We start from the raw sequence: 57,671 nt of genomic DNA, 5'->3' as shown, positions 1-57,671 counted from the left end.
TGAAAACTCCTCAGGAATAAACATATCTTCTGCTGATGTTTCTTTAATCAAAAACTCACCACCTCTTAAGGCTTCTTTCAATGCTTCTTGTTCTGCTACGTTTGACATATATGTTTTTTGTTTGGGTAGTAAAAACTCCTCTATCTATTTAAGTGAACAGAATGAATTTTTAAAACAGTTTATAGTATATTATTTTTTTGAGTATGAATCTGCATACAGTCTTCGTAATTCTTTGTTGCTAATTTATCTTTCTTCAAACTGTGTGTGAGTTTGTTTGTAAATACAGAACAGAAGTCAATTACTCTCCTTTTGTATGCTTGCATACCATTATCACAAATTTAGTAAAATAAACGTATGCACGACGAATAATGTTAGAGAAAAGTCGAAAAAAATCGACTTTTTTTTAAAATTTTATGAATTAATTTTGTCAAAGGCTTTTTTGAGCGAATAAAGTTTTCATTAAACTCTATTTTTTTGATAGAATGAAAGGATATTTAGAGAAATAAGGAAATGACTTTAGGTCAGTTATGTTACTCAATTATTTAATGAGAAAAACAGCAAACATATCACTCTATTTTACTTTTATTGACGTGTTAGTTCTTGAATCAATTCTTTGTGTTGTGGATATTGATTAGATAACTTATCTGCGTATGCTAACTCAAAGTCAGCAAAATCAAATCCTGGTGCAACTGTACAGCCCGATAAAGTAAAACCATTTGGGTTCTGACAACGTGAAGCAAACCAAACACCAGCAGGAATAATGACTTGAGGAAATTGATTTTTGTCAATATCTATTCCTAATACCTTTTCATGGAGATTTCCTAACTCATCAAAAAAGAAAATAGAAAGTGGGTCTCCATCATAAAAATGCCAAAGCTCATCAGAAGCTATGCGATGAAAAGCTGAAAATGTAGAACCAGTCAGTAAAAAATAAATAGCTGTACTATATGAACAAGTACCAGCAAAATTTGTAGGTAATGAGTTTTTGGGAATAACTCCATTAGCACGATAATTTTCTGCATAAAAACCTCCTTCTGGGTGAGATTGCAGATTTAATTTTTCTATCCAATATTCTTGATTGTGATGATTCATTATTGACTTTTTTTGAGTAAAATTAGTATACGAACACTTATTTTTACTTTACAAATTCAATTTTTAAAGTCATTTTTCCAAATTATTTATTAAAAATAATTAAGATCAACTTGGGATTAGAAATATTCTATGTCGTTGTTAAGCCACCCACAAAAAAAATTTCTTAAAACTTTATCTACCTTTTTTGTTATTTATTAACCCCCTCTTCATTTCTGATTCCCCTTTAAGCTAAAATAATATATTATGAACGAATTTAAAACCGAAGATTACAATTTTTCGAATGATTATTTTTCTATTAATACAGATAATTTCCCTTATGTGTATATAAAATTTGAAGCTAAACAACCTACAGAGGAAGAATTTGAAGAATATATTAAATATGCAGCCAAAATATTTTTACAAAATCAACCTTATGTCATAATTTTGAATTTGTCCAAAACAGGATATTTGAAAACTAAATACAGAGTTCAGGTGGCTAATTGGTTTAAAGAACATCAAACTCACGTTTCTAAATTTTGTAAAGGAACAGCACACATTACCGATTCGGCAGTTCATAAATTTTTATTACAAGGCATATTTGCTATTCAAAAACCTCCTTACGAATATATTGTAGTAAAAGAAGAAGAAAAGGCGTATGAGTGGCTTAAAGAACAACTACAACAATAAATACTTACTTACAATAGCTTAATAATCCCACAAAAAAGCCTCAAATTCAATCAATTTTTCGTGATATTGCATAGATTTTATAATGGCTTCTCTTTGAGTATCATATTGGTCTTGAAAAGAATCATCTTTAAAATTGTCATACTTGACAATATAGCCATGAAAAAAACGAGAATCCATCAGTGTTTCTAAATTGGGAATATGTCCGTTACTTTTTGTTGTTTCGATGACTACATAATCTTCTTTGAGTGGACGATATAATTTTTCAATAATTTCTTTATATGAAAATGACACTACCTTTTGTGTAAATCTATTTTTGTTTTGTGGCAAAATAAGTGTAAAAGCAATCACATCGTGAACCATTCTTGAGTGCTGAATATCCAAAATATAATCTTCCTTAATTTCTAAAATAGAAAGCTCTGAAAAGTCAATTAGTTTTTGTGTTGAATCATTTTGAATAGAATTATCAGAATTGAATGCAAACTTAGCTGTTTCATTTTCAAAATTCTCTTCTATTTTCAAATTTTCTAAAAGCTCATTTTTTGATAAAATAGTTTCTAACTTATCATTTGTATAAGCTGTAATTTTTCCTTCCAAAGCATTTTCTATCAAAAATTTAGACAGCTCATGACCTGCATACCAAAGAGGTAAATTTGCTTTTTGATTAAAAGAAACTTGCAACCAAATTGATTTTTGGAAAGCAATATGTGATTTTGGAATTGGACGAAGCGAGAAAGGATTTATTTCATCTTGAATGATTTTTTCTGTTTTTGTTGTTTCTATATTATTTTCATTTGGGCGTAATGCGTTTTGAGCCAAACAAAAATTACTTGTAGCCAGTACAAGTAATAGAGTGTTAAAAAATAGCTTTTTCATAATTGGTTGTTTTTTAATAAAACAGGGTTTTAACCCTGTTTTGATAATGCGTATAATTTAATTTTCCCATAAATTACTCTCATATTCTATCATATTTGCTTGATAATTTTGAGAAGCTAAAAGTGCCTCATGTTGATCATCATACATATCCATAATATGCTCATCTTTTCCGTTTGCATATTTTATAAGTGTTCCATTTGCAAGCATCAAATCAAAGGCTTCTTCTAAGTTTCGATGTGCTTGATTATTTCTCTCGTTATAATAAATAGCCGAAGAATTATCTCTAAAAAGATTTTGGACTAGTTCTTTGTAAGAGAATGTCGCAATCGTTTTTTCAAGTCCTGTCACTGGATTCATTTCGGCAGGAATAATAATACTAATTGTCTGAATATCATTAATCATTCGGCTACGAGTTTTATCAAAAAATACGTCTGTTTTTATTTCTAATGTATAAAGTTGATTTGCATAAAACTCTTGTGATTCTACTCCTGACTCTTCTTCAGTTGCCCAAATATCATCATTGTTCCAAACATCATTTTGTTGCTCAAAAATTACTTGTTCTATTCCATCGTATTGAATATCATCACTAGGAATTTGAATATTACTCAAAAAATCTTCTTGACTCATACGAGTTTGAAGCGAATCATTTTGATAGGGACGTATAATTCCAAGTTTTACAGCATCAATAATAATTCCTGTAATTTCATTTCCTGTTGCAAAAAACGGACGGTTTTGTTTTTGTTTTAACGAAATTCTATGCCAAAGACTTTTTTGATACATAATATGAGATTCATGAACAGGACGAACAGAATTGTGATTGTAGCCATCATTTGCATAAGCTCCATATTCTTGAGCCTTCGAAAATGAAGTAGTAAAAAGAGAAGAAAATAAAGACACAGAAAGTCCAGCCCACAAAAGAGTTTTTGTTGATTTTTTCATTGCTATAAAAGTTAAATTGTTTTTTGTAGATTAAAATAATTACAAAATAGAAATTCATTTTTGATTAAATAATTTCATAAAGTATTTTGTAGTTATGTCTTTATAACGGAGGTTCTTTGTTTTATTGCATCGAATTTTGATAAACTTCTAGTTTATTTAATTTCTCTGTATAAATTTGTATCTAATTACTTCTTTTCTAAACTCTTAGACTGAATTGTAGTCGGATTATTCAATATATTTTTCTTTTGGATATTTCCTCCACTTTCAAGGTTTTCATCTTCTTTTACAGAAATAGGCTCAAAAGTGAGAAAAACAGTCTTTTTGGTAAGATTTTCCAAGAGAGGTTGTAGCATTGTCTTTGCCATAGCTTGTGTCTGAACTAATATTCCAGATTCTAGGGCAGCTTTTTCGATTTGTTTTTCAGCTTTTGCAAAGGCTTCTCCTACCAAATTATCATCTTGCATAAAAGGCAACGATTCCGAATCATAAACCTTAGATTTTTGGTGGTCTATTTTGTAATAACATAATTCAGGTGCAGGTAAATGAACATAAATAGAATCACCTACTTCTGTAATATCTTCGACTTTTATGCGTGTCAAATCCATACAACCTACAGCTTCAGCAGCTACAATCAACAACACTTTTGAATCTAAAACAGAACTATATCCATTTTTTTGCTTGTGTTCGACAACGTCTTTAAAGTTATATTTTACCAATTCTAGTTTACCTAGACTTTCTACTTCTTCTAAAACAGTTTTGAAATTTGTCTCTGTAACTGTTTCTCTAGGTTGTAATAATTCCTTAGCATCTTTTCGAAGAATGGTATAATATACTCCAAGTCCGAGTAAAAGTACAATTAAAAGAGCAGTAAGAGCTTTGATGAAATTAGTCATGTTTCAATTACGAATTAAAAATTACGAAAAATACAAATATATAAACTTTAACTTCACTTACTTCTAAAATATAACCTCTCACTCTCATTCAACTGGTAACTGATTACTGCTCACTGATAACTGTAAAATTACATTCCTTTCTGTGCTGCTGCAATCAAACTAATATCTTTAAAACGCATATTGAATTTTTTGCTTAAGTGTTGGTTTGTCAAACCTCCTTGATAACTATAAACACCTTTTGCAAAACCCATATCAGCATAAATCATTTCTTCAATACTTCCTAGCTCTCCAGCACGTAACAACAAAGGCGCAAAAATATTACTTAGTGCATTAGTTGCTGTTCTTGCTACACGAGAAGGAATATTTGGAACACAGTAATGAATGACATCATATTTTTTATAAATCGGCTTATGATGCGAAGTTGTTTCAGAAGTTTCGATACAACCTCCATAATCAATACTGACATCAATAATTATAGAATTTGGTTTCATGCGAGATACCATTTCTTCTGTAACGACAGAAGGTGTTCTTCCGTTTTCTGGACGAATTGCTCCCACTACTACATCAGCTTCTTCTAAAGCTGTTTTTAGAGTGCCTAAATCAAAAATAGAAGTAAAAAGATGGGGCTGCAAAAGATTATATTTTATTCTTCGAAGCATCGGAACACTACTATCAAAAACTTTCACACTTGCGCCAAGTCCTAGTGCTGTTCTGGCTGCATATTCTCCAACTGTTCCAGAACCCAAAACAACTACATTTGTAGGAGCAACACCTGTAATTCCTCCTAAAATAATTCCTTGCCCTTCATTGGCACTACTTAAATATTCGGCTGCAATGAGCATCACTGTACTTCCTGCAATCTCACTCATCGAACGAACAACAGGCAAACCACCTTCTTTATCTTCAAGCATTTCGTAAGCAATAGCTGTAATTTTTTTACGATTTATGGCGTGCAAATATTCAGGGGTTACATTAGCTAGATGCAAAGTAGAAATCAGCGTTTTTTTGCTTTGCATTTCTTCCAATTCCTTTAAAGTAGGAGGTGCAACTTTCAAAACAATTTCAGATTGAAAAACTTCTTTTGAAGAATATTTTATTTGTGCTCCTGCGTCGCTGTATTCGTGGTCAGTATATTTACATTTTTCGCCTGCACCTGTTTCGATGACTACTTCATGTCCGTTTGCTACCAACAAGCGAACGGCTTCTGGACGCATAGCAACCCTAAACTCATCGTGATTGGTTTCCTTTGGGATTCCAATAGTGAGTTGTTGATTACGCTCACGTACTTTGGCAAGCATTTCTTGAGGTTGATAATATTCGTACTGTTGTACTAATTTTTTGATGGCATCGTCTTGAGTCATAAGCTACGCACAGTTAAAATCCGTGAATTGGTAGTTTGATTTACTTCTATATCTATTTGCAAATAGTGTTCTGGCAAAAAAGGTTCTATTTTAGAAGCCCATTCTATAAAACAATAATTTCCATTTTCTTCTGCTTTTTCAAAATATTCTTCTATTCCTAACTCTAAAACTTCATTAGGGTTATTGATTCTATAAAAATCACAGTGATAGATGATTTTTGATTCTTGATTATCATAATTTCCTTCATACTCATTTATGAGTGCAAAAGTAGGGCTACTAACTGTTTCTTTTACACCTAACTCTTTGCAAACAGCTTTTGTAAAAGTAGTTTTTCCAGCTCCTAAATCACCTTCTAATATCCAAATACGCTTGTTTAGTTTGTTAGCTAAATCAATAACCTTTTGAGTTACTTGTGGTAGTTCAGCAATAGATTTACATTCAAATTGTATAGAATGGGAAGAAGAATTAGATAAAGAGCTAGTCATTTTTCAATAAAAAGTAGAACAAAAACAAGTTAGAATCAAATTTTTATCGAAGATACGCAGAATTTGAGAATTTTTGATACAATCTCAATGAAATTTCTAATTCAGTTTGAAACTAACTATTCTATAACAGTATAAAAATACCCATTTATACGTATAGCATCTTTTTTGTATTCTACTTAACTTTATTGACAAATAAAAAACTATTTACCTTTTTAATTTTTCCAATTTATCAATCAAAATTATTTTAATTATGAAATCACATCATTTTTTATTTACATTAAAAGGAATTTTCTTTTCTTTTATCTTACTCTCGTTTATTGTAGGCTGTTCTAAAAAGGGCGAAGAAGAAGAAACTCCAAAAGTTCCCACACCCGATTTTTCATTTACTCCTGTTAGTCCAAAAGTAGATGAGGCTGTTACATTCAATAATACAAGTAAAAACGCAACTACTTTTGTTTGGTCAGCAGAAGGCACAGATTTTAATTCTACTGACAAAAATCCGACATTTACTTTTACAGAAGTGGGCAATTTTGATGTAAAGTTAGTTGCCACAGGAGAAGGAGGAAGTAAAGAAATTATTAAGCAAGTTAGTGTTGCACCAGCAGACAATACTACTCCAGCACCTGTTGCAGCATTTAGCTTTTCTCCTACTACTCCACAAACAGGACAAGAAGTAAGTTTTACAAATGAGAGTACAAATGCAACTTCTTATCAGTGGTCAGCAGAAGGAACAAGTTTTAGCTCCACAGAGGAAAATCCAAAATTTACTTTTGATGCAGCAGGAGATATTAATGTAAAACTTGTAGCCACAGGAGAAGGTGGTACAAACGAAACTATCAAGAAAATTACGATAAGTGAAGCCACACAAACTCCACCTGTCGCAGCCTTTAGTTTTTCTCCAACTACTCCACAAACAGGACAAGAGGTAAGTTTTACAAATGAAAGTACAAATGCAACTTCTTATCAGTGGTCAGCAGAAGGAACGAGTTTTAGCTCAACAGAAGAAAACCCTAAATTTACTTTTGATGCAGCAGGAGAAATTAATGTAAAACTTGTAGCTACTGGAGAAGGAGGAACAAATGAAACCACCCAAAAAGTTACTGTAACAGCATCTACACCAGCTCCTGTGGCAGCATTTAGTTTTACACCAGAAAACCCAAAGGCAGGAGAAGAAGTGACTTTCATAAATGAAAGTACAAATGCAACTTCTTATCAATGGTCAGCAGAAGGTACAAGTTTCAGTTCTACAGAAGAAAATCCAAAATTTACTTTTGATACAGAAGGAGATATTAATGTAAAATTAGTGGTTTCTAATTCGGCAGGAACGAGTGAACAATCTACTACTGTTGCTATTGCACCAGCAGCTGGAGGAGGAAATGCAAATCCATGTAATTTGCCTGAATGTTATGTAGAAAAAACTACTACTGTCAGTTCTGGTTTTACAACTACCGTAACATACACTTATACAGTTGTAAATGGAATAAAAAAGATTTCTTCTGTCTCTACAGCTAGTATTGCAGGAACTTTAATTACAAGTTTCCAATATAATGCACAAGGACTAAAAACAAGAACAGAAACAAAAGTCGGAGGTTCATTACAAAATTATGTTGAATTTCAATATAGCAATAATAACAAAACTGTAAGAGGAAATAATTACGATGCAACAGGAACTCTGACAGATTACGGCATTGAGGAATATGATGCAAATAATCGCTTAGTTCGTACAGAGAATTATACAACAGCAGGAGTATTGAATAGTTATGTGGTATTTTCTAACTTTTTAGCTATTGAAGGAAGTTTTCCACAGCTTGTACAAACTTATGATGCAAATAATACAATTACTCAAACAGATACACACACCTATCAAGATTGCCAACTTAAAAAGACAGTTTCAAAAGATGGAAATGGAACTACTATAGGTGAAATAAATAATACTATTGATGCAAGAGGATTATTACGTACTAGTGTAGCAACTATTTTTGTCCAAGGAACTACTATTACAAGTAATACACAATATCAATATGATTGTGACTAAGAAAATTTGAAATAAGAGCAATAAAAAATCTAACTGATAATCAAATCAGTTAGATTTTTTATTGCTCTTTATCTATACCTCTTTAAGGTTCAATTTGAAAACCTACTACAATTACATCATCAATTTGTTTGTTATTTCCTTTCCAATCTTCAAAGTGTTGTGCAAGAAGCTGTCTTTGTTTTACCATGGGTTCATTATGAATTTCTAAAAGAAGGCTTTTAAATCTTTTTATCATAAATTTTCTTCCTTGCTTTCCTCCAAACTGATCTACATAACCATCAGAAAAAATATAAAACGAAGTAGGTTTGGTAATATCAATTTGGTGTGAAGTATATGAATTTTCAGCATTGGTTTGAAAACCTCCTACTGAGTGTTTGTCTCCTTTTACTTCAACCATTTTTTCATCTTGAATATATAAAAGAGGTCGTTTTGCACCTGCAAAAGTAACTTGATTCTTTTCTAAATCAATTACACAAATAGAAATATCCATTCCATCTTTATTCTCTGTACTAGATTGTCGTAAAGCTCTTCGAATCTGTCCATGTAAACGACTCAAAATAGAATCAGCCTTTGTAACTCCCTGTAAATTGACAATCTGATTGAGATAAGAATCTCCTAAAATAGACATAAATGCACCTGGAACACCATGTCCTGTACAGTCAGCAGCAGCTAAAACAATTTGATTATCTTTTTGAGCAAACCAATAAAAATCTCCTGAAACAATATCTCTAGGTTTATAAAGAACAAAACAATTAGGCACACTACGTTTGAAAGAGCGTAAGTCTGGTAAAACGGCATCTTGAATGCGTCTAGCATAGTTTATACTAGAAGTAATATCATTATTTCGCTTTTCCATCAATCCTTTTTGTTCCATTAAAGTAGTATTGATAGCTTCAATTTCTTCTTTTTGTTGTTCTATTTCTACAGTTCTTTGTTTTACTTTTTTCTCCAAAAGAGTAGTTGTTTCTTTTTGTAGCTCTAAGTTTTCAGCAAGGGCATCTGATTTTTCTCTCTCCAAACGATTGACTTGATAACCAATACCAAGTGCGTAAAATACAAGTTGAACTACTACTCCACCCTGAAAAAAATACATAAACATGTCCGAATTAACAATAGATTCTCCTTGTGTATTTATCAAATAAGAAAGAGCATAAAAAATAGCTCCAATAAATAAACCACTTGTAGCAATTAGGTAATAACGAGCAGCAGAATACCCTTTTCGGAAGGTAAGAATACCTAATATGAATCCTAAAATGGTTGCAATTATACCTATAAAAACAATTATTATTTGAGCAGATTTGTAAGGACTAAAATTATCGCTCCAAACAGGATACTGCAAAAACAAATGATCTGCAATAAATATAATTACCACTATAACTAGAGCGTAATTTATTATCTTAATAAATTTGTTCCATTTTGGTAATAATTCTTTTATATTCAAGAAACTTCTTAAAAACAAAAGCCCTCCTCCTATCATAAAAAGATGAGAAATAACAATAAAAGAACGAATCAGATGATGTGAGGTTGGAAAAAGAAAATAAATATATCTATAATAATAAAAAACATTCAGTTGAATACCTATAATCATTATCACATAATACAAATATAATTTATCTCTGATAATAAAAAACAACAACAGATTGTAGAAAGCCATCACCCACAAGATTCCTTGAAAAATTCCTTGTGCATAAGTAAACTCATCAGCTCCTTTACTTACGCTTACAGCATCCCCTATAGAAGCTAAAATATACTTAGGATGAAAACGCAATTCATTTGAATGTAGGCGAAGATAAACAATAGCTTCTTCTTGAGCAGCAACATCAATATAAAAATAATTACGCCATTGTTTGACAGGTTTTTCTTTAGGATCTATGTCTGTACCTGAATGCTCTATGTGGAAGGCATCATCCTCTACAGAACGATAAAACGTAATTTCTGACCAAGCATCAAAAACAGAACCAATTTGTAAAGCTATTACTTCATCTCTTACACCATTTCCAACTAACTTTAAACGCAACCAATAATATGCTCCTACTTCCATATTTGAAGCACTGATAGTATTGGCAGAAAATAAATTGCTTGTATTAGTTGCAATTTCTTCAATAGATATTTTACCATCTGTTGTATCTTTCCAAACACCTAAGTTTTCTTTAATAGTAATATAATTCTTTTCTTGAATAGGTGGTTTTATGGGTAAGACATACTTAAATTTCAAATTATTCTTTTCAGACAAAAAATAATTGTACTCTTTTTTATTTATGTCTTTATAAAAATTGATCAATGAATCTAAAATAGAAAATTGACGTAGTGAATCTGATTCAGTAATTTTGGATTTACTTATTATTTCTTTTAATTCTGTTTTTAAATTCAAAACAGAGATTTGTTCTTTTTGAAGAGAATCAGAAAAAATAGTAGTCGTGTCTTGCTGACCATATACATTAACAAATGTAAATACGTTTAATAAAAATAACAATAAAAAGGGGAGTAAAGAGCCTTTCGGCATAATAGTAAAGGGTTATGAACGTAATTAGTATAAAGTTTATGTCATTAAAAGTATTTTTATGTTGGCTAGGATTTTTAATTAAAATAAAAAAACAGTTTCTTTATTTTAAGTCTACCTTTATTTTTTAACAGCTCATGACACACGATTTGTACATGCGCTGTATTTTTAAATTAGTTGAATTGTACTAAAATCTTTTTGTTAATTAGTTTTTCTAATGCGCTAATAGGAATAGATGTTTTTGAAAGCTGCAATTCAGAATCAGAATTCATAGCAACAGGGGAATTGCTAATGTCTTTTGATACAGGATTAGTTCGCTTATTTTGGCTATTAGACAAATATAACTTTTTTGGAACAGAAAAATAAGTAATTGTTTCATAAAGTAGGTCAGATACAGGAAAAAAACGATAAGTATATTTATCAAAGAGTGTATATTTTACATTTTGCTCTCCATCTTTTTTACTTTCGATAAGTGCAAATTGTACTTCATTAAAAATATACTCAGAATTTAATTTTTCTTTTGTGATTTTTTCTGAGTTTTGTTTTTGTGATTCTTTTTCCAAATAAATCGGTTTTTTAAGGTTTTCAAAAGATTTATTCACAAAAATCCAACCTTCCCATTGGTTTGCTTGGGCATTAATATCTTGCTGATTCTTTTTCTTAGAAATTTCTTTTTCTAAAATAGAATACAACTTCTGCATTGTCTGTGCTGCAAATTCTTCTTTTGATTTATTTTCCTTCTCAGCATTTCCCTTTACAGAATTTGGTGGATAAATCGCTGGCAGGAGTTCAAATTTTCTTTTCAAACTATACTCTATACTTTCATCCACTCTACTGGAAATGACAGGAACAATTGGTACTTGACAAGCATACGATAAAAAAGCAACTCCTTGCTTTACAAGTAACCTTTCATTTAAGAAATTCACTTGAACAGTATTTTGATTTTCTTTTTTTGATTCTTTAGTATTTATACCTGTATTACCATCAGGATAAACAATCAAGGAGTTGCCTTGCTTTAGCATTCTGATAGCACTCCAAATGCCTTTATTTTCCTCTACATTTATAAATTGTATTTTAGATTTTAAAATTCTTTTTTGTTGAATTTCTATTTGCTGAGAAAATTTTTGATGAACTTTTAAAGAATCATCTGCTTTTCTATTCCTGAGAGTTTGATTGAGCAAAAAGCCAAAATCTAAATCATTATAAGTGAGTAAAGTCAGAAGTGAAGAATAAGAACCCAAATGAAAACAACAAAATAGAAAAGGCTTTCCATTTTTAGCTTGCTGAAGAATATCTGTTTTATCAATAACTTCAAAATTAGGAGCAAAAAGTGCTGGATTTTGTTCTTCTATATTTAATAATTGAAGATTAAAAAGCAGTTTTTCAAAAATAGATTTATGATGCGAATAAGGAATTTGAGGCATCAAACGAGACAAATTCGCTGAAGTAAAAGCAAATAAATAATTATTCTTTTTATAAAAAGCGATTTCTTCTTCTTGATTACTAAAACTAAAAGAACGTTTTAACTCCTCTATTTCTTTGAAAATAGCTGAAGGGTTTTGAGAAGAAGTAGAATTACTCATAAGCTAAGAGAAAGTAAGCAAGTGAAATATTCTTAGGAATATAAAATGAATAAATTTACACTTTGGAAAATTCATGCATTAATAAACAGGATTAAAACCCTGTTCAATTAAAAAAATACCTTTTATGATTTTTCACAAAGATATGTTTTCAAAAATAGGCTATGAATTATAAATTGGACAGGTTTTAACCCTGTTTTTATAAATAGCTAAAAATGTGAATTTATTTTTTCTGCGTTTCTTAAGTAAAAAAGCATAATCCTTTTAATAAAATTATGCTATAAATTACAAAATTATTTTGAATACTTAAAATACTCAGAGGCTTTATTATTTGAATAGTCCTATATTGTTTTATGTTACTCTACTTTTTCAATTTTACCTGAACCTGATACATTCCATTGAACTCCTGCATTACCTTTCACACGGACTACTCCACTTCCACTTACTTGTGCATTTAGAGTTGCTTTTGAAGGAGTATTTACATCATCTGTAGCCGTTAGCTCAATACTTCCAGAGCCAACTATTTCTGCTGTACTTGTTAAGACAGGTAATAAAAATGCTTTTATATTGCCTGAACCACTAACATTCAAGCTATTTTCTGTAGCTATTCCTCTAAAAAGAATAGTTCCTGAACCTTCAAGAATGGCAGTTACTTTATTTGCTACCTCCAATTCTAATTCGATATTTCCTGAACCTTTTAGTTTGGCAGTACAATTTCCTGTTGTTATAATAGGGTTATTTGGTGTGGTAAGAATATTTCCAGAGCCATTTAAAATAAATTCTACGTTTTCTATATTTTCTACATTGCTAATACGAGCTATATCTTGTAATACAATATCACCAGAACCACTCAAAACGATTTGAGAAAGTACTGGTGTACGAATCTCAATTATTACTTCTTCACTTGTATTATAACATTCATCATTGTCAATAATGAGGCTATTTCCTATAATATTTGTTTGGATAAAACTGATGATATTTTCTTGTGCCATAACAGAAACAGACTGTGTCTTGATGCTAGAATCTTGAAAAACATTTACAATAAAGTTTCCTCTTGATTCGATGGCTGTAAATTTAGATATAGTTCTACTTTCAGTTATCACGTCTCCTTGTCCATCTTTACAGACGCTATCAGTTAGACTACAAGATGTTGAAAGTAGAAACAAAACAAATAGAGGTAAAAAATAGATTTTGAAATGATTTTGCATGATGAATAGTATTTAGTGTTTTTTTATATTTAGATAGCTTTTTTTAAAGACGTTCTTTATAGTGTATTCGCCCTACCTTATTAAAACAAAAAAGGGTATTTTAGAAAAATTTAACTTTAAAAAATCCCTTCAAAATAAATTTAAAGGGATTTATACTTTATCAGATTTTCATACTTGTTTATTGTAAAACATGAATCCAACCTCTACAAGTATCTCCATCAGGAGAAGTTAGATAATAATAATACATTGCTGGTTTGGCTTTATTTCCCCAATCATTGTTATAATCATCAGCAGAAAAAACTTCTGTTCCCCAACGGTCATAAATTTGAAGCTTCCAGCCTATATTAGCCTTATCTAATACAAAGGTCTCATTAAGTCCATCTCCATTTGGTGTAATAACATTAGGAGGTAAAACATTATCGACAGTAACTGTAGTTGTTTGTTCTTGGTCACAAACTCCATTTGAAGCCTTCAAAGTAATTGTATATGTTCCTGCTTGTGTATAAGTATATTCTGTTGGGTTGGATACATTGATAGAATCTCCATTTCCCAAATCCCATACCCAGTCACCATTTCCAGTATTTTTACCATTAAAAAGAATAGTAGCAGGTGCACCACATTCAGGTGAATGTTGAACATCAAAATCAAGAACTAATTTATCCACAATTGTGACTGTAACTGTACTGTCTGTAAAACAACCTCCATCAAGGTTAGAAATTCGAACATTATAGATGGTCGTTTGGTCTGGTGAAGCAATTGGATTTCTGATAGTTGGGTCGCTCAACCCTGTTGTTGGTGTCCACTCAAATAGATTTCCACCTACTACATTAAGTTGGGCATTTTCACCTCTACAAATAGTTGGGCTTTCAGGCATTCTGATTGTGGATAAAAACACATTATTATCATCAATGACTGAGTTTGCATCATTCTGTGTAGAATCTTGACAAAGTGCATTTTCTACTTTTAATGTAATTGGATAAACACCTTCACTAGCATACTGAAAAGAGGGAGGATTGCGAAGTGTTGAGGTTCTTCCATCTCCAAAATCCCAAAAGAAAGAGGTAGCACCAACCGAATTATTTATTATTTGCACAAGTGGGATTTTGTCACATCTATCTATAATAACCACTTCAAAATCAGGTTTTAATTCTTCTAAAACAGTAATTGTGACCTCTTCTTCTCTAACACAACCACTTGCAGTTGTGATACTTACAGTATATGTAGTCGTTTGGGTAGGAGAAGCAATAGGATTTGAAATAGTAGGATCGCTTAATCCTGCTGTTGGAGTCCATTGGTAAGAAATACCTTTTCCTACTTCTAATGGTAAAGACTGCCCTAAACAAATAGATTTATCTGGAGAAATAAAGAAATTGTTTGTAGAGTAATCAAATTCTTTAACAAGAGAATCTGAACAAGCAATGTTATTTACTATCAATTTTACTTCATAATTTCCATCTGTGTTATAAGCTATATTTGTAGGGTTTTGTGCTGTAGAAGTTTGTCCATTTCCAAAATCCCAAGAGTAAGAAGTTGCTCCAACTGTATTATTTACTATACTGATTGTCGGAAACTCCTCACAATTATTAGATTGTATAATATCAAAATTAGGAATTATCTCTTCTCCTACTACTATTTCTATTTGACGCTCTTCTTCACATCCATTATTTCCTGTTACTTTTACAGTATAGGTAGTTGTTTCGGTAGGTGAGGCAATAGGATTTCCAATAGTTGCATCATTTAATCCTGTTGTTGGAGTCCATTGATAAGAAACTCCTCCTGTTACATTGAATTGCACAGACTGTCCTGCACAAATAGTAGAATCACCTATATCATAAACGAAAGCATCCTCAGTAATGACAATTTGTTTTTCAACAGAATCTCTGAGAGTACAGGATTCACTCTCAGTTACTAATTTTATGATATAAGTTCCTGCTGTATAATTTTGAATAGATGGATTTTGTTCTGTAGAAGTTTGACCATTTCCAAAGTCCCAAAGATAGGAAGTAGCTCCAACTGTATTATTTACAAATTCTACTTTTCCTATTTCTGTACAAAGAGTAGATTGTATAATATCAAAATTAGGAATCATTTCTTCTTCGACCACAATTTCAATCTGACGTTCTTGTTCACATCCACTACTTCCTACTACTTTTATAGTATATGTAGTGGTTTCTGTTGGAGATGCAATCGGATTTCCGATAGTTGCATTGCTCAATCCTGTTGCTGGTGTCCATTGATAAGATGCTCCTCCACTTACGTTAAGTTGTACGGATTCTCCAAAACAAATTGTGGTATCTGATGAGAAATTAAAATCAAATGTATCTGTATCAATTACAAATTGCCTTTCAACAGTATCCTTAGCATTACAAAGGCTATTTGTTGCTATTAATTTGATTGTATAAGTTCCTGATGAGTAACTTTGAGTAGGTGGATTTTGTGCTGTGGAAGTTTGTCCATTTCCAAAATCCCAAAAATAAGAGGTAGCATTTTGAGTTGTATTGATAATACTTACAGTAGAATCATTAGCACAAGGGTCACCAAGAGTCAGTCCAAAACTTGTAATAAGCTCTGGTAAGACTGTTACTTTAGTAGTAAGATTTTGACGACATCCTGCTGCGTTCTGTACAGTTAGTGTATAAGTTGTTGTTGTACTTGGGCTTGCAATTGGGTTTGCGATTCTAGGATTAGATAACCCTGCTATTGGTGTCCACAGATAATTTGTTCCTCCAGTAGCACTTAATTGTGTTGATTGTCCTTTGCAAATGGTTACATCAGGTGAAACAGTAAAATCAGCAGGTGAAACAACAATATCAAGATAAGCTGTATCTTTTTTAATACATAAAATAGGATTTGTAGCTATCAACCTAACTTGGTATGTTCCTGCGACAGTAAAGGTAAAAGGAACATTATCATCTTGTGTAGAAATTCCTAAACCTCCAAAATCCCATTCATAGGTAACTCCTTCAATACTTTGATTTACAAATGTAGTTGAGAAAGGAACACATCCTGTAAGATTACCATCATTTGTATTAAAATCAGCCTTTAATATTCCCATTTCTATTTTAAACGCTGCATTATTACAATTGGGACTATTGTTTCGGTTAGAAAAAGCTCCAGGAGTAGTAATAAATCCACTTCCACTACATGCACACACAGCTTGATAGATAGTTCCTGTTTTTTTATCAAAACGACTTGTCCCTCCATCTACGTGTTCTCTTCCTTCTCCCCTTCCTCCAAAGAAACTACCATATATTAAATTTTGAGCATTTTGATCTAAAATCATTGTGTAAAAATCATTTCCATCTGTATCGCTTTGAAGCGCATTAGAAGTAACAGGCATTCCTGTTGTACTAATGTTGTCCAAATAATTATCTGGTCTTCCTTGATAAATGCTAGGACTTCCCCAACCTGCCAAATAAATATATCCACAATCATTTATCATAAAAGCAGTAGGTGTAATATTGGGGTCAAAATCTTGACTTCCAATCGTTGTTGCCCAAACAATATTGTTCAGGTTAGAAGATACTTTTCGAATAAATAATCCACCTCTAGCATTCGAATAGACACCAGAAGTAACAGGTTGTGAACCTTGTGTTTGTCCAAATATATATACAGATCCACTAGCATCTACATCCACATAATAGGCTTGATCATAAAAAGGAGTTCCTAAATAACTAGCTCCTTGCCAAGCAAAGTTAGAAGCATAACGTACGACAAAACCATCTATTTCTCCTCTATAGTTGCTTTGCATGGTAGCTGCGTGAGTTATTAAGTCACTACTTAATGTTCCACCCACAACATAAATATCTCCTCGTTTAGAAATTTGTATTCCAAAAGCTGCATCTATATTATTTCCTCCAATATATGTACTCCATAAAAGAGAGCTTAAAGTAGGGTCAAATTTCGCACCTATTCCTTCTTGTCTTCCTTGAAAAGTAGTTCTATGAGCTGAAACTAATGGAAAATTATTTGAGTTAGTTGTGCTGGCAATATAAATATTATCTAAATCATCAATATTTATTTCTGCTCTAATCTCATCTCCATAATTTTTCACTAATGGATTATCAGTAAAGCTGTCAAAATTAAGAGAATTTATTCCATCATTACCTTGTCCTCCTAAAAAAGTAGAACCTACAAGTCTACTCCCACTTACATTAAGTTTAGAAACAAAAATATCAGAACCATTTGTAAAATCATAGCCTAATACATTTGTAGTTGTTCCTCCTGCAAAAGTATTATCATAAGAAGATGATGTAGTAGGAAAGTTTGAAGAACCTGTCGTTCCTAATATTATCAATTCGTTTCTACTATTTACTACCATGCTAGAAGGAACATCTGCTAAATCCCCACCTAAAAAGGTAGCATAAAAAACACCTGTTCCTTGTGAGTTATATTTTAAAATAGCTACATCTACAACTCCTCCAAAAGTAACACCAAAAGCTCCTGTAGTAGTAGGAAAACCTGCACCAAAAGAAGTACCTCCAGAATATAAATTTCCTGCATCATCATAAGTTGCTGTATTTCCCCAGTTATCTGAAAAAGCACCTGAGAAAGTAGAAAAAATCAAAACAGGATCAATGATTAGTTCATATTTTTTATTGTATCCTTCTGGAAATTCAAATGTCACTTGAGGAACTTTACTTTTTTTATTTCCTTGCTCATATTTAAGAACAAACTTTGAAGGAACTTCTACTTTTTTTCCATCAATAATTTGATACGAATATGGAGCTTGTTCGATGACTTTATTGACAGAAGTTTGAATATGCAAATGTCCACTTTCTAAACTCACTTTATCAGCATACTTATAATTCATTGCAATTTTTGAAGGATTTGCACCAGCCGAAACAATAAAATCATATTTCAGATGATCTTCCTTCAAATACAAATGAAGGTTAATATTTGGATATAACTCCTTATAGGTCAGTTCTCCAAATCCTTGTGCATTTTCTGCCCATTTACTAGGATCATTTCCTAAAAAATAATTGAACTTTGTATCACTAACTTGCTCAGAAATAATTTGTGGAGAAGGATTTGAATTTTCAAATTCTACCTCAAAAGAATGTGCCTTAATAGTAGAAGAAATCTCTTCATCAGGCTCATGTCCTTCATGCTCCTCTTCTCCATGAACATGTAACAATTTCAAAGCATTTGCATCGTAAAAAGAATACTGCAATGAGTTTTGACGCATAAACAAGAAACCCGATGGAATAGTGGCTCTATATTTTACAACTTCATCCCATTGATTTTTATTTTCAATGAAAGTAAGTGGTGTTTTTGCTTTAGGAGCGTTCATTGCTGCTTCTTTTGTATGATTATGCTCATCAGAAACAGAATGATTTGAAAGGGGAGAATTTAGTCTGTCTTGTGCAAAAGAAATTAAAGGCATAAAACAAATTAGCCAAACTAAAGACAAGAAACGAAACGAAAAGATATTTTTTTTCATTTGTAAAAATAATTGAAAGACTTTAAATCAAAACAAGTAATCAAAAGTCAGGTAAAAATACTATTTTTATAAAAATTGTTAAAAAATCAGTTTTCTCTCAATTTTGAGATATTTTGATTTCTAATTAATTTATTTTTAGTGAGTTATATTTTGGTATTCAGATAAGTAATGAAGCTATATCAAGTCCCATAATGTATCATGTATAAACATAAAGTGAGCTTTTAAATACCAATAGCTTAACATAGAGATTGAAAATTATATATCAGTAAATTTGAAAATTACCATACATAAAAGTAGTAATCTAAAAAAAAGCATATAACAAATATAGTCATTTTCTAATATCGTTTCTATAAAGGTAATAGAGTTTTATAAAATGCACTCCTGATTTTAAAATCTTTTCTGAAGCAACTTGACTCTACATATAGAATAATTTTGGGTATTTCATTATGAAAAATTCAATACTTGTTTTTACAGCATCTGCAAGTGTAAAACTTTGATTATCAAAATCTACGACCAGTTTATTATTCGGAATAATACTGTGTTTGCTTCGGTCAATCATTTTTGCACCAAACGGAGCATAATTTATCTTTTGTGTATCAAATAAAAATATTACTTGCATAAAATCGTGTTCATAAGGTTTCCAAACATATCCTTGTTTTTCTGCATAACGAATGCGAACACGAGCATTTTTATTATTGGTATTGTCTATTTCATCCTCAATCATGATATGAGTAGAATAAACTTCCATCATTTTGGCTTCTCCTTCTAGCAGTGTATTTTTTCTCCAAATTACTAAGCTATACCAATCATCACCCTTTTCAGAAACAGAATATTTGTAGCTAGAGCCTTGATAATCAAATTGAGCTTCAAAATTGTAAGGGTCTATAGAGGAATCTGAGAGTGTATCTAAACTATTTTCTGATTTCTCATCTTGAGCAAAAATAGAGTTTTGAGAACAAATAAAGGTAGCAAGAAAACAAAAACATAAGATAAATTGAATAATTTTCATAAATATAAATTAGAAGCTGTTTAAGAATAGGTAATTATTTTTTCAAAAAAGAGGTAAAATAGTTATCATTGTAAATCTTCACATTTGCAATTTCTAACTCTTTACCTCTATGTACGTAAACTTATCAAAAAAAACTATAACAGAAAATATTTTACCCTATTTAACTCAATTTAAAAAAGGTCGTAAGCCTAAAGTAGCTCTTTGGCGCATTGTTAAAGCTATTATTTATCGTCTTAAAACAGGTACTCAATGGAGAGAATTACCTATCAAACAATTTTTTGGCAGAACCTCAATTAGCTGGAATACAGTCTATTACCACTATAATAAATGGTCAAAGTTGGAAAGCTGGAAGAATTTATGGACACATTATTTATCTAAGAATCGTTCTGATATAGACCTTTCTATTTGTCATTTGGATGGTAGTCATTCGCCAGCTAAACAAGGAGGAGAAGGAGTAGCTTATTCAAGCAGAAAAAGATGTAAGACAACAAACTCGCTATTTCTGACCGATAAAAATGGAATTCCAGTAGCGATGTCTGTGCCTCAAGGTGGAAATCATCACGATGCTTTTGAACTTGAAAAAAATATGCAAACTATGATAGTAGATTTGAACAAGGCAAATATCAGACAAGAAGGAATTTTTCTTAATGCAGATGCTGCTTTTGATACAAATTCATTTCGTTCTTTTTGCTCGCATATGGACATTGTGGATAACATAGATTTTAATAAAAGAAACCGAAAAGATATTGATAATCAACCATTTAAAGATGAAAAAATGTATGATTTACGTTTTGCAATAGAAAGAACTAATGCTTGGTTAGATGCTTTTAAGGCAATATTGATACGATATGAAACTAAAATTCATACTTGGCAAAGCCTACATTATTTAGCTTTTACTTTGATATTTATCAGAGATAGACACAAAAGAAAAACTAATTCTTAAACAACTTCTTAGTTAAAATAAAGTTATTAAAACTGTTTTTAGGAATAATATTAAAAAACAAGGCTAAAAAGAAGAGTGAATATATTACTATTCAAAATCCACTTTTTAGCCTTATTAAAATTAGATGATATTTCAACTATTTTTTATAAAAATCCTTTTATGATTTTCCAAATATCATTTCCAAAAACAAAAATCATCAAACAAAGAATAAGAACCATTCCTACTTTTTGGGCAATTTCTAGGAATTTATCTGAAGGAGGACGACCTGTAATCATTTCATAAAGAAGGAACATAACATGTCCTCCATCAAGTGCAGGAATTGGTAGAAGGTTCATCAGAGCCAAAACCATTGACAAAAACCCTGTGATTCTCCAAAAACGATAGGCATCGAATTCCATTCCAAAAATCATTACCATTCCAATAGGACCACTCAAAGAATCAGAAGCATTAATATCTCCTTTTGCCATTTTTTTGTATGCCATTGCCTGTACTCCAATTACACCAAAAGCAGTTTCTGTTCCCACTTGTAAAGACTCTGAGAAACTATACGGACGTTCCACAAAGTTTATTTCTTTGTTTATTCCTACTCCGATTGTACTGTCTTCTGCAACTGTAATAGGCAAATTCATTGTCTTACCCTCTCTTTCTACTACAAAAGTAAGTTGTTTACCTGCATTTTGATGCAATAATGCTTGAAAAGTATCGAAATCTGGTGTTGGTGTTTCATTTACTTTTACTACTCTATCCTTCGATTTTAGCCCTGCTTTGTCTGCATTTCTATTTGGTGCAATTGCACCAATCAAGAAAGGATATTTTCCATCACGCATTGTCAAAAATCCTTTTGCTTCATCTTTATCTGAGCTATAGACTTGTAAAAATTCGCTTGTAATCGGAATTTTCATTTCCTGTCCATTTCTTTCAATAGTATAATATGAATTATCGTTTAAGATAAAAGCTGGATCTAATAAATCTCTAAACGATTTTGGTGTTTCTCCATTGATATTGATTATTTTGTCGCCTGTTTCTAATCCAAGACTTTTTCCAAGCTCATTTACCTCAATTCCGTATTTATTTACTTCATCTATTGGAATATATTTTTCACCATACGTAAAAGCAATAGCAATCATTATCAAAACACCTAAGACAACATTAAAAATAATTCCTCCTAACATAATGATAAGACGCTGCCAAGCTGGTTTTGAACGAAATTCATAGGGTTGAGGCTCACCTTTCATTTGGTCAGTGTCTAAAGATTCGTCAATCATACCTGTAATTTTGACGTAGCCACCTAAAGGCAAAGCACTCAAACAATATTCTGTTTCTCCATATTTAAAACCAAATATTTTTGGAGGAAAACCAATAGAAAATTTTTCTACTCTAACTCCAAAATATTTTGCAGCCAACAAATGCCCCAATTCGTGCAATCCTACTAAAATAGAAAGCGAAGCCAAAAGCTGCAAAATTCCAATAATTACTCCTTGTATATCCAAAATTTATAATTTAATTTTTTGTTATTATCAGTTTATCTACATTCTTTCCAAAATCGTACAAAAGTAGATGGTATTAATTTGTAAAGATAGTTCTTTTAATTTTTTTTACCAATTTCGGACAACTTGGCATTTACTTTAACTGGTCTACTATAATTTTGAATTTTTAGTAGGTTTTGTACTCATTTTCTCAGCTTTCCATTCCTGATCAATTTCCTCTATACTTTGTTGTGCAGGAGGACTAAAACCAAATTCTTTTTCTTCTAACTCTTTGAGTTGCCACTGTTTGATGGCTACTTGTTTTTTGATAAGCTCTAAGGCTTCATTTATCATTCCTTTGGTTATCATGCCAAACTGTTCTTGAGATTTTGAATCGATAAGTAATGCTTCTACTAAAATTTCCGTTACTTCTTTCAAAATTCTGTTCTCTTCAACCGTTGTAGCATCTTCTACAAGCTGATTGACAACATTAAAAACAATATCTGCAATAGCTCTTTCTAGGTTTTGAGAAATAAATTCGCCCATAATCGGAACTTTTCCTATCGTTTTTATTTCTGCATTTTTCTCTACAGCTTCATTGATAAGCGTTTCTACATAACGTTTGAGTTCATACTTATAGGTTGGATAATTTTTGGCAGCCACCACTTGCACACGTTTTGTAAGCCAAGTTGTCAAAAGATTGGAGCGAGGACGAACTACATCTTCTACTATTTTTTCTACAATCGGACTTCCCTTCATTACTTCTCCCTGCACTTCATTCAATACATTAATTACAACTCTGTCTGAAACTTCTTCTACAAAAATGGAAAAATATTTTCCTAGTGTTTTATAAATATAGGTATTTGAAAGATTGATAACTTCCATTAAGTGAAGTTTGTAAAGAATAGCAAACAAACGCAATACCCGAAATGAACGAAACGAAGGCAAACAACCCAAAACATCGTACCAATGAATAAAAGGATAAAAAAACCAACGGTGATACGTATTTAGATAAATAGCAATTGCCCAACGAACCAAAATATCACTTACAAAAATGCCTACAAACACTAAGTCTATCAACGCAAAATTTTTGAAGACATAGACATTATAAAAATCATAAAATGAGGTAAGATAAGTTTTGAGAAAATTTTGAACAAGCTCAGCAGTAAACAAAAAATTGAAAATAATCAGAGTGAGATTTATCAAAACTAATATCAAAACGCCAATATCTGCTATGACTTGTGCTGTTGAAACTTTATCTTTTTGTAAATTAGAGAGATTTATCATTTTTATTAAATTTTTGTTTAGACCCTAAGGGTTTTTGAAAACCCTTAGGGTCTTGAACTCATTCTCTTTTTACCAAATTTACCTCAAATTTTATGAAAACAAATAATAGATTAACTTTATCGTTCATTTTTATTTTATTTTTCTTTAGTTCTGTTTCTTTAGCGCAAAACAGAGCCAATTATAATTATGGAAATTCGAATTATGACGCTGATAAAAAGCCAAATCAAGAACTTCCACAAGCAACAATTTTAGGTTCTAGTCTACAAGAATTAGAAGCAACTGTTTTGATGAATGTAACGGCAGATGAATATGTGGCAATGTTTCATATCGAACAAAAAGGAAAAGAGCTTAAAGATGTACAGGAAAATATGGACAAACGAATAGCTAACTTTCAAAAAGGATTAATAGAGTTAGGAATCAAAGAAAACGAAATGATTATTGATTTTCTTTCGCTTGTTCCAGAATACGAATACGATGTTGAGAAAAAATTCTTTAGCAGAACCTATAATGAAGTTCCTGTGGGTTTTGAGCTTAAAAAGAATGTTCATGTTCGCTTCAAAGACAATAAAATTTTAGATAAAATAATTGCCAAAGCTGCCGAAAATGAAATTTATGATTTATCTAAAGTAGAATATTTTATCAAAGATACAGACATTCTCTATCAAAAATTACGTAAAAAGGCCTTTGAAATTATTGCTAAAAAAGAAAAACTCTATGATAGTTTGAATATAAAGTTATCTAAAGCTGAAAAAGTAGCTGATGAAAATTTTCAGACTTTTTTTCCTTTTGATAGATACCGTTCCTATGAAGCGATTTCGAAAGGAAAAACTTCTTTCTCCAAAAACTACAAGGTAAACGATAAAAATCGTTCGCCAAGTGCTTTCTATGAAAAACTAGATTATGACAATATAGAATGTATTATTAATCCGACTATTTTAGAACCTGCTGTTCAGTTATTTTTTACACTGAAAGTTCGTTATACTTTACCAAAAGAAGAAAAAGACGATAAAACAATTTATATTCTGACTCCAACAGGAGAACTCAAAAAGGTAAATTTGAAAGAGTAATGCATTAATGTAGCTTACACTTTAATGTGAGAAAGTTGTATTGTCCCTTTTAAAATGCAAAAAACGGATAATCTTGTAACAAAGGTTGTCCGTTTTTTATTTTTCTTCTATCTATTTGAGATAAGTAGTCAGTCAAAATTAATTGTATCTATTTTCTATTTTAACTGGGTCAGACTTTCAGTACAGATTAAAATAAAAGTTAGGACTTAAAATACAACATTTTGCTAAGTTGTCGGAAGAGCCAAAATAGTTGTTGTCAAATAACTTCAACAATTTGTCAAAAAAAACGTATTCTATAAAAAAGTAAAAAATCCTTATTTCAGAATATGACCAATCTAGAACAAACTTTATTTAATTTAGAAAAAAGTTTAGAATACAAATATAAAGACAACATACTAAACCACATTTGGACTATAATTAGTAAAAACACAAGTTTTGTTGGGACAGTAAACAAAGATAGCTTCAAGATTTGGAAGTATAATGGGCTATATGCTTTCTTTCACCCTGTAATCATAGGAAAAGTTATAAAAAAGGGTAAGGATGAAAAACTGTCTATAACTACGAAATATAATAGCTTTGGCAAATTAGTTATGGTACTTCTTGCAATAGCATATTTATATGGAATTTTTACAGCTATAGAATATAGACAGTCTTTTAGTGGTAATCGTTATTTATGGTATATTGACTGGTTACATATAATATCTATTTCTATTTTTCCAACTATAATGACGCCTATATTTAGAATGTTATATAAGATTGGTAAAAAGGAAGACACTCAGCAGTTAATGGATCAGTTTAGAGTGTATTCTAACTCAACAAATCAGGATTATTTTTAATATATTCTTTAATCAGACGAGTACGATTTGCACCAATCAATTCCTTTAATTCTTCATCAGAAGTAACTGCAATTTTCTTAATCGATTTATATTCTAAAAGTAGTTTTTCAATAGTTGCTCTTCCTACTCCTTTTACATTTTCTAATGGATTTCGAAGGGCATTTTTGCTTCTGATATCTCTATGAAAAGTAATAGCAAAACGGTGCGCTTCATTACGCAAATGTTGAATGAGCTTTAAAGAAGGCGATTTTTTATTGATATAAATAGGATGTTGGTCTTCGGGATAAAAAACTTCTTCCAAACGCTTTGCAATTCCAACAATCGGAATTTTGCCATACACACCCAAATCTTTTAAAGCCTGCGCTCCAAAACTTAGCTGTCCTTTTCCACCATCAACAATTACTAAATTTGGCAAAGGTTGTTTTTCTTCTAAAAGTCTTCTATAACGACGATAAACCACTTCGTACATTGTCGCAAAATCGTTTGCTCCTTCTACTGTTTTTACATGATATTTTCTGTAATTTCTCTTTGAAGGCTTTCCATTCATAAAACAAACCATCGAAGAAACTGGATTTGTACCTTGTAAGTTAGAATTATCAAAACATTCAACATGCAAAGGCAATTCTTTCAAACCCAAATCTTTTTGAAGAGCTTCGACGGCTGCCAATCCTCTTTCTTGTTTTTTTTCTGCAAAATCTAGCTTTTTACGTAATCTTTCCTTTTTGAAATAACCTACATTTTTGAGTGATAAATCTAATAGTTTACGTAAATCTCCTATTTTAGGATTAATTACTTCTACTTTTGGCAAAGGAACTTCTGCCAAAATATTACTCACAATTCTTTGCGCCTCACTTCCAAAACGCTGTCTGAACTCTACAGCTACCATTGGCAAAATATCTTCTAGTGTTTCTTCAAGACGTTTTTTATAGGATTCATTGGCTGTATAAACGATACTTCCATCTTCAATTTTGAGATAATTTACATAAACAGTTGCTTCATCATCTAAGAGCGCAATTACTTCTGTATCTGAAATATTTGGGTTTGTAATAAGCGATTTACTTTGATAGGTATGAAGAGCTTCCCATTTTTCTTTTGCTTTTTGAGCTTCTTCAAACTCCATTTTTTCGGCTGCCGATTTCATTTTTGTTTTGAAATATTCTTTTGCTCGGCTCGTTTTTCCAGCCAAAATATTTCTAATTTGTTCAATATCTTTCAAATAATCCTCTTCCTCTTGCAAACCTTCACAAGGTCCTTTGCAGTTTTTGATGTGATATTCTAAACAGACTCTATATTTTTTTTCTCGTATGTTTTCTTCATTCAAATTATAAGAACAAGTTCGAAGTGTATATAATTTCTTTATGAGTTCATTGAGAGCATATAGTGTTTTTCCATTTGTATAAGGTCCATAATTTGTTCCTTGTCTTTTATTTGGAGTTCTAGTTGTAAAAACTCTAGGAAAAGGTTCATATGTAATACAGATATACGGGTACGATTTGCCATCTTTTAATAAAATATTGTATTTAGGTTGATGTGCCTTTATCAAATTATTTTCTAAAAGTAATGCATCGGCTTCACTATCGACAATTGTAATTTCTATATTTCTGATTTCACGAACAAGCTGCCGAGTTTTTCGGTCGTATTGGTGCGATTTGGTGAAATAACTAGAAACTCGTTTGCGTAATTCCTTCGCTTTTCCCACATAAATAATCTCATTACTCTCATCTTTGTATTTGTAAATCCCTGGTTGGCGAGGAATATTTCTGATAATATCTTTTAGATGTTCTCTTAACTCGTCTTTTGTTTTGGGCTGGCTCATACTTTTCTATTTTATCAAAAATTTACTTTTACTTCTAACTACAAAAATAGCTTTTTGTCTTTGAGGTTGCTAAAAAAAATCAAGACTGATTTTGATAGAATTAATATTAAGTGAAAGATATGACTATTTAATGAAAAATTTCTAAACTGATTTTCTCTATGTTTGATTATTAAAGTCATATTTACACTATACTATAAAAATAAGACTAAAAAATATATAATAAATTTTGATAATTCTATTTTTTTTTACTTTGCAGTGTCATTAATAAACAATCATTCTTGAAAACAACCAAAAAATTGTATTTAATAAAAAATAAATGCAATTTTAGAGCTTTATTTGAGAATTATATCATTTATTTGATACATTTTATTATCTCTCTTAATTTGTGTATTTTATGATTTTTTTAAGTAGTTGCAAATATATCTTTAAAGCATTATTTGCAAGAAAATATATGAATATAAAGAGATAGTTAAGTAATTATTTTATTCACTCTTAAAGCATTTTTTATGAAAAATTTATTTTGTTTTTTAATGTTTTTTATGGTAACAGCATTATTTTCTTGCGTAGATTCTAAGGAAGAAATAACACAAGAAACAGCAGTTTTGCCTTTTCTAAAAAAAGAAGTGGTAAATTCTGATAAACTTCCTAGCAAAATTACAACTAGAGAAGAGTTAGAAACTGTTCTTAATTTTCATTACAAAGACCTTTTTTCTAAAATCCCTACTAAAGACTTAGCTGCTTTTATGGAAACTGTTGAGTATAATGAAAGAGGAATTACTACTTTTCGTTATGACTATCTCAAAAAAAATGTTTCTAAGGAAGAATTGCAAACTATTTATGAAATACTCCTTATTGTAGAGAAAAGAGCTGAAGGAACACTGAAAATAAAACCTGAAGGATGTCCTTTTGTAGGATTCAAATGCTATTCAACAGGCAGTTGTTTAGAAGCAGGTGCTTCTTGGATATGTACTTGTAATTGTTAGTATTTTTTTCCTGAACAAAAACACACAATAGATTTTGTAATCCATTGTGTGTTTTTTTTTTGCATTTAAGACAGCAACAACTTCTTTCCATATTTTTTGTCTAATTCTGTAAAAGCAATTTGCCTTTTAGAAGAAGATTTTGAAACTCTTACTTTTTCAGCCATTTTTTTATATTCTTTGATGATGGTGCGTTCTTCTTGTGGCTCAAAGAAATAAATATAACCTGCTGACATTCCTTTGAGTGTTTCTTCTTCATCGTTCAAATCAATAAAATCTCCTAAAAAAGGAATAAAACGAAAGAACATCAAGAAATTCATATTAACAGGATTTTTATCTATAGATTGGGTAAGAGTCTTGTCTATAATAGCAATTTCTTGTCCTTCATTTACACCCAAAACATCATCAAAATAAATAATTCCTTCTTCTACATCTATATCTACAATTCGGAAAAGCGATGTATACGATTTTTCAAAAGAAGGAACAAACTTATTTAATAAAGCAGCTTCATTTGCTTCTGCTTGTTCTTTTAAGTAAATTTCATAGGCTTTATATTTGTTTACTCGTTGCTCTAAAAGAACATAATCTGTAAAACAATTTCTGTGAGCAGTAGTAGCAAAATTAATTTTAGTAGCATTTTCATTGTTGATACTACCAAAAGCAGGAACAGCTTCTTGTACAAAATATCCATTATAGGCATCAAAAACAGCTTGAAGACTTTTTTTCATATCTTCAGCAAAAGTCTTGTAATAATTGAGTGTGTAATTTTCCATATTATTTCTATAAAGTCGATATAACTTTTATTTTAAGGTCTTTAGATTAAAATGTCATTGAGCCTACAAAAGTACAAAAAAACTATGGTTCAGAACATCACATAAAAAAGAAGATACTAGTCTAGTCTTTTTTTATTGAAAAAAAATAGGGCATTTGTAAAACACAAAATCCAATTAGCTTTTTTGAAGTAAATTTATTGATTTTTAATTTAGTTGTGATTTTAAGCTATTAAAAATGAAATCCAACTGTTGCCACTACATTAGTTGTTGTATTTTTTATATCAATAGTAGGATTAGAATTATCAGACAAATTATAAGGTGTATAAGCCGTATTAGTCGCTTGTTGAACCACTGCCAAATCTATATAAAATGCCTTTTTATGAATACCCAAACCACCTGAAATACGAGTTTGAAAGGCATCATCATTTTCATTGCGAAACTCTTCCTTTCTTGTATTTCCATATAGTCCAACTCCACCACGTAAATAAAATGTATTCAGACGAAGCTCTGCACCTAAACGATAATTCATAGTAGAAGCATATAGATTTTTGATAGTTTGATTATCTGCTGTAAAATTAAATTCTTGAGGAGGGGTAAGCAATTTTGAAGATTCATAATTAATGAAATCTACATCAGCACTAATAAAACCAAATTTGCCTACAAAAAATGCAGCTCCTAAAGAAGCACGCAATGGAGTTGTCATATTATATGTACTTTCTATATCAAGTGTAGTTCCATTGACATCATTCAAAACAATTGGGTCTCCATTTCCATCATCTCCAAAATAAAAATTATTATATAGTGCATTCAAACTTGCATTATATGTATCATTTACAGAAAAATAGGTTGGTGTTGTAATACTTGCTCCTACACGAACAGCATACACAGGACGGTAAATAACTCCTGCTGTAAGATTTACACCTGTTCCAGAAATAGATAAATTTTCTCCAATTATTAAACTGTTCAATGATTTTATTTGAGTTGGATCTGTTGGTTCGCCTGTTACAGTTTCTTCATAGCGTTTTTCTTCACTATATTTGAATGATTGAATTCCTAAGCCTGCACCAAAAAATAACTTATCATTATAATTTCCCCCATAAGAAAAATTCCATTGACTTTGAGAACCTGAATAATCTATTGTTTCACGTTGCAAAGTAGGTGCAACAGGTACAATTGAATAATATGTATTTTGTCCTCCATTATCATAATCAAAGTCCTCATTGATTAAATAGGCATCATAAGCTAGAGCTAATAAATCAGTTGCTCCTTCTGATGGATAAATAGAATTCCAAGGAATTCCATCAGCTTGATTTAAAAAATAATCTATAATAGAATTTTGAGAATTTGTACCTTCATAACTTGTACGTCTGTGAAAGCTATTCAAACGACTATAAGAAATAGAAAATGCTCCACCTTTATATCCTGATGAATTATTTGAAGGCAAAACAAACGCTCCTCCTAATTGGGCAAAGTTAAAATTTAGTTTTGCATCTTCTGTTGGTGCATTTTGAGAGCCTAAATTATAAGTAGCGTCAGAACCTAAAAAAGAAAGTGACGGTGAAAATGTAATTTCAGAACGCTGCAAAAATCCTAAACCAGCAGGATTGACAGAAGCCGAACTAATATCTCCACCAATGGCTGTGGCAGCACCACCAATACCTTGAATACGTGCATTTGCTCCCATGGTAGGAATAGTTTGAGCAAAACGATTGGCATCAATATAATACCCAAAAGCTCCTGATGCTACTGGATTATCTTGAGCAGAAGCAAAATGCGAATAAAATAAAGTAGTAGTTAGAGCAGCTATTCCTATAATTTTCTTTAGAGAAAATTTATTTGGTTGTATAATTTTTATAGTTTTCATTGTATAAGTTAGTTTTAGTAAAATCAATATCTAAAAAGTGTATAGAAAACGAGTAGAATAAAAACGTTTTTCTATGTAGTTTAAAAAGTAGATGCAAAAAACATTCAAAAGGTCGCATCAGTCTATCATAAATACCTAACAAACAGAATTAAAAATAGTTAATACCAAAATAATACTACTACAACTTTAACAACTAAATTATCAATAAAACTTTATCCCTGAAAAAATTTACTTTTGCAAAAATCTATTGATATAAAACCTCTAAAAATCTCAAAATTTCTTTCTTTGTATTAAAGCTATGTAAACAAATTCGTAGTCGTTCATCTCCTTTTTTTACAGTCGGACTTTTTATAGCACGAACTTCAAACCCTTCTTTTTGTAATTTTGAAGCTACTTTTTGACATTCTTCATTTCCCTTTATTGGAATAATCTGAATAGGTGTTTTTGAAGTAGTAAAATTTCTATCAGAGTGTAAATCTAAAAAACACTTACTTTGTAAAACAAATAACTCTATATTATTAGAAAGTTTTTCATTTAATTCTTTTTGATGAATTTGAAGAAAATCTATTGCTTTTTTAATAGAAACTAATTGATAAAGTGGTGGTGCAGTTGTATAAATAAAAGGTAAAGCAAAATTTATAAGATAATTTATAAGTAGTTCACTTCCCAAAATGACAGCTCCCTGTATTCCAAAAGCTTTTCCAAATGTGTTTACTCTAGCAAAAACTCGTTTTTCTAATCCCAATTCTGCAACTAAACCATTTCCATTTTTTCCAAAAATCCCTGTACTGTGTGCTTCATCTACAACTACATTTGCATTGTACTTTTCACAAATTTCTACCAGTTTTAGTAGTGGACAAATATCTCCATCCATTGAATAAACTGATTCTACAACTACTAAAATAGTTTGATTTGGATTTATTTGATTCTTGTCTTTTATATATAAAATTTTCTTTTCTAAATCTTCTAAATTATTATGCTTAAATGAAAAATGATTTGCATTACTTAATCTATAGCCTTCCTTTAAAGAAGCATGAACCAAACTATCATATAAAATTACATCATTACGTGTCAAAATAGAGGACAAAAGAGCAACATTTGCATGATAACCTGAACCAAACAAGAGAGCTTTTTCTGCATCAAAGAAATGAGCTAACTGAATTTCTACCTCTTCAAAATATTTGTTATGCCCAGATAAAAGACGAGAACCTGTCGAACCATTCCGAGAGGTTTTGAAACGATTACTTTGTAAATTATATTCTTCTAAAATAGCATTTTGTAATTCTTCACTACGAGCCAAACCCAAATAATCATTCGAAAAAAAATCGATATTATTTGATTTGGATACAACTAATGAACGCAAATTATTTTCATTTTTGCGTTTGTCTAATTGGTTTTGAAGACGGTCTTCTAAATTATTTTTCAAAAGAAATTTGTGATGGTGTTCTTGTTCAACCCTACAAGAGTTTGTATTGGGAATAGTGTAATAAAATTTTTAAACAGAAAAAAAGACTTCATTCCACTTAGAATAAAGTCTTTTTTAATAATAACATTCGCTAAGAGCCATTTACTTGATTGTACTCAAAGCAGCTTCGTCAATTGAACTAACATCTTCTTCTTTAGTCATGTTTCCATCCTTATCAAAACGAAGTGCTTTTGTTTCACTAATAAAAGCTAAAAAAGTAGTTCCTGCTTCATTTTCTATTCTTCTGATATGTCCATTTTTACCAGCATGATTAGCTGAAATATATTCTTCGATTTTAGCTGGAGCAGTACCTGGATTAAGAGAAATAATAGTATCAATCCATTTTCCACTTGCATCAAAACGAGCTGATTTTACTTCATTTTCTTGTTGAAAGATAATATTATGTTCTCCATTGATTTCGTGGCAACTAATAACTTTAGCACCTGCAAATTTTTGTTCGAAAGTAGATTTTACATTAGCAGGAAGTGTCTGAGCAAATGCAAATGCATGACCTCCAAAAGCAAAAAGAAGAACAAATGAGAGTGAAGCGATAAATTTTAACATAATTAGTATAATATAAAAGATATTAGAATGATGGATAGTATTTTTATTTTTTTAAACTTCTTTGAAGCTATAAATTATTTCGATGAAACTAAGACAATTATCGTGCAAAGGAGTTAATTCTTTTTAAGAAATAAAATAATTGAATCTGATTGACATGTAACAAAATATAACAATTATGATAATAACATATTCTGAGAGTTCCAAATTAATAATCATAACAAGACATTGTAATTTTTCTTTTATCGTTTATAAAAGGATTTACAGTTCTTTTACTATGATGTTAATAGAACTAATTGCTATACATTTTCAATTACTAAGGGTTATTTTGGTTCGATAAGTTACAGAAATACTTTTGATATTGCAATTTATCTTATTGAAATTTTAGCGTAAGGCTTTGTCTAATTCTGAATCTGTTTTTAACCAAATTCGTTTTAGATAGCTCTTTTTGATAATTTAACTTGCTACAAAAATAATATAATTTATTGATTATCAAAAAGTTATCAATATTTTTTTTTGCAAGAAAAATCAATACTTTTTATCGTTTGATTCTTTTTCATAAAAAAGTCTATCACTAACTTTGTTAAAAAAATAATTTTAGATTGCGTATTTTTGTAGAATAGAATATGAAAGAATAATAAATTATTAGAAATGAAAAAAGAACTCTCCTTTGTACTTCCTCCAGAAATTGCCTTTGAAAAAGAAGCCTTCGAAAAGTTTATTTATAAAAAATTGGATATTTCTTCACCTACAGAAGACGTAACTATCAGACAAACTCGTCGGTCTTTAGATGCTCGTCAGCGAGATTTGAAGGTCAATGTGTGGGCAGAAGTTTTTATAAACGAAAAAGCAACTCCAACTATTTCTTACAAAAGAGAATATGCAAGTGTCAAGAATGCACCACAAGCAATTATTGTAGGAGCAGGACCAGCAGGCATGTTTGCTGCTTTAAGATTAGTAGAGTTGGGTATAAAACCTATTTTGATAGAACGAGGAAAAGATGTCAAAAAACGAGTTTCAGATATTGCAGCTATTAGTCGTCGTCATATTGTCAATCCAGATTCTAATTATTGCTTTGGAGAAGGAGGTGCAGGAACATATTCAGATGGAAAACTCTACACAAGAGCCAAAAAACGAGGAGATTGGCGTAGAGTTTTAGAGATTTTTGTAGCACATGGAGCAAGTGAAGATATTTTGATAGACAATCATCCTCATATTGGAACAAATAAATTGCCTAGAATTGTAGCCGAAATGCGACAAAGTATTTTAGATGCAGGAGGAGAAGTTTTGTTTGAAACCAAGGTAACTGATTTCATTATAGCAAAAGGAAAAGAAGAAGAACTCAAAGGCGTAGTTTTAGAAAATAGTGATAAAATAGAAGGCATAGGAGTTATTTTGGCAACAGGACATTCAGCTAGAGATATTTTTGAACTTTTGGATAGAAAACAAATTCTGATTGAAGCCAAACCTTTTGCTATTGGAGTTCGTGTGGAGCATCAACAAAAACTAATTGATAAAATTCAATACAAACGAGACGAACGTGAAAAATATTTACCTGCTGCATCTTATTCTCTTGTTCAACAAGTGCCTTTTGATAATTTAGAAAAAGGTGTTTTTTCTTTTTGTATGTGTCCAGGGGGCTTTATTGTTCCTGCTGCTACATTGCAAGGTGAAGTGGTGGTAAATGGAATGTCGCCGTCAAAGCGAAATTCAAAATATGCTAACTCTGGAATTGTGGTAGCGATAGATGAACGAGAATGGAATAAAAAATATGCAAAAAAAGGAGCTTTAGCAGGACTTTATTATCAAGAAGAAATCGAAAAAAATGCCTGTCAAGTGGCAGGAAACACACAAGCTGCACCAGCACAACGACTAATAGACTTCACACAAAAGAAAATATCTTCATCACTTTTAGATACTTCTTATCAACCTGGACTAATTTCGGTAGAAATGGGAAAAGTATTACCTCCTGAAATTGTAGAACGTTTGAGAATTGGTTTTAAGGCTTTTGATAAAAAAATGAAAGGTTTTCTAACCAATGAAGCGCAAATTGTAGGTGTAGAAAGTCGTACTTCTTCACCTGTTCGTATTCCTAGAGAAAGGCAAACTAATGAACATCCTATTTTAAAACGTTTTTTTCCGTGTGGAGAAGGTGCAGGTTATGCTGGTGGAATTGCGTCAGCTGCTATGGATGGAGAAAGATGTGCTGAGAAATTGGCAGAATTGTATGGGAAATAAGTATGTAATTAAGAAGGAGAGAAAAATGTATTTTCTGAAAACAAACTATACTACCCTTTTAGTGATTACTCCTTTTAAAATAATTTACGCAAAAAATAAATTTCAAAATGAAACAAGTATTATTTTTATTATTAGCTATTTTCATACTTCTTCTAAGCTCTTGTAAAAAGGAAGAAGAGTTGACTAATGAACAAAAACTGATAGGCAGATGGCTTTACGAAGAAGTAGAACAACAGGATTATAATGGAACAAATTTGGTATATGCAGAAACAGTAGATATGGACATAATTATAGAGTTTAAGTCTGACAGCACTTCAGAATCTTTATTTAGAGGACGTAGTGGGTACACATCAATAGGTGGAGGACTTTGGCGATTCTTAGATAATGGAGAAAAATTATTCTTTACGAATCCGTTAGTAGGTATTTATGTAGGCTTTACTGCAACAGTTCAAGAGTTAACTGAAAATAGATTTCATATTTTTTATGAAAATAATATAAGGCGAGATGGAGTTTTGTATAGAAGAGAAACACATATAAGAATGTCTAAATTGGAGTAAGGTAACACATCATAAGATGTAAAATCAAGTTTTTTATAGATAGAAGAAACAATAAACTATATTATTCAAAAAAACCGTTTAAAAATTTAGTTTTTGAAACAGTTTTTCTTAAAAACCAAAATATTTAGCCTTTGAATTCTATGACAAAGTCAAGCCTAATCTTTAGAAATTTAGGATAAATTTATGCTGCATTTTGAAATCCTACTCCTTGTCTTTCATAGATTTTGTTATTTTGTACACAAGCTACTACACGTTGAAGTATTTTATTTCGTAAAGCATTCAAAACACTCATTTTATTTTTGCCTTCTTTTATTTTACGTTCATAAAATTCACTTAATTCTCCCCCTTTTACTTTTATAGCAGCTAAAGCACACATATGTAACAATGTTTTAAGTGATTTATCAGCTATTTTTGATACCCTTGGCTTTCCTTTGTGGTTACCTGATGATTTTTCAAAGGGAACAACACCAGCATAACAAGCTAGTTGTTTAGCAGATTTAAACTTTGTAAAACCTTGTGTAACAACAAGTAATTTTATAGCTGTTACATCTCCTACTCCAACAACAGAAGTAGTGAGTCGATAGAGTTCTTTTAATTTCTCATCATTTCTAATTACATTTTTCATGCTTTTTTCTACTGCTATAATTTGTTCTTTTATCTGCTCTACTGGCTTTTGTAGATGTTCTGTTAAGTATTCATTTTGTTGTTCTGTTTCAAATTTTTGAGATTCTTTCCAAAATGTTTCCAGTTGTTTTTTGCATTTGATTAAATTTTTACGAACTAATTGCAATGTTTTTAAGGTCTTAATAGACTGACTTACAGGGGTATACAGTTTGCAACGGTCTTGAAAACGAAAAGCATACAAAGCTATTCTATAGGCATCTTCTTTGTCATTTTTTTCTCTAGTAAAGCCCATAGATTGTTTTATTTGAAGGGCATTCTCTACCCAAACATTCATTTTTTTGTCTAGTAGTGCAGTCAATAAAAAATTTATATATACGCCTGTAGGCTCTAAACAAACTAATAAAAAAGAAATATCTATTTGAGTTTCTAATTTTGCTAAGTAACTCTCTATTGAAGCTAAGTTATTTTTAATTTGCTTTTGGCTTACTATAACACCATCTTTCAATAAAGTACAATCTAAATGATTGCGACTTACATCGATTCCTAAAAAAGTTTGATAAGTTTGCATAAAAAGTTAATTTTAAGTGATTATTTAATAGAGTAGTTCATCAATTAGTCAATCAAACTTAAAACCTTATCTAATGAGGTAATTTTTATTATTTAGAGTAATAAAAGTTCTCCGAATTCTATATAAGTATGCGATTGAATAAATGTAGGTAGAGGCTAATTCAACGGATAGAATCTATGTTCTTGTTGGTGTTACAGGTTCTCTACCTACTTGATGAATACTTAAATACAAGATAAGTATTTCATTCTATTTATCTAGTGCAAACCTAAAGGTTGGTGTTTTAGTGTAACGACACCAAAAAAATATATTTTCTTCACCTGTTCGTATTCCTAGAGAAAGAGAAACTAACGAGCATCCTATTTTGAAACGTTTTTTTCCGTGTGGTGAAGTGGCAGGTTATGCTGGTCGAATTGCGTCAGCTGTTATGGATGGAGAAAGGTGTGTTGAGAGGTTGGCAAAATTATATGGAAAGTAATTGCAGCATTTTTAGTATCTTTTACGTTATATTTTTAACTTATTTTACAAATCTATTATTTATTAATCTAAAATAACTTCAAATGAAAAATCTATCATTTCTATTAATCGCTTTTTGTATTTTATGTTTTAGCTCTTGTAAAAAAGATGAAGAATTATCAACTAAAGATAAAATTGTTGGGGAATGGCAATATGAATCTTTAAAATATGAAGTATATATAAATGAAGAACTTGTAGATAGTGGGCTAGATTCACTTGTAGGTTCAACCATCGAATTTAAAAGCAATGAAACTCTAATTTCTAGTTTTATAGATGAAAATGGAGATGTTCAAACTGATAATGATATTTGGGTATTACTAGAAGAGGAAAATAAAATCATAATTGGTGATATTGGAGATAGAGATATATTGGAAATACAAGAACTCACAGAATCTACAATGATTTTGATACAAAACATAGAAGTTACAGGTAGTGGAAGTGGTAATGATTTTTATCGTCGCAGAGATGAAGTGAGTCTAACAAAAAAATAATGAAAAAACCGTTTCAAAACTAAATTTTGAAACGGTTTTTTGTTAAATTTTGCCTTTGGAAGACTAAAAAAATAAATCTACATTTTTAGCTATCTATAAAACAGGGTTAAAACCCTGTTTATTAATGCGTGAATTTTTCAAAGTGTAAATTTATTCATTTTATATTCCTTTGTTGGTGTTTTAGTGTAACGACACCAACAAAATATATTTAGAATTTCTCTAAGTTAGAGAAAAAGAAACTTCCTTCAATTTGTGCATTCTCATCAGAATCAGAACCATGAACAGCATTTGCTTCAATAGATTCGCCATATTTTGCACGAATAGTTCCAGCTTCAGCATCTTTAGGATTAGTTGCTCCGATAAGTTTACGAAAATCTTCAACTGCATTGTCTTTCTCCAAGATAGCAGCAACAATATTTCCAGAAGACATATACTTACAAAGGTCGCCATAAAAAGGACGCTCTTTGTGTACTTCGTAAAACTGTCCAGCACGCTCTTCAGAAAGACGAGTAATTTTTGCAGCTACCAAACGGAAACCTGCAGCTTCAATCATTGCTAAAACATTGCCTGTATTGTTTGCGCCAAAAGCGTCAGGCTTAATCATTGTGAAAGTACGGTTAGTTGCCATAATTTTTCTAATTCAATTTTAAGTAAAAAATATTTTTGTGATTTTTCTTCTAATATTCAATTACAAGAAAAAATCAATGGCGCAAAAGTACACTTTTTTATCCAAAAATAAGAATTGATAGACATAAATTATTTTCATTAGAAAGGCTAGTTTTTATCTGATAGGACAACAAAATTTTAATGAATTAAAAACTCTTAGAATAATTTAATTTTGCAGTAATAAAATTCAATTATATATTTTTTTTCTAAAAAAAGTAATGTTACTTTATATTTTTTTTAAGATTATTTAAACAATACTGATTACCTTTGCATTTGTATTTATTAACCTCAATATTACATCTAAAAATTTACTAATGAGTTACTCTACTTTCTGCAAATATTGTTTTGATAAAATATTATTTGTAGGCATTTTGCTTGCTTGTTTTATAACAGCTACCAACTATTCTTATTCTCAAAATGATTCTGCAAGTATAAATTTTGAAGAATATCAACCCTTACAATCCAAAGGAACTGTTCCTCAAGATTTTCTACTCTCTGTAAGTGAACGTTATGTAGCCAAAAATCAGGCTATTGGAGAAAATATAGATAAAAAAACAGCTAAAAATATTGATCAATTTAACCTTCAAAGTAGCTTTTCTCTCAAGCAATTATTGTGGAGTGGAAATGTGCTTTTTGGAGATGAAGTAAGTGAATATTTAAATGAAATTGCTTCTAAATTATTGAAAGATGATGACGAGTTACGCAATAAAGTTCGTTTTTACGTTGTAAAATCGCCTGTTCCAAATGCTTTTGCAAATCCTGATGGAGCGATTTTTATTAATTTAGGCTTAGTGGCTCGTGCTGAAAATGAGGCTCAATTAGCTTATATTTTAGCTCACGAAATTACACATTATGTAAAACAGCATAGTATCAATCAATTTCTTTTTGGGAAAGAAGTCAATAGCAAGAAAAAGAAAAATGCCTTTCGTTTTGATAACAAATCAGATGAGCTTTATGCCAAAAGACTTGCACAAAGTAATTATTCAAAAGAACACGAAATAGAGGCTGATACGTATGGTTGGGAGCTTTTCAAAAACACAGAATATGACCTTTTGGCAGCAGCAAAAACATTTGATATGCTTCAAAACACTCGTCAGCCATTTGACACATTAGTTTTTGAAAGTAAATTCTTAAATAATTCTTACATTGAACTTCCTGATAGTACATACTATATAGATACAGTTCATATTGTAGAGCGTGAAGAATTGGACTCAGCAGAATTAGAAGAACTTTTAGCATTGAGTACGCACCCAAGCGCAGCCGAAAGACAGGAATTAGCGATGAAAAGAATGAACGAAAGTGGAACGACAAATGGAGGAAAAGAATACGTGATTTCTAAAGAAAAATTTGAACTTGTACAGAAAATAGCTCGTTTTGAGCTTTGTCAATTATATCTTTCTGATGCAAAATACATAGATGCGCTGTATCATACTTTATTACTTCAAGAACAATATGGAGATAGTAAATATGTTCAGATGTCGCTTACAAAGGCTTTATATGGAATTGCAAAATACGATAATGCAAAAGCTCGTATCTATTTAGATCAACTCTATAGCCGAATGGATTGGAAGGGTAGAAATTGGTATTTTGCTTTAGAAGAACTTGATGATTATCAGCTTACTGTTTTGGCTTTAGCACATTGTTTTGAAATGCTGGATAAATATCCTAGTGAGGCTTATCTCAAAAATGCAATTCCTAGCCTTTTGATGGATATGAAATTACATTACGATGATTTTAGTAAAGGAAAAACAGTAGGCAAAAAGAAAAATCAAATCAATTATACAGAAGATTTGATGTACCCAGCTTGGCAAAAAGTTCAAGCTCATGCAGAATTTGAAGAGCTACGCAAACAAGGAGACAGACTTTATTTGGAGCATCAAAAAAATGAAAATAGAAGAGAAGAGGGAATGTCTGATGTGGAAGCCAAACGATTGAGTGATAATCTTACTCAAGGTTATGCACTCGGAATTAATAAAATTATTATGGTAAATCCATTTTATGTCCGTTTAGATACTCGTAAAAAACAACCATTAGATATTTTTACTACTGACAGTATGCAAAATGTATTTAATCAAGAATTAGAGCAGAATAGTGAAAATCTCAAACTAGATATTGTTTCTTTAAACCCAAGTGCTTTTGGAGAAAATGACGCTGAAAAATTTAATGATTTGGCTATCATCAACTCATGGTATAAAGAAATGGGAGAGTCTAATGTAGATATGATTGCAAGTAACTATGATGCCTTACAAGATTTATCAAAGAAGCATGATACTCCTTATCTTACTAGAATGGCTGTAATAGATGCAAAAGTGAAATTCAGAACTGCCCCAGTATTTATGTCTGTTTTTTTCCTTCCTGTTCTTCCTTATGTAGTTTACCGTCAAGCTACTAGACACGAATCTATTTATATTACACTTATGCATGACATCAATACAGGAGAAGTGAAAATGATTCAAGGAAATAAGTCTAATACTTCTATCAAGAAGAAAAACTTATCTGATATTACTCGTTCACACCTTTTCCAAATCAAACGTAAAAAAAGATAATCATTTTTAAACTTATTTCTTAAAAAAACATTTTATGAAAAATATATTTATTTTGAGTGTGTTTGCTATTTTATTTTTTATGGCAAATACTGCACAAGCACAAGACTATTTCAAAGAGCGTCGCTATGAAGGAATTGATTTTACTAAACGTAATGCAAAAAAATACTACGTTACTATCTCACGTAAAAAATATGAGTTAGTGGATAAAGAAGAAGAGTTATTTTTAGGTCAGAAAATCTCTTTTGATAAAGGTCAGCGACTTTTTTATATAAAAAGACAAAAGAAAGCCATGACCTTTAAAGAAACAATCAACTTTATGAAATATGTAGGTAATGAAGAGTCTGCTAAGCAGCTTCAAAATAGTTTAACTATGTATAAAATGGGTTATTCTTCCATTACACTTGGGACTATTGGAATAGGGTTAGCCATTTTCTTACCGAGTGAAACGGGAATAGAAGATGGGGAAGGAAGGAATCTTGTTAAAACAAAACTTATCTCGTTAGGAGCTGGAGCTATGCTTTACGGAGTAGGGTATTTGTTTTATAGAGGGGGCAATAACTCTGCTCAAAAGGCAGTTCGCTATCACAATAAAAATGTACGCAAGTTTTCAAAACCTGTAATTGCAAAAAATGATTTTATGCCTTCTAATTTGGGTTTTAAATCTGTTCGTACAAACTTATTAAATCCAACTCCTGTGCCTACTTTGAGCATGTCTTGGAATTTCTAATCCTTTGGAAATAACTTAAGTTGTGTATAACAGACTTCCTAGTCTGTTTGGATGTCAAAATTTGAATTAGATAGCAGAAAAAAGGTAATTGAAATAATAAGAATTTCGATTACCTTTTTTTATTAATATAGAACTTGATTGGTTTTACTTTTCTACTCCAAACATTTCCATTACTTCTTCTGAAACTCCCATTGCAGAAAAACCTCCATCATGGAAAAGGTTTTGCATCGTTACTTTTTTAGTAAAATCTGAGAAAAGAGAAATTACAAAATCAGCACACTCTTGAGCAGAAGCATTGCCTAAAGGAGACATTTTATCAGCATAACTCATAAAAGCATCAAAACCACCTACCCCAGTTCCTGCTGTTGTTGCAGTTGGAGATTGTGAAACTGTGTTTACTCTTACTTTTTTAGATTTACCCAAACGGTAGCCATAACTACGAGCAATAGATTCTAAAACTGCCTTTGCATGTGCCATATCACTATAATCAGGAAACGTTCTTTGTGCAGCAATATAAGTAAGAGCAACAATAGAAGCTTCATCATTCAAAACATCCATTTTTTCAGCTACTTGTAGCATTTTATGGAAAGAAAGTCCTGAAATATCAATTGCTTGTAATGTCCAAGCGTGATTCAAATCGCCATAATCTTTTTTCTTACGAACATTTGGACTCATTCCGATAGAATGCAATGCAAAATCAAGTTTTCCTCCCAAATGTTCAGTAGCTTTTTCGTACAAATTTTCCCAGTCTGCTATCGAAGTAGCATCAGCAGGAATAACAATTGTATTACATTTATCAGCTAGTTCTTGAATTGTTCCCATTCTAAGCGCAACAGGAGCGTTGGTTAAGACAAACTTTGCGCCTTCTGCATGTGCTGTTTCTGCAATTTTCCATGCAATAGAATTTTCGTCTAAAGCTCCTGAAATAATACCTACTTTTCCTTTGAGTAAATTATACATAAGTTTCTTATTTGTGTTTGCTCCATAATCCTCGTTGACGGTTCAGACCTCAACGACGGTTGAAGTGTTAAATTAATTTAAACTAGATTTTATCTGAATCATCATTCCATAAACAATCAATGTTTGTGCTGCCACATAAGTAAACATTACAAAAACAGGTGCATAAGGAATAGTAAAGTTTTTGACAAAAATATCTATTGCAAGTAACGAATCTGAAACCATAAATAAAAATGCACCGAAAAAAACATATTCAGCACTTGCTTTCAAAACCTTTCCTGTACGTTCCATTGCCATAAAAGCCATCGTTACAATAACTAAAACATATAGAGGAACAGCCACCAACATAACAGTATCTAACCACTTGTATAAAAATGTAAGCATCAAAATAGCTGTTCCAACAAAAGGAATAGCACGAATAAGTAATGTTTTGGTTGCACCTAATTCTTTATTTTGCAATGATTTTTTGAAAGTAAGAATATACAAGATGTGAGAAACCAAAAAACTGCCCAAACCAAGCATGAAAAATAATGGATTGTAGGATTGAAAGAGCAACAAAACATCACCTAACCAAGCCAAAAAAAGTGCTATCATAATAAAATTGATAAGGCTTTTCTTAAAGGATTTATTTACTTCTTTAGTATTGAGATAAAAATAAATTCCTAAAATAGGAATAAGAAATGGTTTAGACGCTAATTCTAATACAAAATCATATTTATAATTAGCATACAAATTTAAGACTGTGAAAAAAGCCAATATATAAAGCAGCCAAGTGTGTTTCGATTCAAAGTATTTCATTATTGGAGTTCACCGTTTTAATTTTTTGTTTAATTCTTTAGAAAGTTCAAAAATACTCTTTTTTCTATTGTATATCATTCTGTAAATGATTTTTTCCACAAAAAAACCTAAGAATTTCTAATAAATAGAATTCTTAGGTTTTTAGTTAGAAACAAAAAGCTATATTGTTAAGCTAAAGTTTGTAAAGTTTAGATTACTTAACTTCTACTTCAGCACCAGCTTCTTGAAGTCTTTTAGACATATCATCAGCTTCAGCTTTAGATGCGCCTTCTTTAACTGCTTTAGGAGCAGTATCAACTAATTCTTTCGCTTCTTTCAAGCCAAGACCTGTAAGTTCACGAACTAATTTTACAACTGCTAATTTAGATCCACCAGCAGCTTTCAAAATTACGTCAAATTCTGTTTGCTCTTCTGCTTCTTCAGCAGTAGCACCAGGAGTTGCCATCATTACAGCACCACCACCAGCAGGCTCTATGCCATACTCGTCTTTCAAAATGTCTGCAAGCTCGTTAGCTTCTTTTACTGTAAGACCAACAAGTTGTTCTGCGATTGCTTTCAAATCTGCCATTATAGTATCTATTTAATTGAGGTTCGTAAATAAATAAGTCTTCGAAAAATAAAGACTTACTGTATGTAAAAAGGTTGAATAAAGAAGTTTTGATTTGAATAAAATCACAGACTTAATTTATTCGGTTAAAAAAGAAATACAACTTGGAAGCAGTATTTTGAATAAATAATCAGAGTATTGAAGTAGTTTCTTCCCTAGTTGCCATTTTGTATAAATAATTATACAACTACTAACTTTGATTATTATTATAATTGTCTTTTTATAGAGATTTCATAAAGTAAAATTTCTACAAATAGATAGTTATTACTCGCCTTTTTCAGCAATTCCTTTAACCATCGCTGCAATACGACCACCACCACTGATAACAGCAGAAGTAAGACGACGAGCAGGAGATTGAAGAAGCATAATAACTTCGCCCAATACTTCATCTTTAGATTTGATTTCACTTAACATTTCTAGTTGGTTTTCACCAATGAAAAGTGCTGTTTCTACTGATGCAGCTTTGAATTTAGGCTTATCTGATTTGTTCTTTTTACGGAAATCTTTAATGATTTGCGCTGGAAGTTTTGCAGTTTCAGGAGAGAACATAATAGCAGAGAAGCCTCTTAAAGCTCCTTTTTCTACTAATGGTTCGAAGTCTCCTTCAATTTGCTCTAATGCTTTACGAATAAGTGTATTTTTAGCTACACGGTATTCTATGCCTTTCTCAAAACAAGCACGGCGAAGTGCATTTGTTTGAGCAACACTCATTCCAGAAGAATCAGTTACATAGAAATTCGCTGAATTAGAAAACTTCTCCACCAAATCCTTAACTACTTGTGTTTTTTGATCACGATTCATAGTATTATTGAGTTTTGTGGTGGAATAAATTATAGACCTTTGATAGACGATTTGTCAATCTTTACAGATGGACTCATTGTTGTCGAAAGGTGGACACTTTTCATATAAGTACCTTTTGCAGTTGCAGGCTTCAAACGAATAAGCGTAGTGAGTAATTCACTTGCATTTTCTTTAAGTTGTTGCGCTGTAAAAGAAGATTTACCAATACTTGCATGAATAATACCCGTTTTATCAACACGGAAGTCAATTTTACCAGCCTTTACGTCCGTAACAGCTTTAGCTACGTCCATTGTAACAGTACCAGCTTTCGGGTTTGGCATAAGCCCACGAGGACCTAATACTCTACCCAAACGACCAACTTTCGCCATTACAGTTGGCATTGTAATAATAACATCCATATCTGTCCAGCCACCTTCAATTTTAGCGATATAATCGTCTAAACCTACCATGTCAGCACCTGCTTCTTTGGCTTCGGCTTCTTTGTCTGGAGTAACAAGAGCAAGTACACGTACCTGCTTACCTGTTCCGTGAGGAAGAGTAACCACACCACGAACCATTTGGTCTGCTTTACGTGGATCTACACCTAGACGTACATCAATATCAACAGAAGCATCAAATTTAGCAAGGTTAATTTCCTTTACTAATTCAGTTGCTTTGTCTAAGACATACTCTGCTTGTGCATCGTATTTTGCAAGAGCTTCCTTACGTTTTTTAGTTAATTTTGCCATAACATTATTGTAGTCAAACGATCAAATTTAATTAATCTCCTACGTTTAATTTTGTGAATAAAAATATTCTTTTCCTCTACTACTTTGTAATTAAAATTTTAATTATTCAGCAGTTTCCCAAGGAGCTTTTCCAGTAACGTTCAGACCCATACTTCTAGCCGTACCAGCTACCATTTTCATAGCAGAATGTACAGTAAAGGCATTTAAGTCTGGCATTTTCGTTTCGGCAATAGTTTGGATTTGATCCCAAGTTACTTTACCTACTTTTTCACGATTTGGAACGCCTGATCCTTTTTTCACTTTTGAAGCCTCAATTAAGAGAGCCGCAGCAGGAGGAGTTTTGATGATAAAGTCAAAAGAACGATCGCCAAAAACTGTAATCTCTACTGGCAAAGTTTGTCCCATACGGTCTTGAGTCAGCGCATTGAAACGCTTACAAAATTCCATAATATTGACACCTTTTGCACCAAGAGCAGGACCTACTGGAGGAGCAGGATTAGCTTGACCACCTTTTACTATGACTTTAAGTTTAGCACTTATTTCCTTTGCCATGATTGTGAAACGGTTGTTGTGATGTAATTATTGAATTATTTAAAATAAACTAGCCATCTTAAATAACTTCAAGTAACTACTTTACAGATTACTAACAAATGCTACAATACTGATAATTTAGTTTGTTAAAAGTTTGGGAGATAATCGTGGAAGCTTCATATCTAAAAACTATAATTTTAACTACTAAATTTTTTGGAGACAAATCTATAAGTAAGTTGTAGCTCTTAGTTTATAGATTTATATTTTTAAGAATTTTGAATAATTACTTTCCATTTATTCAAAATGATTTTTTCTTTTATTACAGAACTACTCTTCTTTTTGTACTTGAGAATAGTTTAGTTCTACTGGCGTACTTCTTCCGAAAATCTTAACAATTACACTCAGTTTTTTCTTTTCTTCTTGATGTTCCTCAATAGTTCCATTAAAACCAGCAAAAGGACCTTCCATTACTTTAATAGATTCCCCTACCATAAATTGAGTATCATCTTTTACTTCATCTTGATCTGCAGCTTCTACTTTTCCTAAGATGCGAGCTACTTCTGAATCTCTCATTGGAAGAGGCTTATCAGTTAGAGGTTGTCCGTCTACTCTTAAAAATCCAATAACACTTGGAAGATTGATCAATTGGTGAATAAGTTCTCCACTATTTGGCGAGTCTAAATCTACGTGTACAAGGACATAACCAGGTAAATAATTACGTTCAACAGCTACTTTTTTTGTTTTTCCATCTTTCGCTTTACGAATTTGGAATACTTTTTCAGTAGGGTTGATGATTTGACCAAAATATTCTTGTAGATTATTGATAACTATATCTTTTTCAAGATATTCTTTCACGCTGCGTTCTTTTCCAGAAACAACACGCAAAATGTACCATTTGAGTTCGCCCATAATTTTTTAGGAGTGAGTTGTAAATTGTTGGTATTTTTTTGAAGTGTAATTCCTTTTTATTGGAATGAGTTATAAATCTCACCTAAACCAAATTGGAAGGCTTGATCCATTGCAAAAACGATAAGTGCAAAGATAAGTGATGCAACAAGTACAACTACAGAAGTCTGTTGAAGACTTTTGAATGAAGACCAAGTTACATGTTCGGTCATCTCATCACGAGATTCTTGCAAAAATTCGATTACTTTTTTCATACTGAATTTAATTTGTCTTATCGGTAAGTTAGTCTTTAGACTTTTTTCTTAGAATAAATTCTATTAGAGCAAAAAAAACTCTAAAAAAAGTGAGTTTGATAGATTTTACGTTCATTAAAAACGTGCTATCAAACTCACTATATTGTAAATATTTAGAAAAAATCAATCAATTTATACTAAATCAAATTACATATTATTTGCACGAGCGGAGGGGCTCGAACCCACGACCTGCGGTTTTGGAGACCGCTGCTCTGCCAACTGAGCTACACTCGTATATTATTAGTTGCCTTTAATGAAGTGCAAAATTACAATTTATTTTTGAATTTGCAAATTTATTTTAAAAATATTATTGTATTAGAATTTTAACTTTCCAGCATAGCTTGATAATAGCTTTACCTCAAAAAAAGAGGTTGACCTTTTCGGACAACCTCTTTTAAGTTTATTGTTTAATGAGAGTTCAATTATTTAGTATCCCACCACAACTTTGTATTCAATACATCTGCTCCTTGACTAGATACAGCTTGAGTATAATTTGCTTTATTTGAAGATTGCTCATTAAGAGGATAAGGGATGCGAGTAGGAATTTCTCCATTTCCTTCTAATGCACCAGCAGCAGGCTCTTGAAGAATACCAAAGTCAAGACGACGATATTCAGCCCATGCCTCTAGCCCCTGCATATAAAGAGCTATCCACTTTTGTTGTCCTATGATTACATTCCACTCTTCACCACTAGCTTTCAATGCTGAGTAATTAACAGTTGGCTGAGCAATGTAAGCAGCTATATCTGAATCTGATAAGCTACCACCACTCCAATAATTCATAGATGCTGTAATACCTTGGTTATAGTATTCTGCTGCTGAACCTGCCGAAACAAACCCTCTTTCAACGCCTTCTGCTAATAAGAACTGTACTTCTGCATAAGTCATAAGTATTCCTGGAGATGTTGGTTGTAAAACTAACTGAGATGGTTGTGAAATACCTTCATCAGCAGTATTTGCTGCATCATTCTCTGTTAATCCATATACTTCTCCTACGTATTGTACATTAAGAGGATCACTAGGAGAGCTTGATACTGTTGGTGCACCATAAAAAGCAATTCTTGGATCATTTAGTTCTAATAATTCATTTACGAAGACGTTACTCATGGCAAAATCTGCACGAGTTTTACGATCTTGATTTAAAGGATTATTATTAGGAGCTGCTGAAAGATAATTAAATAAAGCATTATCAGCACTACTTTGAAATACACCAGCAGATACTGCTGACGAAACTGTTTGTTGAGATAATGATGGAGATACATCAGCAATTCTCATTCCTACTCTTAATTTCAAAGAATTACCGAATAAACGCCACTTATTCATATCACCATTATATATAGCATCACCTGCTACTGCAGTACCACTTGGATTAATAGCTGCTATTGCTTCATTAAGTTCGTTTATAATACCAGTATATATTTCTTCTTGCGAATCATATTTTGGATATAAAAACTCATCAGGATTTCCCGCTTGAGAATAAGGAGCTGCTCCCCATGTATCCGTAATCACTTGATACATATAGGCACGCAAAATCTTCGCTACTGCAATTTGATTTTCAGGAGCTCCAAATCCTTCATAGTCCTCAGGACTCTCTGTATTCAAACGAATGATTTCATTTAAATCAGTTATTACACCTGCATAATAGAGAGACCATAAGGTATTGGTTTGTGCGGTACGAAATGCATAACGACTTTCAGAAGAATATTGATTAGATGCCCAATACTGAGAAAGTTGCATTCCTCTTCTTCCATTTGCCCATTCATCCCAAATATTATCCACTAACACTTTTTCTGCTGATGTAAGCAAGAAAGAAGTAGATGCTTTACTAGGTTCGTTAGGATCTACATTAGTGTCTTCTGGTGGGTTACAACCAAACATAAAAGTTGCTAAAGAAGCTGCTACTAAAGTATGTTTATATTTTTTTATTATTTTTATCATCTTGAGTGTAAATTTTATAATTAGAACAGAGAATAGTTTAGAAAGAAAGACTTAAGTTGAATCCCCAACTACGTTCGCCTGGAAGCTGTCCACCTTCAAAACCTTGAACATTACCTGCACTTACACCATCTTGAGGATCAATATGTGGTGTATTACGGAATAAAATGGCTACATTTCTAGCAACGAATGATAAAGAAGCTCTCTGGAATGGAGTTTTGCTAGTTAATGTTTTAGGAAAAGTATAACCAAATTGAATCTCACGAAGTTTGACGTAACTAGCATCAAAAACATTTAGAGAAGAACTTGCACGATAATAATCTTGTCCCCAAGTAACTGCATCAACTACTGTTGCATTTTGGCTACCATCAGAAATAGGATATCCATCCTCATTAACTCCTGTTTGAACTACAGCATCAATAATGACACCATCTTCACGCATAGAGCCTTCTGCTGTTTCTTCCAAAACGCCACTATAATGTCCCCACATATTAGTTAAAGAATATATACTACCACCCATTTGTCCATCAATTAATACACTTAACATAAAGTTTTTATAGTTGAAAGTATTATTGATACCACCTGTCCAATCAGCCATAATTGAAGGACCTACACCTAAAGTAGGTTCTAAAACATAACGTCCGTTTGTACCTACAATATAGCTACCATCTGTATGCTTTGCTATTGTAGGACCTACAAATACTCCATAAGCTTCTCCCTCACGAGCTTCTAAGAATACTCCAAAAAGACTAGCCAAACGAAGTGTACTTACTCCTTCAGTTAATTCAACAACTTTATTTCTATTTCTCGCCCAGTTAATAGTTGCATCCCAAGTAAAACCAGAAGGAAGACGCAATACTTTTAAGTTTAACATTGCTTCTATACCTTTATTTGATACAGAACCAGCATTAATAACAGTAGTAGTATAACCAGTAGTTGGAGAAACAGGAACTCCAAAGATTTGGTCTTCTGTTGTAGAGTTGTAGTAAGTTACGTCAAGACTAACTCTATTTTTGAAAAGACTAACTTCTGTTCCAATTTCCCAAGAATTAGTTTTCTCTGGAAGCAAGTTAGGATTATTTCTTGCGTTAGGAACCGTCATGTTACCATTACTACCAAAGTTTTGTTCTACTTCATAAGTCGTTGCAATACGATATGGATCTGTATCATTACCTACTTGACCATAACCAGCACGAATTTTTCCGAAAGTAAGCCAGTCAGCTTCAAGTTTTTCAGAGAAAATAAAACTACCTGTAACTGAAGGATAGAAATAAGAGTTATTGCCACTTGGAAGAGTCGAAGACCAGTCATTTCTACCTGTAACATCTAAGTAGAAAGTAGATTGATAACCAAATGAAGCACTAGCAAAAATAGAGTTTACTATTTTTTCACTACTGAAATCTATAACCTCTGGAGTACCTGCAGAGTTACCTATATTGAAATAATTAGGAACATTCAAACCATCTTGTGTACCTGCAAAATTACGATTATAAGCTCTGAAACGTCTATTAGCTCCAAGCATAGCAACTAAACTCAATGATTCTGTTAAGTTACGATTAGCATTAAGAATGAAATCAAAGTTATTATCTGTAACCGTACGTACATCTTCTCTGTAAAGAGGAATATCTACAGAACCTATTGCTATTCTTTCTTCTCTACGGTCAGTATATGTATCAACCAAGCCACGTCCAGTAGCACTTAACCAAGGCAAAATCTGATAAGTTAGAGTAGCATTACCATAAATTCTATCTCTTTGGTCTTCTGAATAATTCTGATCAATTGTCCAAAATGCATTATCAAAATAATTAGCAGCAGGATTATTTGCACTCTTTCTATTCCAAGTAATTTGAGAACCATCACTAGCTATATAGTTGTTACGTAAACGTTCGGTATCTAATTGACGTTGATACCACTGATTAAACATAGACATAATACCTGCACCATATCCCGTTTGAGGACGTCCTTTTCCTTGTTGATTTACATAGTTGAAACCTACACTAGTACTCAACTTATCAGATAGTTTTGAGCTACCATTGAAACTAAGTGTATTACGTTTAATTTCTGAACCAGGATAAGTTCCTTGCTGATCCACATTTGTATAAGACAATCTAAAAGTAGCTGTTTCGTTACCTCCAGAAAGAGCTAAACTGTTACTAAACATACTTCCTGTTTCAAAAAAGTTTCTTACATTATCAGGACTCGCTACTAAAGGACGTGCCTTACCAAAGTTCTCTGTATCTTCAGGATTAAAACTATCCCAATGACGAGCCATAATAGACCCATCTAAAGGCGCACCCCAACTACCATCTAATCCGTAATTAAGAATAGTATTTCCATTCTCATCTGTTACAGGATTTCCATCTGCATCAGTTAATATAGCTGCTCCATATTTGTTTTGATAATCTGGTAATATATATACATTTTGAAATTGAATTCCACTATTAAAAGTTACACCAATTCCTTTACGTTTTGTACCTTTTTTTGTAGTGATAAGAATAACACCATTTTGTCCACGTGAACCATATAAAGCACTTGCAACAGCACCTTTCAAGACATTTACAGATTCAATGTCATTTGGATTGATGTCTTGAGCAGCATTACCGTAATCAATACCTCCACCACCACGAGCTTGGTCAGTAGTTGTAAAATTTGAATTATCAATAGGTACACCATCTACAACAAATAGAGGTTGATTTTCACCTGTGATAGAGCTATTACCTCTAATAACAACACGAGAAGAACCACCAATAGAATTAGAGCCAGTGATTTGAACACCAGCAATTTTTCCATTCAGAGAGTTTACTACGTTCATTTCTCTAGCTTGAGTAAGATCATCTCCTTTTATTTCTTGAGTTGCATAACCTAAAGATTGCTTTTCTCTAGAGACTCCAAATCCAGTAACAACAACAGTTTCCAATTGTGAATCTTCAGCTAGTGTTACATCAATACTTGTACGACCTGCTATTTCTACTTCTTGTGTAGCATATCCTACAAAACGAAATACAAGTATTTCACTTCCAGCAGGTACGGTAATAGAGTATTTACCCTCTAAATCGGTAGTTGTACCTGTATTTGTTCCTTTTACCTGTACAGTTGCACCAGGTAAACCACCTTGAACGGCGTCTATTACTGTACCAGTAATTGTTTGCTGTGCCCAAGCTGAACCGATCAGCATAAGACTCATTAGCGCACTTAGTAATAATTTTCTCTTCATGAGATTAGTTAATGTTAGTTTGAATAAACAATTGATCAGAATTAAATTTTTTGTAATTATTTTTTATAAAAATTGTGAAGTATAATATAGAAATAATGTTACTACAGTACAATTTTACTAAAAAATGTTAAAATTAAATATATTCAAAACTGACTTTTCTTTAAAAGAAAAAAAAATATAAAAATGTTTTTTTGTTATTTCTCAAACAATTATTTAGTTAGTTAAATATATAACCCAAATAAAAAAATGATTAAATCTTTAAATTCAATTTTATATCTTTTCATAAAAGTATGTTATATCTCTTAATAATCCAAAATAAATGCTAATAATTTACTAATTATTATGGCTAATTTAAAATATGATTTTAGTAGTGATTTTTATATTAAAAAAAAAATGATTATAAAACTTGCAGTTAAACTGCTATGATTACAGATTTCTGCGTGAATAATATAATGTTTTCTAGTAACATAAAAAAAGAGACTCATCATTTTGATGAATCTCTTTTTTTATAACATTATTATGTGTTTATAATAATTCTACTATTTGTCCCACCATACAGGAGTTAATACATCTGCTATGTTAGGAACATTGGTAGGGTTTCTATCTAGTTCAGACTGTGGATAAGGATAACGTAAAGGAATACCTCCTATAAAACCATTTGATACAGGAGTAATATTTGGATATCCAGTCCTTCTCCATTCTGCCCAAAGTTCTACTCCTTGATTAAATAAAGCTAGATATTTTTGTTGATAAATAGCTGTAAGTTTATCGCTTGCACTTGCAAAATTAGCAGAACTACTCAAATAATCATCTGAGCCACTTACATCATATTGTGCAAAAGCAGCTCTTACACCATTTTCATAATGAGCTTGAGCATCTGTACCTATACCAAAACGTTGTGCAGCTTCTGCTTTCAAAAACTCAACTTCTGCATAAGTTAATAAATATACTGGAGCTGTTGGATCGTCTATTAATTTAGAATTCATAATAGAATAGCCATCAGGGTACAATACATCATTTCCATTAGGAGTTCCTTTTATTTCAGTAAACCCATCTTCTGTGTTAGGCTGAAAATAAGCGGTTAACCTTGGGTCATTGAGAGAATTAAGTAAATTTACTATAGTGGTACTTGCTGAAAAATCACCTCTTCTTGAACCACTTGCATGCCATCCCCAAAGAGGATTTTCGTTAGTAGGACTAGAGCTATAATCTAATTTTAGACTTTCCTCATTTGATGAAATCATTGGACTATTAATTATAGCACTTAATCCTTGTTTGGCAGTTGCTTCATTCACCTCAGTCATTCTCATATATAAACGAAGTTTTAAACTATTGGCATATTTTCTCCATAGTTCAATATCTCCTCCATAATACAAATCTGAGCTTCCAAATGTTTCTCCACCTTCTTGCAAACCTGAAAGACCTTCATCTAATAATGCGATAATTGCTGGATAAATAGTTTCTTGAGCATCATAAGTAGGAGCTAATACTTCTCCTCCTTTTACAGCATCTGAAAAAGGAATATCTCCCCAAGAATCTGTGATTACACTAAATACATGAGCTTTAAGGATTTTACCCATAGCTACATAATTAGGACGTTCTTCAGCTTCTCCATTTTTTATGACAGTTTCTATGTCTATTAAAGCACCTTCATAGAAGTCACCCCATATTGCATCTCCATCAGTAGGCAAAAATTGATAGCGATCTTCTTTGAAATACTGACTGTAGCTAGGCGCAATTGCTTGAGTCCAAAACATACCACGTCTATTCATAGAACCTCCTACCAGTGTAGTAAACCTTACTTGTGCAGCAGGAACTAGACTTTTCGTTGGAACTTTTGTTGGCGAATTCGGATTTTCGTTTACATCTATCCAATCTTCACAAGAAGAAAATGATAGTGTTACCATGAATGCCATTACTATGGCAATTAATTTATTTGTTATCATTAGTTTTATATTTTATATTTCTGGTTTAGAAGTTTAAAGAGCTACACGTAAGTTAACACCTAGACTTTTTGTACTAGGAATGCTTCCATATTCATATCCCATTATATTAGAAACTGTACCAATAGTAGCTAATTCAGGATCTACATGTTTAGATTCTGATTGCATCCAAAGATTACGTCCTACAATAGCTACAGAAATAGCTTTAAATGGAGTACGACTTACTACAGATTTTGGTAAACTATAGCCTAAACGTAGTTCTCTTAATTTAATAAAACTAGCATCTAAAAGAGTAGCACGAAGATCAAATATTCTATCTTCCCAATACTGTTCAGCTGTTATCTCTATATCATTAGGAAGAAATGTTCCATCACCGTTATCTATTACACCATCTAAAACGAATGGTGTTTCACGATTTGCTAAAGTTTCTTCTACTTGTCCTGCATAACGCAATACGCTTGTAGTTAAAGACCTAAATTTACCACCTTGGCGTATATCAAATAAGAAACTTAATTGAAATCCTTTAAAGTTAAATTCATTTTGGAAACCTAACATAAAATCAGGATTTGTATTACCTTGTATAGTAGACTCTGAAGAAACAGCAGGAAGTCCTGTATTAGGATTAATAATTGCTCTTCCATCATCTGTTCTGGCATAATCAGGACCAAACCAACTACCAAATGCTTCACCTACTCTCAATACTTGACCACCACCTAAACTAAGATCTGTATCATTGTATGTTTTTAATACTTCATTTCGATTACGAGTATAATTTAACATTGTATTCCAAGAAAAGCCAGACGCAGTACGTATAGGTGTACCAGTAATAGCAAGTTCGATACCTCTATTGCGAATATCACCAGCATTTAATGTTAGAGTAGAATAACCTGTTGATTCAGGAATAGTAACATTAATTATTTGATCACGACTGTTTGCATTATAGTAAGTTAAATCTACTCCAAGTCTATTGTCTAAGAAACGTAAATCTAAACCAAACTCATAAGAAGTTGTAATTTCAGGACTTAATGTTGGATTACCAATAGATGAACCTACTGTAAATCCAGGTGTTCCATTAAAAGGAAAATTAATATCATTATTAGCTGGGAAATTATCAATTACAGGACGAGAATAGGTAGATGCTAATTGATATGGGGTAGCATCACGACCTGCTTGTCCCCAACTTGCTCTTACTTTACCAAAAGAAAGAATTTCATCATTCAAATCAAATGCATCTGAAAATACAAAACTAGAAGATATAGATGGATAGAAGAATGAATTATTATCTTTAGGTAATGTAGAAGACCAGTCATTACGAGCACTTACTGTAAGGAATAGATAATTACGATAGCTTAAATCAACAGTAGTAAAAATACCATATAGACGATACTCAGTTAGAGTATTACTTCTATCTGTTATATTTTCCAAATTAGAGGCAGAGTAAAAATCTGGAGTAATTAAACCAGTGCCATCAAAGAATAACCTTTTTGTACGATTGTCAATAGAGTTATTTCCAATAATTGCTGTAAGATTTATGTCTTCAGAAAGCTTACGATTAATAGTCAATAATAAATCTGTATTTATATTACGAACATTATAATTGTCTTCATAAAAACCACCAGAAGCTCTATCATCAGAACCTACTGCATATAATTGGCGACGTGAGTCACTATATACATCAGCTCCTAAACGTGCTGTAAAAGTTAACCAACTCAATATATCATATCCAGCCTCTACATTACCTATCAAGCGATTACGATCTTGAGAAAATGTATTTTCTTCTAATGCAAAGTAAGGATTATCAAAATAGTTTATCCATTTACGTTGAATATTTAGAGGATCTTGTGTTCCTTCTGAATTACGATAATCCTTTAATTCATTCCAATCTAGAGTACGAGGTGCCCACATAAACATAATAGGAATAGATGCTCCTCCTTGACCTTGTACACCCAAGTTGTCAGAATTGCTACGTACATAAGATGCTGAAGATCTTACAGTTAATTTAGGTGCTAATTTACCTCCTGCATTAAAAGTAAAAGTATTTCTAGTTAAATCAGTATTAGGTAAAATACCTGTTTGTGTAAAGTTTGTATAACCTAAACGGTAGTCAATATCTTGTCCACTACCAGCTATAGAAATACTATTTACCCAGTTTTCTCCTGTTTCATAGAAATCTTTAATATTATCTGGTCTAGCTACTAAATCAACTACATCACCTTTCCAATCTGTCACTCCTTTTGAGTCAGCAGAGCCAATTCGTGGTCCCCAACTCGCATCAATGATTTCATATTGACCATTAAGACCTTGAGCATACTCATTTTGATATTGAGGAAGGAGTAAAGGACTAGAAAATGTAGCTGAAGAGTTAAATTCTACAGAAAGTTTTTTACCTGTTCCTTTTTTAGTAGTAATTATAATTACGCCATTTGCAGCACGAGATCCATATAAGGCTGTAGCTGAAGGTCCTTTAAGAACAGACATTGACTCTATATCATTAGGATTAATGTCAATAGCTGCATTACCTACAGCAGCACCATCTCTAGTATTAGTAGTTCCTCTAAAAGTACTATTATTTATAGGAATACCATCTATAACATATAAAGGTTGGTTGTTTCCATTAACAGATGACATTCCACGAATAATAACATTAGTAGGTCCACCAACTGTTCCTGAAGTATTTATTACCTGAACACCTGCTAGTTTACCACTCATATTATTAAGAGCATTTCCATCTGGAGCTTTGATTAATTCTGAACCACTAATGTCTTGTACAGCATACCCCAAAGCTTTTTTCTCTTTTGCGATGCCTATTGCTGTAATTATGACTTCGCCTAAAATATCTTCAGCTAGTGTTACATCAATAGTTGTGCGATTATCTATTGTTTCCTCT

The 57,671-nt window shown here is 31.7% G+C and carries 44 protein-coding genes and 1 tRNA gene (2 of these 45 cut by a window edge); 11 read left to right on the top strand and 34 right to left on the bottom strand.

Features of this window, described 5'->3' with window-relative positions; translation table 11 throughout:
- Window positions 1-108 carry the 5' end (the start) of an acyl-CoA dehydrogenase family protein gene (locus V9L05_RS11700; protein WP_338812053.1) on the bottom strand. The gene continues 1,716 nt to the left of window position 1, outside the view, so only the first 108 of its 1,824 coding nucleotides appear in the window; its start codon is at window positions 106-108; its stop codon lies beyond the left edge, outside the window.
- Window positions 109-582: 474 nt separating this feature from the next.
- Complete coding sequence (locus V9L05_RS11695) at window positions 583-1,092, bottom strand: cupin domain-containing protein (RefSeq protein ID WP_338812052.1); 510 nt, start codon at window positions 1,090-1,092, stop codon at window positions 583-585.
- A gap of 243 nt (window positions 1,093-1,335) precedes the next feature.
- Here V9L05_RS11695 and V9L05_RS11690 point away from each other — a divergent pair, with 243 nt between their 5' ends.
- Window positions 1,336-1,758 carry a hypothetical protein gene (locus tag V9L05_RS11690; protein ID WP_338793074.1) on the top strand — a complete coding sequence of 141 codons (423 nt, stop codon included), beginning with the start codon at window positions 1,336-1,338 and terminating at the stop codon, window positions 1,756-1,758.
- A gap of 18 nt (window positions 1,759-1,776) precedes the next feature.
- Here V9L05_RS11690 and gldN (V9L05_RS11685) read toward each other — a convergent pair whose 3' ends face one another.
- The 5 genes from gldN (V9L05_RS11685) to tsaE form a co-directional block, all read right to left on the bottom strand.
- Window positions 1,777-2,631 carry a gliding motility protein GldN gene (gene gldN, locus V9L05_RS11685; RefSeq protein ID WP_338812050.1) on the bottom strand — a complete coding sequence of 285 codons (855 nt, stop codon included), beginning with the start codon at window positions 2,629-2,631 and terminating at the stop codon, window positions 1,777-1,779.
- 57 nt (window positions 2,632-2,688) lie between these two features.
- Window positions 2,689-3,570 (bottom strand): gliding motility protein GldN, encoded by an 882-nt coding sequence (gene gldN / locus V9L05_RS11680; protein WP_338812049.1) that lies wholly within the window; start codon window positions 3,568-3,570, stop codon window positions 2,689-2,691.
- 185 nt (window positions 3,571-3,755) lie between these two features.
- Window positions 3,756-4,463: a DUF4230 domain-containing protein gene (locus V9L05_RS11675; RefSeq protein WP_338812048.1), complete on the bottom strand. Its 708-nt coding sequence runs from the start codon at window positions 4,461-4,463 to the stop codon at window positions 3,756-3,758.
- 128 nt (window positions 4,464-4,591) lie between these two features.
- A complete protein-coding gene (locus V9L05_RS11670) occupies window positions 4,592-5,824 on the bottom strand; it encodes an alanine dehydrogenase (protein WP_338793079.1) in 1,233 nt (410 codons plus the stop codon).
- Window positions 5,821-6,309 (bottom strand): tRNA (adenosine(37)-N6)-threonylcarbamoyltransferase complex ATPase subunit type 1 TsaE, encoded by a 489-nt coding sequence (tsaE, locus tag V9L05_RS11665; RefSeq protein WP_338812047.1) that lies wholly within the window; start codon window positions 6,307-6,309, stop codon window positions 5,821-5,823. Before tsaE ends, V9L05_RS11670 begins: the two co-directional genes overlap by 4 nt.
- 250 nt (window positions 6,310-6,559) lie before the next feature.
- Here tsaE and V9L05_RS11660 point away from each other — a divergent pair, with 250 nt between their 5' ends.
- Window positions 6,560-8,344 carry a PKD domain-containing protein gene (locus V9L05_RS11660; RefSeq protein WP_338812045.1) on the top strand — a complete coding sequence of 595 codons (1,785 nt, stop codon included), beginning with the start codon at window positions 6,560-6,562 and terminating at the stop codon, window positions 8,342-8,344.
- Window positions 8,345-8,426: 82 nt separating this feature from the next.
- Here V9L05_RS11660 and V9L05_RS11655 read toward each other — a convergent pair whose 3' ends face one another.
- The 5 genes from V9L05_RS11655 to V9L05_RS11635 all read right to left on the bottom strand — a co-directional run bounded on the left by V9L05_RS11655 (window position 8,427) and on the right by V9L05_RS11635 (window position 20,084).
- Window positions 8,427-10,847: a 7TM diverse intracellular signaling domain-containing protein gene (locus tag V9L05_RS11655; protein ID WP_338812043.1), complete on the bottom strand. Its 2,421-nt coding sequence runs from the start codon at window positions 10,845-10,847 to the stop codon at window positions 8,427-8,429.
- Between the two features lie 170 nt (window positions 10,848-11,017).
- Window positions 11,018-12,427, bottom strand: coding sequence for a hypothetical protein (locus V9L05_RS11650; protein WP_338812041.1), 1,410 nt, complete (start codon window positions 12,425-12,427; stop codon window positions 11,018-11,020).
- Between the two features lie 353 nt (window positions 12,428-12,780).
- Window positions 12,781-13,632, bottom strand: a complete 852-nt coding sequence (locus V9L05_RS11645; RefSeq protein WP_338812039.1) for a DUF2807 domain-containing protein — start codon at window positions 13,630-13,632, stop codon at window positions 12,781-12,783.
- 178 nt (window positions 13,633-13,810) lie between these two features.
- Window positions 13,811-19,075 carry a PKD domain-containing protein gene (locus V9L05_RS11640; RefSeq protein ID WP_338812037.1) on the bottom strand — a complete coding sequence of 1,755 codons (5,265 nt, stop codon included), beginning with the start codon at window positions 19,073-19,075 and terminating at the stop codon, window positions 13,811-13,813.
- Between the two features lie 415 nt (window positions 19,076-19,490).
- Window positions 19,491-20,084 carry a hypothetical protein gene (locus V9L05_RS11635; RefSeq protein ID WP_338812036.1) on the bottom strand — a complete coding sequence of 198 codons (594 nt, stop codon included), beginning with the start codon at window positions 20,082-20,084 and terminating at the stop codon, window positions 19,491-19,493.
- A 109-nt stretch (window positions 20,085-20,193) separates the two neighbouring features.
- On the opposite strand from V9L05_RS11635, the gene V9L05_RS11630 reads away from it, so the two are divergent.
- On the top strand, window positions 20,194-21,027 hold the full coding sequence (locus V9L05_RS11630; RefSeq protein ID WP_338812035.1) for an IS5 family transposase: 834 nt from the start codon (window positions 20,194-20,196) through the stop codon (window positions 21,025-21,027).
- Between the two features lie 143 nt (window positions 21,028-21,170).
- Here V9L05_RS11630 and rseP read toward each other — a convergent pair whose 3' ends face one another.
- Both rseP and V9L05_RS11620 read right to left on the bottom strand, forming a co-directional pair.
- Window positions 21,171-22,517 carry an RIP metalloprotease RseP gene (rseP, locus tag V9L05_RS11625; protein ID WP_338812034.1) on the bottom strand — a complete coding sequence of 449 codons (1,347 nt, stop codon included), beginning with the start codon at window positions 22,515-22,517 and terminating at the stop codon, window positions 21,171-21,173.
- 147 nt (window positions 22,518-22,664) lie between these two features.
- Window positions 22,665-23,780, bottom strand: coding sequence for a hypothetical protein (locus tag V9L05_RS11620; RefSeq protein WP_338812033.1), 1,116 nt, complete (start codon window positions 23,778-23,780; stop codon window positions 22,665-22,667).
- Window positions 23,781-23,872: 92 nt separating this feature from the next.
- On the opposite strand from V9L05_RS11620, the gene V9L05_RS11615 reads away from it, so the two are divergent.
- Both V9L05_RS11615 and V9L05_RS11610 read left to right on the top strand, forming a co-directional pair.
- A complete protein-coding gene (locus V9L05_RS11615) occupies window positions 23,873-24,847 on the top strand; it encodes an SIMPL domain-containing protein (RefSeq protein ID WP_338812032.1) in 975 nt (324 codons plus the stop codon).
- A 326-nt stretch (window positions 24,848-25,173) separates the two neighbouring features.
- Window positions 25,174-25,683 (top strand): hypothetical protein, encoded by a 510-nt coding sequence (locus V9L05_RS11610; RefSeq protein WP_338812031.1) that lies wholly within the window; start codon window positions 25,174-25,176, stop codon window positions 25,681-25,683.
- Here the strand turns inward: V9L05_RS11610 and uvrC are convergent.
- Complete coding sequence (gene uvrC, locus V9L05_RS11605) at window positions 25,655-27,499, bottom strand: excinuclease ABC subunit UvrC (protein WP_338812029.1); 1,845 nt, start codon at window positions 27,497-27,499, stop codon at window positions 25,655-25,657. The genes V9L05_RS11610 and uvrC overlap by 29 nt on opposite strands.
- Window positions 27,500-28,005: 506 nt before the next feature.
- Between uvrC and V9L05_RS11600 the strand changes: the two genes are divergently transcribed.
- Window positions 28,006-28,482, top strand: a complete 477-nt coding sequence (locus V9L05_RS11600) for a hypothetical protein (protein WP_338812027.1) — start codon at window positions 28,006-28,008, stop codon at window positions 28,480-28,482.
- Between the two features lie 65 nt (window positions 28,483-28,547).
- Here V9L05_RS11600 and V9L05_RS11595 read toward each other — a convergent pair whose 3' ends face one another.
- The 4 genes from V9L05_RS11595 to V9L05_RS11580 form a co-directional block, all read right to left on the bottom strand.
- Window positions 28,548-29,252: a hypothetical protein gene (locus V9L05_RS11595; protein WP_338793093.1), complete on the bottom strand. Its 705-nt coding sequence runs from the start codon at window positions 29,250-29,252 to the stop codon at window positions 28,548-28,550.
- 229 nt (window positions 29,253-29,481) lie between these two features.
- Window positions 29,482-31,116 carry a hypothetical protein gene (locus tag V9L05_RS11590; protein WP_338793094.1) on the bottom strand — a complete coding sequence of 545 codons (1,635 nt, stop codon included), beginning with the start codon at window positions 31,114-31,116 and terminating at the stop codon, window positions 29,482-29,484.
- A gap of 244 nt (window positions 31,117-31,360) precedes the next feature.
- A complete protein-coding gene (locus tag V9L05_RS11585; protein ID WP_338812026.1) occupies window positions 31,361-32,542 on the bottom strand; it encodes an 8-amino-7-oxononanoate synthase in 1,182 nt (393 codons plus the stop codon).
- Window positions 32,543-32,683: 141 nt separating this feature from the next.
- Window positions 32,684-33,145, bottom strand: coding sequence for a PepSY-like domain-containing protein (locus V9L05_RS11580; RefSeq protein WP_338793096.1), 462 nt, complete (start codon window positions 33,143-33,145; stop codon window positions 32,684-32,686).
- A 648-nt stretch (window positions 33,146-33,793) separates the two neighbouring features.
- Here V9L05_RS11580 and V9L05_RS11575 point away from each other — a divergent pair.
- Entirely contained in the window at window positions 33,794-35,380 is a 1,587-nt protein-coding gene (locus tag V9L05_RS11575) for an FAD-dependent protein (RefSeq protein WP_338812025.1), read from the top strand.
- A gap of 107 nt (window positions 35,381-35,487) precedes the next feature.
- Window positions 35,488-35,937 (top strand): hypothetical protein, encoded by a 450-nt coding sequence (locus V9L05_RS11570; protein WP_338793098.1) that lies wholly within the window; start codon window positions 35,488-35,490, stop codon window positions 35,935-35,937.
- A gap of 181 nt (window positions 35,938-36,118) precedes the next feature.
- On the opposite strand, the gene V9L05_RS11565 is transcribed toward V9L05_RS11570, so the two are convergent.
- A complete protein-coding gene (locus V9L05_RS11565) occupies window positions 36,119-37,129 on the bottom strand; it encodes an IS110 family transposase (protein ID WP_338789949.1) in 1,011 nt (336 codons plus the stop codon).
- A gap of 557 nt (window positions 37,130-37,686) precedes the next feature.
- Here V9L05_RS11565 and V9L05_RS11560 point away from each other — a divergent pair.
- Complete coding sequence (locus V9L05_RS11560; RefSeq protein WP_338793099.1) at window positions 37,687-38,133, top strand: hypothetical protein; 447 nt, start codon at window positions 37,687-37,689, stop codon at window positions 38,131-38,133.
- Window positions 38,134-38,341: 208 nt separating this feature from the next.
- On the opposite strand, the gene V9L05_RS11555 is transcribed toward V9L05_RS11560, so the two are convergent.
- Window positions 38,342-38,761 carry a nucleoside-diphosphate kinase gene (locus V9L05_RS11555; protein ID WP_338793100.1) on the bottom strand — a complete coding sequence of 140 codons (420 nt, stop codon included), beginning with the start codon at window positions 38,759-38,761 and terminating at the stop codon, window positions 38,342-38,344.
- Between the two features lie 352 nt (window positions 38,762-39,113).
- Here V9L05_RS11555 and V9L05_RS11550 point away from each other — a divergent pair, with 352 nt between their 5' ends.
- Together V9L05_RS11550 and V9L05_RS11545 are read left to right on the top strand one after the other, a co-directional pair.
- On the top strand, window positions 39,114-41,345 hold the full coding sequence (locus V9L05_RS11550) for a M48 family metallopeptidase (RefSeq protein ID WP_338812024.1): 2,232 nt from the start codon (window positions 39,114-39,116) through the stop codon (window positions 41,343-41,345).
- A gap of 34 nt (window positions 41,346-41,379) precedes the next feature.
- Window positions 41,380-42,072: a hypothetical protein gene (locus tag V9L05_RS11545; RefSeq protein WP_338812023.1), complete on the top strand. Its 693-nt coding sequence runs from the start codon at window positions 41,380-41,382 to the stop codon at window positions 42,070-42,072.
- Between the two features lie 144 nt (window positions 42,073-42,216).
- Here the strand turns inward: V9L05_RS11545 and V9L05_RS11540 are convergent, their stop codons facing one another.
- The 13 genes from V9L05_RS11540 to V9L05_RS11480 form a co-directional block, all read right to left on the bottom strand.
- The gene (locus V9L05_RS11540; RefSeq protein WP_338793103.1) at window positions 42,217-43,032 is read right to left on the bottom strand and encodes an SDR family oxidoreductase; all 816 of its coding nucleotides are present in this window, start codon (window positions 43,030-43,032) and stop codon (window positions 42,217-42,219) included.
- A 72-nt stretch (window positions 43,033-43,104) separates the two neighbouring features.
- Window positions 43,105-43,827, bottom strand: coding sequence for a lysoplasmalogenase (locus tag V9L05_RS11535; protein WP_338793104.1), 723 nt, complete (start codon window positions 43,825-43,827; stop codon window positions 43,105-43,107).
- A 193-nt stretch (window positions 43,828-44,020) separates the two neighbouring features.
- Window positions 44,021-44,395 (bottom strand): 50S ribosomal protein L7/L12, encoded by a 375-nt coding sequence (gene rplL / locus V9L05_RS11530; protein ID WP_338812022.1) that lies wholly within the window; start codon window positions 44,393-44,395, stop codon window positions 44,021-44,023.
- A gap of 303 nt (window positions 44,396-44,698) precedes the next feature.
- Window positions 44,699-45,235, bottom strand: coding sequence for a 50S ribosomal protein L10 (gene rplJ / locus V9L05_RS11525; RefSeq protein ID WP_338793106.1), 537 nt, complete (start codon window positions 45,233-45,235; stop codon window positions 44,699-44,701).
- A gap of 29 nt (window positions 45,236-45,264) precedes the next feature.
- Window positions 45,265-45,963, bottom strand: coding sequence for a 50S ribosomal protein L1 (gene rplA / locus V9L05_RS11520; RefSeq protein WP_338793107.1), 699 nt, complete (start codon window positions 45,961-45,963; stop codon window positions 45,265-45,267).
- Window positions 45,964-46,065: 102 nt separating this feature from the next.
- Complete coding sequence (gene rplK, locus V9L05_RS11515; RefSeq protein WP_338761422.1) at window positions 46,066-46,515, bottom strand: 50S ribosomal protein L11; 450 nt, start codon at window positions 46,513-46,515, stop codon at window positions 46,066-46,068.
- Window positions 46,516-46,821: 306 nt separating this feature from the next.
- The gene (gene nusG, locus V9L05_RS11510; protein ID WP_338793108.1) at window positions 46,822-47,403 is read right to left on the bottom strand and encodes a transcription termination/antitermination protein NusG; all 582 of its coding nucleotides are present in this window, start codon (window positions 47,401-47,403) and stop codon (window positions 46,822-46,824) included.
- Between the two features lie 56 nt (window positions 47,404-47,459).
- Complete coding sequence (gene secE, locus V9L05_RS11505) at window positions 47,460-47,654, bottom strand: preprotein translocase subunit SecE (RefSeq protein WP_338793109.1); 195 nt, start codon at window positions 47,652-47,654, stop codon at window positions 47,460-47,462.
- A gap of 200 nt (window positions 47,655-47,854) precedes the next feature.
- Window positions 47,855-47,927, bottom strand: a tRNA-Trp gene (locus V9L05_RS11500).
- Between the two features lie 188 nt (window positions 47,928-48,115).
- The gene (locus V9L05_RS11495) at window positions 48,116-49,630 is read right to left on the bottom strand and encodes a SusD/RagB family nutrient-binding outer membrane lipoprotein (protein ID WP_338793110.1); all 1,515 of its coding nucleotides are present in this window, start codon (window positions 49,628-49,630) and stop codon (window positions 48,116-48,118) included.
- Between the two features lie 37 nt (window positions 49,631-49,667).
- The gene (locus tag V9L05_RS11490) at window positions 49,668-52,841 is read right to left on the bottom strand and encodes a SusC/RagA family TonB-linked outer membrane protein (RefSeq protein WP_338812021.1); all 3,174 of its coding nucleotides are present in this window, start codon (window positions 52,839-52,841) and stop codon (window positions 49,668-49,670) included.
- A gap of 539 nt (window positions 52,842-53,380) precedes the next feature.
- Window positions 53,381-54,787 (bottom strand): SusD/RagB family nutrient-binding outer membrane lipoprotein, encoded by a 1,407-nt coding sequence (locus tag V9L05_RS11485; protein ID WP_338793112.1) that lies wholly within the window; start codon window positions 54,785-54,787, stop codon window positions 53,381-53,383.
- A 33-nt stretch (window positions 54,788-54,820) separates the two neighbouring features.
- Window positions 54,821-57,671, bottom strand: the 3' portion of a protein-coding gene (locus tag V9L05_RS11480) for a SusC/RagA family TonB-linked outer membrane protein (RefSeq protein WP_338812019.1). It continues 239 nt past the right edge of the window; the window shows 2,851 of its 3,090 coding nt (coding positions 240-3,090); its start codon lies off the right edge, out of view; the stop codon is at window positions 54,821-54,823.

Source organism: Bernardetia sp. Wsw4-3y2 (genome assembly GCF_037126295.1).
In the GTDB taxonomy this organism is placed as follows: Bacteria; Bacteroidota; Bacteroidia; order Cytophagales; family Bernardetiaceae; genus Bernardetia.
This window is presented reverse-complemented; position numbering and strand designations above follow the sequence as displayed.

Bases quoted from the DNA above. Each gene is read 5' to 3' on its own strand.
- V9L05_RS11695 (WP_338812052.1), bottom strand. From the start codon at position 1,092: ATGAATCATCACAATCAAGAATATTGGATAGAAAAATTAAATCTGCAA.
- V9L05_RS11690 (WP_338793074.1), top strand. From the start codon at position 1,336: ATGAACGAATTTAAAACCGAAGATTACAATTTTTCGAATGATTATTTT.
- gldN (WP_338812050.1), bottom strand. From the start codon at position 2,631: ATGAAAAAGCTATTTTTTAACACTCTATTACTTGTACTGGCTACAAGT.
- gldN (WP_338812049.1), bottom strand. From the start codon at position 3,570: ATGAAAAAATCAACAAAAACTCTTTTGTGGGCTGGACTTTCTGTGTCT.
- V9L05_RS11675 (WP_338812048.1), bottom strand. From the start codon at position 4,463: ATGACTAATTTCATCAAAGCTCTTACTGCTCTTTTAATTGTACTTTTA.
- V9L05_RS11670 (WP_338793079.1), bottom strand. From the start codon at position 5,824: ATGACTCAAGACGATGCCATCAAAAAATTAGTACAACAGTACGAATAT.
- tsaE (WP_338812047.1), bottom strand. From the start codon at position 6,309: ATGACTAGCTCTTTATCTAATTCTTCTTCCCATTCTATACAATTTGAA.
- V9L05_RS11660 (WP_338812045.1), top strand. From the start codon at position 6,560: ATGAAATCACATCATTTTTTATTTACATTAAAAGGAATTTTCTTTTCT.
- V9L05_RS11655 (WP_338812043.1), bottom strand. From the start codon at position 10,847: ATGCCGAAAGGCTCTTTACTCCCCTTTTTATTGTTATTTTTATTAAAC.
- V9L05_RS11650 (WP_338812041.1), bottom strand. From the start codon at position 12,427: ATGAGTAATTCTACTTCTTCTCAAAACCCTTCAGCTATTTTCAAAGAA.
- V9L05_RS11645 (WP_338812039.1), bottom strand. From the start codon at position 13,632: ATGCAAAATCATTTCAAAATCTATTTTTTACCTCTATTTGTTTTGTTT.
- V9L05_RS11640 (WP_338812037.1), bottom strand. From the start codon at position 19,075: ATGAAAAAAAATATCTTTTCGTTTCGTTTCTTGTCTTTAGTTTGGCTA.
- V9L05_RS11635 (WP_338812036.1), bottom strand. From the start codon at position 20,084: ATGAAAATTATTCAATTTATCTTATGTTTTTGTTTTCTTGCTACCTTT.
- V9L05_RS11630 (WP_338812035.1), top strand. From the start codon at position 20,194: ATGTACGTAAACTTATCAAAAAAAACTATAACAGAAAATATTTTACCC.
- V9L05_RS11620 (WP_338812033.1), bottom strand. From the start codon at position 23,780: ATGATAAATCTCTCTAATTTACAAAAAGATAAAGTTTCAACAGCACAA.
- V9L05_RS11615 (WP_338812032.1), top strand. From the start codon at position 23,873: ATGAAAACAAATAATAGATTAACTTTATCGTTCATTTTTATTTTATTT.
- V9L05_RS11610 (WP_338812031.1), top strand. From the start codon at position 25,174: ATGACCAATCTAGAACAAACTTTATTTAATTTAGAAAAAAGTTTAGAA.
- uvrC (WP_338812029.1), bottom strand. From the start codon at position 27,499: ATGAGCCAGCCCAAAACAAAAGACGAGTTAAGAGAACATCTAAAAGAT.
- V9L05_RS11600 (WP_338812027.1), top strand. From the start codon at position 28,006: ATGAAAAATTTATTTTGTTTTTTAATGTTTTTTATGGTAACAGCATTA.
- V9L05_RS11595 (WP_338793093.1), bottom strand. From the start codon at position 29,252: ATGGAAAATTACACACTCAATTATTACAAGACTTTTGCTGAAGATATG.
- V9L05_RS11590 (WP_338793094.1), bottom strand. From the start codon at position 31,116: ATGAAAACTATAAAAATTATACAACCAAATAAATTTTCTCTAAAGAAA.
- V9L05_RS11580 (WP_338793096.1), bottom strand. From the start codon at position 33,145: ATGTTAAAATTTATCGCTTCACTCTCATTTGTTCTTCTTTTTGCTTTT.
- V9L05_RS11575 (WP_338812025.1), top strand. From the start codon at position 33,794: ATGAAAAAAGAACTCTCCTTTGTACTTCCTCCAGAAATTGCCTTTGAA.
- V9L05_RS11570 (WP_338793098.1), top strand. From the start codon at position 35,488: ATGAAACAAGTATTATTTTTATTATTAGCTATTTTCATACTTCTTCTA.
- V9L05_RS11565 (WP_338789949.1), bottom strand. From the start codon at position 37,129: ATGCAAACTTATCAAACTTTTTTAGGAATCGATGTAAGTCGCAATCAT.
- V9L05_RS11560 (WP_338793099.1), top strand. From the start codon at position 37,687: ATGAAAAATCTATCATTTCTATTAATCGCTTTTTGTATTTTATGTTTT.
- V9L05_RS11555 (WP_338793100.1), bottom strand. From the start codon at position 38,761: ATGGCAACTAACCGTACTTTCACAATGATTAAGCCTGACGCTTTTGGC.
- V9L05_RS11550 (WP_338812024.1), top strand. From the start codon at position 39,114: ATGAGTTACTCTACTTTCTGCAAATATTGTTTTGATAAAATATTATTT.
- V9L05_RS11545 (WP_338812023.1), top strand. From the start codon at position 41,380: ATGAAAAATATATTTATTTTGAGTGTGTTTGCTATTTTATTTTTTATG.
- V9L05_RS11540 (WP_338793103.1), bottom strand. From the start codon at position 43,032: ATGTATAATTTACTCAAAGGAAAAGTAGGTATTATTTCAGGAGCTTTA.
- V9L05_RS11535 (WP_338793104.1), bottom strand. From the start codon at position 43,827: ATGAAATACTTTGAATCGAAACACACTTGGCTGCTTTATATATTGGCT.
- rplL (WP_338812022.1), bottom strand. From the start codon at position 44,395: ATGGCAGATTTGAAAGCAATCGCAGAACAACTTGTTGGTCTTACAGTA.
- rplJ (WP_338793106.1), bottom strand. From the start codon at position 45,235: ATGAATCGTGATCAAAAAACACAAGTAGTTAAGGATTTGGTGGAGAAG.
- rplA (WP_338793107.1), bottom strand. From the start codon at position 45,963: ATGGCAAAATTAACTAAAAAACGTAAGGAAGCTCTTGCAAAATACGAT.
- rplK (WP_338761422.1), bottom strand. From the start codon at position 46,515: ATGGCAAAGGAAATAAGTGCTAAACTTAAAGTCATAGTAAAAGGTGGT.
- nusG (WP_338793108.1), bottom strand. From the start codon at position 47,403: ATGGGCGAACTCAAATGGTACATTTTGCGTGTTGTTTCTGGAAAAGAA.
- secE (WP_338793109.1), bottom strand. From the start codon at position 47,654: ATGAAAAAAGTAATCGAATTTTTGCAAGAATCTCGTGATGAGATGACC.
- V9L05_RS11495 (WP_338793110.1), bottom strand. From the start codon at position 49,630: ATGATAAAAATAATAAAAAAATATAAACATACTTTAGTAGCAGCTTCT.
- V9L05_RS11490 (WP_338812021.1), bottom strand. From the start codon at position 52,841: ATGAAGAGAAAATTATTACTAAGTGCGCTAATGAGTCTTATGCTGATC.
- V9L05_RS11485 (WP_338793112.1), bottom strand. From the start codon at position 54,787: ATGATAACAAATAAATTAATTGCCATAGTAATGGCATTCATGGTAACA.